Source organism: Solirubrobacter ginsenosidimutans, from assembly GCF_027587205.1.
Genome location: NZ_JAPDOD010000004.1, coordinates 1 through 56452, shown reverse-complemented (window position 1 = coordinate 56452; position 56452 = coordinate 1). Strand labels below are relative to the sequence as shown.

Genomic DNA, 56452 nt, shown 5'->3' with positions numbered 1-56452 from the left:
ACGTGGCCTGGTAGCCGGCGGCTTCCACGGCGGCCACGAGCTGCTGCGGGGCGACCGCGCCCGGGTCGAACTCGACCCGGGCCTTCTCGGTGGCGTAGTTCACCGACGCGGTGACGCCCTCGAGCTTGTTGAGCGTGCGCTCGATGCGGTTGGCGCACGAGGCGCACGTCATGCCGGTGATCGGCAGCTCGACGCGCTCGATCGCGATGGTGCTCATCGGGTCACCTCCTGGGTGAACGCGGCGGTGTGCAGATGCCCGTCGGCGGTCTTGAACTGGAGGAACAGGCGGTAGGTGCCCGGGGTCGGGAACGTCGCCATGAACCGCAGGCGGTTCTCGTCGGGGTGGACGTGCAGGAAGGCGAGATCGCCCTGGCGCAGTGCCACGAGGTGACCCTTGGCGCCGAGGTAGTTCTGGATGGCGACCGGCCTGCCGGCCCGGGTGACCGTGAGCGCCAGCTCCGATTCCCGGCCGGCCTTGGTGACGCTCCGGCTGAGCGCGACGCGCAGGCCATCGACCGCGACGGCGTCGGTCGGCGCGGGCAGCGCCTGCGAGCGCACAGAACCGTCGACGGTGATGTCGTCGGTCAGCGTGTAGGGCTTCTCGCCCACGCTGAAGTCGGCGAACACGCGGTAGGTGCCCGCATCTCCAAGAGTGACGGGGAGCGACCATGTGCCGTCGGCGTTCTCGGCCGGGTGCAGGTGCTGGAAGCCGGTCATGTCGCGGCGCACGACGATGAGGTGCATGCGCTTGGTGTGCTCGAGCTCGAAGTCGCGCACGGTCTGTCCGCGGCGGCCGATGATGCGGAAGGCCAGCGCGAACGGCTTGCCTTGCGGCGCGGTCCGGCGCGCGAGCTGGAGCGTGAGTCCGTTCTCGCTGACGGCGAGCCCGCGCACCGGCTGCGGCGTCATGGCGCCCATGCTGGGCGTGGTGGTGGTCTTGCCGGGGTGCACGTCGAGGCGGCTGCCGGCGAATGCGGCGCCGGCGAACACCAACGTGGCCATGAGGGCGAACCCGGCCAGTCGGCCGGCAACCTTCATGCCGTCACCTGTCTCGTCGAGCGGCTCATGCAGGGTTTCCTTTGGGGGTAGGCAACGAACGCTTCAGGCCGCGAGGCGGAAGCGCTCGCGGTAGGCGGCCGGGCTCACGCCCACGCGCCGGTGAAAGGCGCGACGCAGCACCTCGGGGCTCGAGAAGCCGGCAGCCCGCGCGACCGCGTCGAGCGACTGGGCGCCGTCTTCCAACAGCGCGCGGGCGCGTTCGACGCGCAGCGTCTCGACGTAGACCGCCGGGGTCTGCCCGACTTCGGCGCGGAAGGCGCGCGCGAAGGAGCGCTCGCTGAGCTGCGCGCGGTCGGCCAGGGCGGCGACCGAGAGGTCCTCGTCGAGATGGCCGCCGATCCACGCCTGCAACTCGCGCAGCGCCGGCCGCGACGCCTGCTGGACCGACAGCGCGCCGCTGAACTGCGACTGGCCGCCGGGACGCTTGAAGAACACGACCAAGAGGCGCGCGACCGCCAGCGCCACGTCCGCGCCGAGATCCTCTTCGACCAGGGCCAGCGCGAGGTCGATCCCCGCGGTGATCCCGGCCGAGGTCCAGACGTCGCCGTCGCGGACGAACAACGGGTCGGGATCGATGTCCACCTCGGGGTAGCGCTGGGCCAGGACCGTGCAGTAGTTCCAATGGGTCGTCGCGCGGCGCCCGTTCAGCAGGCCGGCCGCCGCCAGCAGGTAGGAACCCGTGCAGATCGACGTGGTGCGCCGCGCGCGGCGCGAGGCCCGCGCGATCCAGTCGACGATCGCCGGGTCGTCGCTCGCCCGCCGGGCGCCCTCGCCTCCGGCCACCACGAGTGTGTCATGGCGCGGGGGCGGCTCGGGCAGCGGATCGACGCCGAGCTTGAGGCCGTTGCTCATCGTGATCTGGCCGTCGCGGCCGGGGCCGACCACATCGATGCGGTACGTACCGGGCACCAGGTCGTTGGCGTCGCAGAAGACCTCGATCGGACCCATCACGTCCAGCGATTGGACGCCGTCGACGGCGAGAACCAGGACTCGGCGGATCGGTGGCATGCCGACAATCCTGCCACGCACCTACGCTGGCGCCTAGGACCGATATCCCACGATTTCCGCCACCCGTCGAATAGACGGATGTCTGGCCGTCACATCCGGGACGTGCGTCTCGGCGCGCGTGTCAGTCTCGCGGACCCGGGTAGTGTCGTGCTCGAGTGGGTTAGCCTTCCAACCGAGGTGAACACCGCCCGCGGGCGCGAGCGCTTTCGATGCGGGCGTTGACGTGAGTAGACCCCGATGCGACGTAGAGCCCTGACCGCCGTATGAGCCAGACCGCAAAGCGCAATCGCGTGACCGACGCGGAGCGCTACAGGGCCGTGAACGCCGCACGCGAGCGGTTCCTTGCCGGGGACGACCGCGTGCGCGGGGTCCGGCCCGAGGTGGCCACGTCGTGGTATCGCTGCCGCGAGCAGTATCGGGTCGACCCGGGCCTGAGCCAGGCTCCGGCCGCGTCCGCGCAGAAGGAGTCCTCGTCGGAGCACACGCTCGAGCACGAGATCGTGTTCGCCCAGCTCGGCGGCGCCGCGGCGTCGATCGCGAGCGAGGTCGAGAGCGCCGGCGGCGTCGTCACCGTCACCGATGGAACGGCTCGAATCCTGACCGTCCAGGGCGATAAGACGACGCTGACACGCGCCCGCGACAGCAACATGGCGCCGTGGTCGTGCTGGTCGGAGGCGGCCACGGGCACCAACGGGATGGGCACGGCGCTGGAGGCGCCCGGGCCGGTGCTGATCAGCGGGCCCGAGCACTGGTGCAGGGGCCTGGACGAGTGGGTGTGTGCCGGTGTGGCGGTCCGCGACGCCGTGACGCACGATCCCGTCGCGGTCCTCGACGTCTCGGCCTGGCGCAGCAACCTCCCGGCCCAAGCTGCCGGGTGGCTGTCGAAAGCGGTCGGCGGGGCGCGCGCGATCCTGCGCCAGCGTGCCCACGACAGCGGCGCCGAGCTGGCCGCGGCGTTCACCCAGACCCGAGCGCAGTCCGGACAGGGGCTCGCCGCCCTGGACGCGAGCGGCAGGGTCATCATCGCCGACGAGGCAGCCAGCCTCGTTCTCGGCGTCCCCGCGCGGGTGCAGGCGCTCGACCCGGCGGTCCGCTGGCAACCGACCCCGGACTTCCGGCGCCTCGCCCGACACGCCATCGAGCAGGCGCAGCTCGACCACGGCTGGGTCGGCTCGACCCAGGTGGTGACCGAGCTGAGCGGCGAGCCCTGCCGGATCAGCCTGCGCCCGGTGTTCCTCGTCGACCAGCCGATCGGGACGCTCGCGTTCTTCGGCTCCGAGCACGGCGAGCCGATCGAGCGCGAGCGGCACGAGCCAGGCCTCGCTCCGCCGTCGCGCATCGTGGGCGTGAGCGGCGAGAGCATGATCTTGTTGCGCCCGCTCGAAGTCCAGTTCGCGGAGGCCGACGGCAACGATGTCTGGCTCGTCACCGAGGAGGGGCGCCTGCAAGCCGCGGTGCGTGGCATCGACAAGCTCGAGGTCGAGCTGTCCGGCGGCGAGTTCCTGCGCGTCCACCGGCGCTTCCTCGTGAACCTGTCACGCGTCCGCGTGGTCGAGCGCGGGCCGCGCGGCGACCTGTCGTTGATCATGGACGGCACCACGCACGAGGCGGTCCCTGTCTCTCGCCGCAACGTCCCGACCGTGCGGCGCGCGCTCGGGCTCTAGACGTTCAGCGGCTTCTTCATCGTCCGGTACTGGAACCGCTCATCGCCGGCCGCCGTGCGCGCCTCGACGACGCGGTGGTGATGCGGTGAGAACCGGCAGACCGGGTCCGCCGCCGCGGCGTCGCCGGTGAGCCGCAGCGCCTGACAGCGGCAGCCGCCCCGATCCTCCTGCTGGCGACCGAGCGGGCACGTCCGGCACGGCTCCTGCATCCAGTCCGTGCCGCGGAAGCGGGCGAAGGCCTCCGACTGATCCCAGATCCACTGCAGCGGATGGTCGCGGACGTTGGCGAACTCGAGCTCCGGGATCGTCGACGCGGCCTGGCAGGGCATCACCGCACCGTTGGGCGCGATCACCATCGCCGTGCTGCCCCAGCCGCCCATGCACGCCTTCGGCAGCTCCTCGTAGAAATCCGGCAGCACCCACAGCACGGAGACCTTCGGACCCACCCGCTCACGGAAGCGCTGAACCGCCTCCTCCGCGCGCCGCAGCTGGCCCAGCGTCGGCATCAGCGCCCCTTGGTTGGGGACCGCCCAGCCGTAGTACTGGGTGTTGGCGAGCTCGACCCGTTGCGCCCCGAGCTCGAGCGCGAGCTCCAGCAGCGCCTCGACGCGGTCGAGGTTCTGGCGGTGCAGGACGCAATTGATCGTCAGCGGGAAGTCGAGCGCCTTCGCGGTGCGCGCCGCCGCGAGCTTCTTCGCGAACGACCGGTTGCCCGCGATGCGGTCGTTGTCGTCGGGATCGGGGCTCTGGATCGAGATCTGCACGTGGTCCAGACCGGCCGTCTTGAGCGCCTGGGCCCGCTGCGGGGTGAAGAGCGTCCCGGCGGTGATCAGCGACGAATACAGGCCCGCGTCGCGCGCGCCGGCGCACAGCTCGACGAGATCGCGGCGCAGCATCGGCTCACCGCCCGTGAGCGCGAGCTGGAGCACGCCGAGCCGCCCCGCCTCCTCGAAGACGCGGACCCAGTGGTCGGTCTCGAGCTCGTCGCGGTACGCCTCGCGGCCGATCTCGAGCGGGTTCGAGCAGTAAGGGCAGTGCAGCGGGCACTGATAGGAGAGCTCGGCGATCAGCGACGACGGCCTAGGGTGCATCGACCACGAGTCCTCTCTGCGTCATGGCGTCGAGCAGCTCGCGAACGTCGTCGCCCACGTCGGCGCCGTCGTAGCGCAGCGAGAGCGCGCCGACGATGTCGGCCAGCGAGCGCTCGCCGTCGCACAGGCCGAGCACCTCGGCCGCGGTGGGATTGAGCCGCACGACCCCTTCGGGAATCAGCAGCACGTGTTCCGCGCGCACGTCGTCGTAGTGCAGCCGCGCGCCCGTGACCAGGCGAGGACGCGTCATGTGAGCGCTCCCGCCGGCTGCGTGTCGCCGCGCTCGATGGCGTCCAGTTGCGCCCACAGCACCTCGGTCTTGAAGCGCAGCGCCGCGACGGCGGCGTCCTGCTGCTCGCGCGTGCGGCAGCGCGCGACGGTGAGGTCGAGCGCGTACTGCGCGTCGCGCGGTGCCTGCACGAGCCGGGCGCGGAAGTACTCGAGCCCGGCGCGATCGATCCACGGGTAGTGGCGCTCGAGCGCCTCGAGCCGGACGCGGATCGCGGCCGGCCCGAAGAGCTCGGTGAGCGATGACGCGACGGCTTCGACCCAGGGCTTGGAGCGCGCGAAGTTCACGTAGGCGTCGACCGCGTAGCGCACCGCGGGGAGCACCCGCCGTTCTGAAACGAGCTCGTCGCGCGACACGCCGAGCGCCTCACCGAGGCGCAGCCACGACTCGATGCCACCGGTTCCCTCGACGGTGCCGTCGTGGTCGAGGATGCGCTGGACCCATTCGCGCCGGACCGCGACCTCGTCGCAGTTGGCCATGATCGCCGCGTCCTTGAGCGGGATGCACTTCTGGTAGTAGAAGCGGTTCGCGACCCAGCGCTGCAGCTCCTCGCGCGTCAGCTCGCCCGCGTCCATGCGCCTGTGGAACGGGTGCTGGTCGTGGTAGCGCGAGCCTTGCGCGCGCAGGCGGGCGATGAACTCCTCGGTCACAGCTCGACCTCGAGACCATCGTAAGCGACTTCGACGCCTGACCGGGCGACGAGCTCGCGCTCTGGCGAGTCCTCGAGCAGGATCGGATTCGTGTTGTTGATATGCACCAGCACCTTGCGCGGGCGCTCCAGGACGGCGAGCGCTTCGAGGCTTCCGCCGGGGCCGGAGAGCGGTATGTGGCCCATGTCGTGCGCGCTGCGCTGCGAGATGCCGAGTCGCGCGAGCTCGTCCTCGCGCCAGAACGTCCCGTCGACGAGCACGAGGTCGCTGGCGGCGAAACGGGCGAGCACGCCGCCGTCCATTCCGGCAAGCGCGGGGGCGTAGGTGACGACGCCGCCGGTCACGCCATCGCGGAAGACGAACCCCGTCGCCTCGTCGTCACCCGCCGGAAACGACTCGACGCTCAGGCTCGACGCCGCGAGCGACAGCGGCTGCCCGGGTTCGAGCACCGTCCACTCCACGCCGCAGAAGCGCTCCAACATGCGCAACAGCGTGTCCTCCAGCACGCGCTCGACGCCCGCCTCGCCGAAGACCCGTACCGGCGCGGTCGATTCGCGCAGGAGCAGCAGCCCTGCCGTGTGGTCGATCTCGGCGTCGGTGAGCAGCACGCCGGCGATCGGCGGCGCGCGGACGCCGTCGACGTCACGCCCGTCTACGAGCGTCTCGAGTTGCTGGCGCGCGTCGGGTGAGGCGTTGACGAGAAACCACGGCCCCTCGACCCCGCGGATCGCCAGCGACGATTGCGTGCGCGGCCGCGCGCGCACTCCGGCACGCGCGGCCGCGCAAGTCCCGCAACGGCAGTTCCACTGCGGGAACCCTCCTCCGGCGGCCGAGCCCAGAACGCGGACGCGCACGGGCGCCGGCCCCTCAACCACCTACCGGTGGAACACGTAGAGGGTGACTTCCGAACACAGCTCGACGACCTCGAACTTCGGCTTGACCCACGTCATAGTGCCTCCTTTAGATGGACGATCCTGGTGGTGTTCAGACGATGCGCATCGAGGTGACCGCGGCCGGCCCGGACGCGCTCGGGGCCGATCTGATCGCCGCGGCAGGGGGGAGGGCCTCGGAGCTGGGCGCTCCTGTGCGTGCTCTGGCGGACGCCGATCCGGTCGCGCTGGTCTACACGTCCGGCGCCCCGCTGGCCGTCGTGGCGCTCGGGCCCGGCGTGGAGGGGCTGCGCACCGCCGCCGCGCGAGCGGTACGCGCGTGCCGCGGCGGCGGGACGGTGGCATGGGCGCTCGATCCGTCGCTGCCCGTCGCGATCGACGAGCAGGTCCGCGCGCTCGCCGAAGGCGCCGTCATCGGCGGCTACGACGCGCGCCGATATCGCGGCGTCGAGCGCCTCCGCGGCGTCGAGCGCTTCGTGATCTGCGGCTGCCGCGAGGACTTCGCGCCCGTCGCGGCGCGCGCCGCGTGCGTCGCGCGCTGGACCAACGTCGCCCGCACGCTCGTGGACGCGCCACCGAACGTGATGACCCCGGCCGGCCTGGCGGAACGCGCCGCGGCGGTGCCGCGGCTGCGCACCGAGATCATCGACCCCACCGAGGCCGGGCTCGGTGCGCTCACCGCCGTCGGCGGCGGTGGCGCGGAGGCACCCGTGTTGGTCGTGCTCCGCCACGAGCCGCCCGGCGCGCCCGCCGCACCCCGGCTCGCGCTGATCGGGAAGGGCGTCACGTTCGACGCGGGCGGCTACTTCCTGAAGTCGCGGCCGGACATCGTCCGCCAGAAGGCCGACATGGCCGGCGGCGCGGCGGTCGTCGCGGCGCTGGGTGCGATCGCCGAGCTCGGGCTCCCGCTGTCGGTCACGGGCATCGTCCCCGCCTGCGAGAACCTGCTCAGCGGCACCGCGATCAGGCCGACGGACGTCATCACGACCGCTGCCGGCCTGACCGTCGAGGTGACCAACCCCGATGCCGAAGGACGCCTGATCCTCGCCGACGCGCTGTGGTGGGCACGCCGCGACGGCGCGACGCACCTCGTCGACCTGGCGACGCTGACCGGCGCCATGCACGAGGGCATGGGGGACATGTACGCCGGCGTCTTCGCCAACGACGACGCGTGGCGTGACGCGGTCGTGGACGCGGGGAACGCCGGCGGCGATCTCGCGTGGCCGTGGCCGCTGCATCCGCGCTACCGACCCCTGATCGACTCGACCGTCGCCGACCTGCGCAACAACGCCGGCAAGAGCTTCGGCTTCCCGATCGTGGCCGCCACGTTCCTGCGGGAGTTCGCGGGTGAGGGTCCTTGGGCACATGTCGACATGCTCGGCACGGCGTTTCCGGACGACGATCGCGGCGATGCCTTCGGCCGCGGCGCGACGGGCTACGGCGTCCGCATGCTCGTCGAGCTCGCCGCGCGCCTGAGCGTCGCGGCGAGCTCGTGAGCGCAGGTCACCCGACGAGATAGAGCGCACCGGCCGCGACCAGCAGGCCCGTCCCGGCGAGTCGCGGGGCCGAGGTACCGCGCGCGAACGGAAGCGCACGCGGGAGCCAGACGGCCGCGAGCAGCCCGGCGAGCGCGAGCAGCGAGCTCGACAGGGCCTGCGTGACGGCGTCGCCGAGCACCGACCCCGTGCGCTCACCGGCCAGACCGTAGGTCAGGTTGTCGACGGTCAGCACGATCGGCACCAGCCAGATCGGCCAGGTCGCCATCCGCTGCATCCCCGCGACCACGACCAGCAGATAGAGCCCGATCGCAACCAGCGATCCGACCTCGACGATCTCGGACGTGGCCTCAGAGAACAGGCCCCAGCCAAGGCCCGTGCCGATCAGGAACGCGACACCGTCGGCGAGGCCGAACAGCGCGGCGAACCGCAGGCGCGAGCGTCTCTCGACGAGCGCTCCGATCGCGAAGCCCGCGATCAGGCTGTCGATGCCTAGAAGTAGGAAGCTCATGAATCACCTCACACGCTGATTGACATCGCTCGCGCTCACTCCGGCAGCGCGAAGGCGAACAGTCCGCTTCCCTGACCCGCTCCCAGCATCCCGGGCAGGAACCCCTCGGTCCACGCGCCCCAGCCCGTCGGCACGGCGATGTACTGCCGCCCGTCGACGCTGTAGGTGGAAGGGCTCGAGTGGTGACCGCTGCCGCACTGGAAGTGCCACAGCAGCTCACCGCTGTCGGCGTCGAGCGCGTTGAACTCACCGGTCGGCTCGCCGCCGAACACCAGGCCGCCGGCAGTGGTCAGGAGCGACGAGCACATCGGGATGTCATTGCGCCAGCGCCAGCGCTCCTCGCCGGTGCGCGGGTCGAAGGCGCTGATGGACCCGGCCATGTCCTCGAGGTCCACGGCGACGCCCGCGCCCCAGTAGGGGATGCTCTCCTTGAACTCCCGGCGCCGCCGCGTGGCCGTCGCGCCGACGTCCTGCACCGGGCAGTAGAGGAGCTCGGTGTTCGGGTTGTAACAGGCGTGCGTCCACTCCTTGGCACCGGCCGGACCGGGCCAGAAGTGCACCGGGTCACCCTCCTTGTCGGGGAAGACCTTTGCCGTCGCGTTGCCCTTCTCGTCGACCTCGCCCCAGTCGATCCGGTCGACGAACGGCGCCACGCGGACCGCATCCATGTTGGTGCGATCGAGGATGTAGAGGAACCCGTTCTTGTCGAAGTGGGCGGCGAGCCTCTGCCCGTCAAGGTCGATGAGGATGTGCTCCATCGTCGAGTCGTAGTCCCACACGTCGTGCGGGGTGTACTGGAAATGCGCCTTGATCTTGCCGGTGTCGACGTCCACGGCGACGCCGGAATCGGTGTAGAGGTTGTCGCCCGGGCGGACGCCTCCGTCGAAGTCGGGACACGGGTTGCCCGTCCCGAAGTACAGGAGGTTCAGCTGCGGGTCGAACGTGCTTGTCACCCAGCAGTTCGCGCCGCCGCGCGCCCAGGCCTCGCCCTCCGCGGGCCAGGTGTCGGAGCCGGGCTCCCCGGGCTTGGGCACCATGTAGCAGCGCCACACCCGCTCACCGGTCTCGAGCTTGAACGCGTCGGCGTGCCCGCGCACGCCGAACTCGCCGCCGGAGCTGCCGACGATGACCATGTCCTTGACGATCAACGGTGCGACGGTGGCACTCTCGCCGGCCCGGACGTCGCCGAAGGTCTGGTCCCAGAGCTTCGTCCCGCTCTCGGCGTCGAGGGCGATGATGTGGGCGTTCAGGGTGGCGACGAACACCTTGCCCTCGGCGACGGCGACGCCGCGGTTCACGTTGCCGCAGCAGAGCGACACGTCGTACGGGATCGCATGGCGGTACTGCCACAGCAGCGATCCGGTCTGCGCGTCGAGCGCCCAGACCCACCCGTCCCAGCCGGAGACGAACATGATGCCGTCGACGACGAGCGGGGAGGCCTCGAACGAGTACGTCGACTTGCCCGAGTGCAGGCCCACCGAGCCGCACTGGAAGACCCACGCGGGGGTGAGCTTGGAGATCGTCTCCTTGTTGATCTGGTTGAGCGGGCTGTAGCGCTGCCCGTCGTAGGCGCCGTAGTACGTGAGCCAGTTGTGCGGCTCCGAGCGGGCGTTGAGGATGCGCTCGTACGTGACGCCCTGGGCCACCGGCGGCGCGATCCCGATGATGCCGCTCAGAGTCGAGTTGCCGACCGCCGTTCCTGCGTCTACATATTCGATTGCCATCAGGTGCTCCTCTCCAGCTACGGGCGCGGTTGCGGTGGACGGTCGAGCCGGGCCTCGGGGGGTGCGTCACCCTCGACGACGATCGCCGCCGTCAGCCCGCGACCCTCGTCATTGCCCGTGCGGGAGCCGTACCAGTAATACCCCGGGCCGTCGAGCTCGAGCGTGGCGATTCCCCTGGAGTGATTCACCAACCAGATGAACTTGTAGTCGCCGTTGCACGGCAGTACCGCGCAGTGGGTGTTCTTGTCATCGTTGATGAGCTCGAGCTCGAGCACGCCCGCGTGGGGGATGACGAGGACCCCGGGCTCGAACACCAGCTCGTCCTCTGGGATCCGGACGGTGGCGTGCATCTTGCCGTCGTCCCCTTCCTCGGCGTGCCCGAGCTTCCCTCGGCCCAAGATGCGGCCGAGCGTCGTCCCGTTCTGCTTGTCGAGGTCCGCTACATCGACGATCTGACTCACAGCGCCCCTCCTGTCCAATTTCCGGGACTCCGGCGTGAGGTCCCGCAGGGGTTCTCTCGGAAGGCTTCACTCACTTCCGACGTGGCCGGATCGTATTGCCGTAAATGGGTGTGCGCACCCGATCGAAGCGAAGCTGCCGTTCGCGCGCGGACCGGCACCGCTCGTTCGGGATCGGGCGCCGCTGGTTTTTGGTCAGTGAGTCGCGCCGGCGAGTTGCGGGCCGGCCGCGAGCGTCCCGCCCACCGCCTCGAGCACCGCGCGTGCCTTCAGGAGCATCTCATCGTGTTCGTCGTCCGGGTCCGAGCCGGCGACGATCGCGCCGCCCGATCCGATCCGCAGCCCGTCGGGCGATGCCACCAGCGTGCGGATGACGATGCTGAGGTCGGCGGTGCCGTTGACCGACAGGAACCCCAGCACCCCTGAGTAGACGCCGCGCGGGCCTGCCTCGAGCCGGTCGATGATCTCGAGCGTGCGCTGCTTCGGCGCGCCGGTCATCGAGCCGCCGGGGAACGCCGCGCGGATGCAGTCGATCGCGGACGCGTCCTCGCGCAGCCGGCCCCGGACGGTCGTGACGAGCTGGTGGACGGTGGCGTAGGACTCGACGGCCATCAGCGCCGGCACCTCGACGCTCCCCAGCTCGCACACCCGCCCGAGGTCGTTGCGCACGAGGTCGACGATCATCAGGTTCTCGGCGCGCGACTTCTCGTCGGCACGCAGCGCGGCCGCGCGGTAGGCGTCCTCGGTGGGGTAGAGCCCGCGCCGGGCGGTGCCCTTGATCGGCTTGGACTCGACGCTCCGCTCACGGTCGACGCGCAGGAAGCGCTCGGGCGAGGAGCTGAGCACGGACACGTCGCCGAGGCGCAGCAGCGCCGCGTAGGGCGCGGGGTTGCGCGCGCGCAGGGCACGGTACGCCGCGAGCGCGTCGATCGCGCCGTCGCTGTACAGCTCCGTGGTGAGGCAGACCTCGTACGTCTCGCCCTCGAAGATCTCGTGTAGGCAGGCGTCGATGTTGGCCAGGTAGGTGTCGCGATCCTCGCGCGGAGTGAACGACAGCGCTCCGGCGGTGGGCGGCGTCGGCGGCGGTGCGTCGGGTGCGTCCAGGAGCTCGCGTTCGGTCGAAGCCAGCCACGCACGGGCGGCGGCCTCGCCATCGCCCGCGGCGAGCGCGAGCAGGTGCACGCGGCGCCGCTCGTGGTCGAACGCGATCAGCCGGTCGCAGAAGACGAGCGCGGCGTCAGGCAGCGCCGATCGGTGCACGCCCTCGCCGCCCTTGAGCTCGTAGCCGAGGTACCCGGCGAAGCCGCCGGTGAAGTTCAGCGGCAGCTCCGGAGCGTCGGCCCGCAGGCGAGCGAGCTCGCGCTCGCAGTAATCGAGGACGTGCTCGTGCGACCGCACCAGCTTGCCCGCGCGCTGGACCGTGAGCTCACCCGTCGCCACGTCGTAACGCACGACCTGGCCGAGCGGACCCTCGGGAGCGCCCATGAACGAGAAGCGCGCGAGCCCGGGCTCCGCGAGCGAGCTGTCGAGCCACACAGCGTGCTCGCGCCCGCCATAGAGCGCGACGAACGCGGACTCGGGATCGCACCAACGCTCGAGCGTGCGGTGGTGGATGCGGACGGCGGAGGCGGGCCGGCGGGTGTGTCGTGGCACGGGCCGCGGAGCGCGTCGCCGCGCGTGCGTGAGGTCGCGGAAGTTGCGGGCCAGCGTGCGGCCGTGCTCGGTGCAGATCGACTCGGGATGGAACTGCACGCCCCACAACGGTCGCGCGCGGTGCTCGAGCCCCATGACGACGTGGTCGAGCGTCCACGCCGTCACGCGCAGGTCAGCGGGAACGATGCCGACGACCAGCGAGTGGTAGCGCACGGCGTCGAAGCCCTGGGGCATGCCCGCGAACAGGCCCAGCCCGTCATGGTGGATCGCGCTCGTCCGGCCGTGCATCACCTCGGGTGCATGGCGGATCGTGCCGCCGCTGACGTGCGCCAGGGCCTGGTGGCCGAGACAGACCCCGAGCACCGGCACCTGCGCGTGCTCGAGCGCCGCGGTCGAGACGCCGACGTCACGCGCGCGCTCGGGGCGCCCTGGCCCCGGCGAGATCACGATGTTGTCCGGCCGCAGCGCGGCGAGCTCCTGCCATGTCAGCTCGTCGTTACGCACGACGATCGGCTCGTCGCCGTTGACCTCGCCCAGCAGGTGGAAGAGGTTGAACGTGAACGAGTCGTGGTTGTCGATCAGGAGCGTGCGCATCGGCCCCGCGCTTACACTCTCGCAACGTTGGCACATGGTTTGCCAGATGCACCCGTCCTCGAGACGGTGGTGACGACGATCAACCCCGACGACAGCGTCAATTGCGCCGCGATGGGCGTCGAGTGGGGCGAGGGGCAGATCGTCATCAAGCCCTTTCGAGGTACCCGCACGCTGCGCAACCTGCGCGCCACCGGAGTCGCCGTCGTGAATCTGACCGACGACATCCTGCTGTTCTGCCAGGCGGCGCTCGGGGACCCGCGTCCGCCGACCCGGGCGGCGGCCGGCGTCCGCGGCGCGGTGCTTGCGGACGCATGCTCGTGGCGCGAGGTGCGCCTGGAGGAGATCGATGACGGCGAGGTGCGCGCCCGCGTCCGCACGACGGTCGTCGGCGGCGGTGTCGCGCGCGAGTTCCTCGGGTTCAATCGCGCGTCGTACGCGGTGCTGGAGGCGTCGATCCTGGCCTCGCGGGTACGGCTGCTCGACATGGAGCACATCCGGACCGAGCTGCACCGCCTGCAGGTGCTCGTGGACAAGACGGGCGGTCCGCGCGAGCGCGAGGCGATGGCCTATGTGCGCGCGGCGATCGGAGACTCTTGAAGGTCCGCGTCGAGGCGCCCGCTCGTCTGCATCTGGGCATGCTCGCGGTGGCCGGCGACGGCCCGCGCCGCTTCGGCGGGGTCGGGGTGGCGGTCAGCCGACCGGCCGTCGTCATCGAGGCGCGGCCGGCGGACGAGCTGGTCGTGGAGGGCGTCGAGGCTGAGCGCGCGCTGGTGTTCGCGCGGCGCTGCCGTGACGCGCTGGGGCTGCAAGGTGGCGGCCATCTGCGGATCGTCGAGGCGATCCCGCCGCACGTCGGGCTCGGGTCGGGCACCAAGCTCGCGCTGGCCGTAGCGCAGGCGCTGATCGCGCTGCGCGGGCGCAGGGTCGCCGCGCCGGCGCTGGCCGAGGCCGCCGGCCGCGCGGCCCGCTCCTCGGTCGGGCTGTGGACGTTCGCGCTCGGCGGCCTCGTCGTCGAGGGTGGGGTCCGGCGCGACAGCGAGCGCCCGTCACCGCTGCTCACCCGTCACGCGGTGCCGGACGAGTGGCGGATCGTCCTCGTCGTCCCGACCGCCGAGCCGGGGCTGTCGGGGACGGCCGAGAACCAGGCGTTCGCGCGGCTCGTGCCGTCCGCCGAGCGCTCGGCGGCGATCGCGCAGCTCGTGCTCACGTCGCTGCTCCCCGCGCTCGTCGAGCACGACGTCGAGGAGTTCGGCGGCGCACTGACGCGCGTCCAACAGCTCGTGGGCGACGCGTTCGCCGCCGTGCAGGGCGGGCGCTTTCACCCACGCGCCGGAGCGCTGGTCGAGGCGTTGCTCGACGGCGGAGCCGCCGGCGCCGGCCAGAGCTCGTGGGGACCAGCGGTCTACGGCGTGGTCGGAAGTGAAGCCGCGGGTCGCGAGCTCGCGAGCCGGATGGAGGAAATCGTCGGCGCAGCGGGGAGCGTGGCGCTCGTGAAGGTCGACAACCACGGTGCTCGGTGCGAGCGCGCATGAAGTTGCTCGTGAGCGTCGTCGACGCCGCGGAGGCGCGCACGGCCGCCGTCGCGGGCGCCGACATCGTCGACGTCAAGAACCCCGCTGAAGGCTCGCTGGGCGCGCCGTCGCCGGCGGTCATCGCCGCCGTGCGCGACGTGGTGGACCCCGGGCGCACGGTCAGCGCCGCGATCGGCGACATGCCCAATCTTCCCGGCACGGCGGCGCTCGCCGCCCTGGGCGCGGCGCGCAGCGGCGCGGCGCTCGTCAAGGTCGGCCTCTACGGCACGTCGACCGAGGACGAGGCGGTCGCGCTCCTGCGGGCGGTCCGCGACGCCGTCGCCGGCGTGGACGGCGCCGAGGTGGTCGCGGCGGCCTACGCGGACGCCCGGCGCGTGCCGCAAGCCCCGCTGGCACCCGAGCTCCTGCCGCGCGTGGCGCGTGCCGCCGGCCTCGCGATGTGCATGTTCGACACGGCGATCAAGGACGGCCGCGGACTGCTCGACTGGCTCACTCCCGACGCGCTGACGACTCTCGTCGCCGAAGCCCACGCCGCCGGCCTGCAGATCGCACTGGCCGGCGCTCTGCGAGCCGAGGACCTGCCCGTGGTGCGCGCTACAGGGGCCGACATCGCCGGCGTCCGCTCGGCCGCCTGCAGCGACGGCCGGCGCTCCGCCCCGCTCGACGCCGCCCGCGTCCGCGCCCTGCTCGCCACCACCCGCACAACCTAAAGGGACCGCACAACCTATAGGGGACAGTCCCCTTTAGGTTCGCGACGCCGCCGCACACGGCGCGACGTGGACCCGCTTGTCTAAAGGGGACAGTCCCCTTTATGTTTGCTACGCCGCGGCGCGCGGTGCGATGAGCCCGGCGACGTGGAGCCGGTGGGCGACCTTGCGGGCGCTCTTCGCGCACGTGGCCTCCGGGACGGCACCGCCCCACACGGCGGCGGCCTCCTGCGCCCGCTCCAGAAGCTCGCCGAGCACCTGCGCCGACGGCCGGGTCTCGATCAGGCAGCGCAGGCCGAAGCCGACGTGCCAGCGCTCGTCGCGCTCGACGCGCTCCACCCCCTCGCGCACGCCTGGGAGGGTGCCGTCGGCGAGCTCGTCGAGCAGCGCGTGCTGCCCGGCGTCGAAGACGACCCCTTCGAGCAGCATGTGGTAGAGGCTGACGCCCTCGCTGAGCCCGGTACGCCCCGCCGCGAGCTCTGTGGCCATCGCCGGCAGGCGCTCCTCGAACAGCTCGAGCATCGCCGGCGGGACGTAGGCGCGGGCCGCGGCGCGCCGCTCCTCGGGCGTCGCTCCCGGCAGCCCGAGCACCTCGGCGCCGATGCGGTCGAAAAGCCTCGCGTGGCGCTGCTCGTCGCGCCGCTGGAGGAAGAACACCCAGGCGATCAGGCTCTCTTGCGAGGCGAGCGTGGCCTCCCGCGCCGCGTCGGAGAACGGTGTCAGCTGTTCGGCGACGGCGTCCTCGGCCACGCAGAACCCGGCCAGCAGCGTCAGCAACCGGTCGCGACGCTCGGGCGGGAGCTCAGGCCATTGAAGGGCGTCCGGCGCCAGGTCGATGGCCATCGGATTCCACTGCAGGCGGGCCACGATCTGGGAGAAGAAGTTGGGCCAGAAGCTGCGCTTGGCGAGCACGAAATGCCCGGCCACGACACGCTCCCAGAGCTGCCGCTCACCCATGAATTCACGGTAGCAAGCCAATTCGCGTGCCCACGGCGGTCCCCCGTTCGATCAGCTCCACCACCCGTTCGGCCGCGATCACCCACGTTTCGAAGTGCGCGCCCTCGAGGACGGCCGGCAGGTACTCGTCGACGCCCCCGGGCCGCAGCGCCGCGAGCTCGGCGACGCTCAAGCGCGCGATCGGATCGCCGTCCGCCGGCCATTTCGCGTACAGGCCGTCGACGCCTTTGACGAGCACGAGCCGGCCGGCACCCACCCGGATCGCGACCCACGCGGCGATCGAGTCGGACGTCACCTGCCACGAAGCGGGCAGCGCGTGGAGCGGCAGCGCGGCAGGGAGGAGCACCGTGGTCCGTCCAGGGCCGAAGCGCGTGAGGTCGGCGCAGCGCTCGGCACCCGGGATCAGCTCGGCGAGCAGCCAGCCGAACTGCTCCATGCCGAGGATCGCCATGCGGTGCGCGGCTTCCGCGCTGAGCGCGAAGCGGCGGTCGGCGTCGCGTACGGCGTCGGCGAAGCCGGCGCCGCCGGGGACGACGAGCAGCGGATGGCGCTCGCCGAGCTCGCCGAGCGCCGCGCACAGAGTCTTGAGCGCGTCGTCGCCCGCGCCGCGGCCGAGCCCGCCGCCGACCTTGACGACGGTCAGCATAGGGGCCCGCTGAAGAATTCCGGTACGCCCGCTGCGGCACATCCGCGGCGCCTCGCGTCACTCACGATGCTCACGTGCCAGAGGCACGCATCACTATCGCGTGCGACCCGAGGCATCCACGACTGCACCACATCAGTCGGACCGACCATTCTTCACCGGACCCCGGGCCCTCGTGCCGCGAGTAGCGCCGCGAGCGCGACCGCGGGTGCCACCTCGCCACCGGTCGCGCCCCACGCCGCGGGGGGATCGGCGATCGGCCGTCCCAGATGCGCGGCCGCCTCGCGGGCAAGCATCGCGCCGGAGCCGGCCGCGACGACGGGCGCGCCGGGCGGCAGCGGACGCGCGACGCGGCGCGCCGCGGCCACGATCTGGCGCACCTGCTCGGCTGCCAGGTAGGCGGCGATCGCGTCGATCTCGCCCGCGTCCAGCTGGTCGACGTCGGAGCACACGAGCCTCGCGATGCGCTCGCGCGCGATTGGAACCGTGGCCGGTCGCCCGTCGGGCGTGGGGCAGTCATACGCGTCCTCGGTCAGCCCGCCGAGGACGAGGTGGACGTCGCCGCTGATCGCGAAGTACTCCGACGCCACCGGGCACCAGCCGCCGCGGACCGGCACCTGCGGCGCGATGGCCGCCAGGTTGGTTCGGAGCAGGCCCGTGTAGACGAGCTCGCCCGCCTGCAGGCGTTCGAGGTCGTTGCGGCCCGTCGCCGCGACGCGGCCCGCGACGAGTGCGATCACGTCGGCGGTCGTGCTGCCGACGTCGATCAGCAGCGCGTCCGGGTACGCCTCGGCGACCGCGAGGGCGGTCGCCACCCAGTTCGCGGCGGCGACGTCCCACGGCCGCGCGCGGGCTGCCTGCAGCGACACGAGCTCCCCGGCGGCCGTCAGCACGCGCAGCGGCCGGTCGCCGAGCGCGTCCTCGACGGCATCGAGGACGAACGCCACGCCTTCGCGCTTGGTCCGGAACGCGTCGGACAGCTCGGCGGTCATCGTGATCGCCACGGCGTCAACGCGACCGCCGGCGACCTCGGCGGCGACGTCGCGCAGCACGCGGGAGAGCGCGGCGCGGTCGCGCCAGACCTCGAACGGGCGCGAGACGGTCCGCAGCGTGCTCCCCTGCAGCCAGGCCGCCTTGGTGTTCGCGCCGCCGATGTCCATTGCTAGCGTGGCGAGCGTGCGGGTCGTGCCGGTCATCGATCTCAAGGCCGGCACGGCGGTTCACGCCGTGCGCGGCGAACGCGAACGCTACCGCCCGGTCAGCAACGTCAGCGCCGGCGACGACGGCGACCCGCTCGCCCTCGCACGCGTCTTCCGGTCCGAGCTCGGCCTCGAGGAGCTCTACGTCGCCGACCTCGACGCGATCACCGGTGAAGGCGAGCACCGCGAGACCATCGGTGCACTGGCGCGCGGGGCGCGCGTCATGGTCGACGCCGGTGTCAGCGAGCCGGAGCGCGCCCGGGCGCTCCTGGACCTCGGTGCGCAGCGGGTGATCGTGGGGTCCGAGACGCTGACCGGCCCGGAGGCGCTCGACCGGCTGCTCGTGGAACTTCCCGGAGGCACCGTGGTCTTGAGCCTCGACCTGCGCGATGGCGGGCTGCTGTCGCCCGACCCGGCGCTGGCGGGCCTGTCCGCGCTCGAAGCCATGGCGCGCCTGCATCGCGCAGGGCTGCGCGAGGCGATCGTGCTCGACCTGGCGCGGGTGGGCACCGGTGCGGGCCTGGACGTCGGGCTGATCGCGGACCTGCATGCCGCGTTCCCCGAGCTCGAGCTGCTCGCCGGTGGCGGCGTGCGCGACGCCGCTGACCTGCGCGCGCTGCGGGATGCCGGCGCGGCCGGCGCGCTCGTCGGCACGGCCCTGCACACCGGCGTCATCGGGTCGCGCGAGCTGGCCGAGCTTCGCTGACGACCGCCTCCAGGTGCGCGACGAGCGCCGCCGCCACGTCGGCGCCGGTCGCCTTCTGCAGTCCGCTCCAACCGGGGATCGAGTTGAGCTCCAGCAGGTAATCGCGCCCGTCGGCGGCGCGCAGAAGGTCGACGCCGGCGTAGTCGACGCCCACAGCGGCGGCGGCCTGGAGGCACAGGCGTTCTTGCGCGGCGGTGAGCTTCGCTCCACGCGCGCTGGCGCCACGCGCGAGGTTGCCTCGCCAGCCGTCGGTCACCCGCTCGATCGCCGCGAGCACGCGTCCGCCGACCACGAACGCGCGCAGGTCGCGGTCGTGCGCCAGCGTCTCCTGGAGGTAGTAGACGGCGCGCTCGAGCGCCAACGCGTGGAACACGCGGTAGGCGACGTCGGCGTCGTCGACCCGCGTCATCCCCGCGCCCATCGAGCCGAACAGCGGCTTGACGATCACGTCGCCGCCGAGCTCCGCGAACGCCTCGAGCGCGTCCTCGACGCGCTCGCAGGCGATCGTGCGCGGCGTCGGCACGCCGGCCTCGGCCAGCAGCGCCGAAGTGAGGAACTTGTCGATCGTCCGCTCGATCGCGCGCGGGCCGTTGATGCACGGCACGCCGCGCGCCTCGAGCGCGTGCAGCGCGTCGACGCGGAAGATCACCTGCTCCAGCGAGCCGCGCGGGATGCCGCGGACGAGCACGGCGTCGCAGCCATCGAGCGAGAGCTCGCGGCTGCGCACCGTGACGTCGCCGTCGATGCGCCCGAGCATCCGCGTCACCGGGACCAGGTGATGCTCGTGGCCGCGCGCCGCGAGGGCGTCGATCAGCTGCTGCGCGTGCCAGCCGCCGGTCGATCCCAGGATCGCGACGGTCAGCCCCAGAACGAGCGCTCCAGCACCTCGAGGTTGACCCGGCCGGCCTCGAAGCTGCGACCGCTCTCGACGCTCGTGAGCCTGATCTGCCCAGGGCTGAACAGCAGTGGATCGATCTTGTAGAAGTCGTATTCCGCGGCCTTGAACACGTTGCCGAACGGTTCCCCGTAGTCCGAGGACGCGGTGGCCGGAAGGCGCTCGACGAGCTCGCGCAGGATGTCGTCGTCGGCCTGGACCGTGAGGTGGACCTGGCCGCCGTAGAGCACGGCGTCGTTTGTCCGCCCGAGTGCCGCCATGTCGTCGCCCGCCACCGGCGGCAGCGGGCAGCTGCCGAAGCCCGCGACGACGCGGCGCACGTCGAAGTCGAGCTCGTGGAGCTTGTGCAGCGCGGTCTCCACGACGCGCGCCGCGATCTGCACGCTGCCGGTGACGGTTGCGGTCGGCGCCATCAGCACCGTCAGCGCCGCCGGTGGCACGCCGGCGCGCTCGGCCACGAAGCCGGCGACGTCGGCCGGCGGCGGCTCGCGCGTCTCCAGGCACAGCACGGCGGCGCTCGCCCGCTCGTCCCAGCCGAGCTCGTCATAGAGCTCCTCGGCGCGGATCAGCGCGCGCGCCGGCCCGCTGCCCATCGCGAAGTACCCGTCGCGATCGATCCGCCAGCCGGCGTACTGCGCGGCCAGGCACGCGATCGCGGGCCGGTCGGTGGTCACCGTGAGCGCGGGCAGCCAGCGACCTTCGAGCACGAGCGGCGAGTAGGCGACGGTCCCCAGCCCGGCCATGCAGATCTCGGCGAAGGACCGCCCCGCCTCGAAGCCGCCCGCGCCGCAGTCGATCAGGCGCGTGCCGTTCGACAGCGTCTCGACCTTGACCTGCAGCGCCTCGGCGTCGCCGGCCAGCCGGTCGGCGAGCGCCAGCGCACGGTCGTTCAAAGAGAGCGTCATGTCTTCTCCAAGATCAGGATCTCACCGCGCCGCAGTTCGAGCCCGTCGCCGCACCAGCGCGCGTAGCGACCGTCGAGGTGCTCGTCCGAGACGGGCAGGCCGAGAACGCGCAGCCGCCGCAGATACAAACGCAGGAACGGTGGGCGATAGACGGTGGAGAACACGAACGTCGCGAGCGGCGTCGCGGGCGCCATCGTGACGATCGAGCCGCGCCGCATGCCGGCTCCGGCGCGCGGCGCGAGCCCGCCCAGGGCGACGATCGTTCCGGCCAGCATGCGGAGCCCCGCGGCCTCGCCGACGGGTCCGGCCACCGCGATCAGCCCGCGTCGCAGACCGGCGCCGGCCTGCGCGCCGGCGGCACCGTGGACGACGATCTCGCCGCCGCGCATCCCCGCGCGCTCGCCGGAAGCGACGCCACCGAGGTGGCGCCCCGCCGAGCCGCGCACGACGAGCGTGCCGCCGTGCATGCCCGCACCCGCCCAGTCGCCGGCGTCGCCGTCGACGTGCAGTTCGCCGCCGCGCATGCCGGCGCCCGCGTGCATCCCGGCGTCGCCGGCGACCGTGAGCCGCCCGCCCGTCATGCCCGCGCCGACGAAGTTCACGCGCGACAGGTCGCCCGCCAAATGCACGTCGTCGCCGGAGCCCGACACCGCGAAGAACTCGCCGACGCGCGTGCGCTCGTTGCCGTGCCAGACGGGCAGCGCCTCGATCTCCGCGCGGCTCGCGCCGGCGAGGCGATCGGGTGAGAGCACCTCAGCCTCGAGCGACACCGCCGGTTGCTCGCGCAGCGTGAGCGTCAGGGTCATGGCATCAGCTCGCGGAGGTGGATGTGGTGGGGGCCGAGGTTGCCGCCGTAGTTGCCGGCCGTCACCTGGCTCGCTCCCGCCTCGGCGGCGGCCACGAGCCCGCGGCGCATCGCCTCGCGCACCGGCTCCAGCGCAAGCCCGTCGATGACGATCTCGAACACGGCCTCGACGTCCGGCGGCACGTCGGTGTGCTCGACCTGCCCGCGCAGGGTCGGGCACAGCACGTCATTGGTCGACGCCGGCAACGCGCTGTAGCGCGAGCCGACCTTGCTGCCGCTGCGCGCGATCCCGCCCGGGAAGGGCATGATCACGCCCTCGACCGAACGCATCGCGCTCGCCGCGGCCTCCGCCGAACGCAACGCCGACGAGGCGTCGCGGCCGAGCATGATGAGGTTGCCGCCGGCCACGCCCTCGACGACGCCGAAGCGTTCCTGGACGAGGAACTCGCCCTCCATCACCGGCACCCGCCAATAGCGCTGTCCGTCGAGCACTTTGCTGGCCTGGAACCCGTCGCCGAAGAAACGCAGCTGACCGCCGACGTCGACGGTGTGCTCGACGTCGTCGAGACCGTTGAAGCAGGCCGACGTCGGCGATGTGAGCACGCACTGGCCGACGCGCTCGACCAGTCGCTTGCCTACGCCCTCGCGGTCCATCGCGAACAGCAGCGCGCTGACGCCCGGCCGCCCGTCGGGCGTCTCGTCAGGAGCGAGCTCGCGCTCGATGCCGGCCTCGCACTTGCAGCCGATCACGGAGGTCGCGAAGCCGGTCATCGAGCGGCCGGCCTCCAGCGCCCACGCCGGGGTCGCCGCGGTGATCACGACCCGCGCGCCCCACATCGGGAACGCTTCGGCGAAGGTGTCCACGATCTCGGCGCCGCGCAGCTTCATCGCGGCTCCGCGGCGACGGTGCGCGCCGGTTCCAGCAGCCACGGCTCGCGGACGGGATAGCTCGAGAACCCCACGCTGTAGTGCTCCTCGAAGAGCGTTTCCAGCGTCGGCTCGATCGCCGCGTCGTACTCCGTGCCGACCCGCAGCAGGCGCCCCGATCCGGTCTCGCGCAGCTCGCCGTCCTCGACCACGGCGCGACCATCCTTGAAGACGTAGCGCGGTGCCTCGAACATCGCCTCACGGTCGGCGCGGTCGTCGTAGATCGTGATGTCGGCGTCGGCACCGACACCGAGGTGGCCCTTGTCGCGCAGCCCGAGCAGTCGCGCCGGCCCGGCGCGCGTGATGATCGCGATCTCCTGGAGCGTGTACTCGCGCTCGAGGTCGTCGAGCAGCACGGTGCGCCGCATCGCCTGCTGGTTCACCCGCCGGACCTGCGTGTTGCGGAACTCGCGGTCCATCAACAGGCGGATCAGGCGCGGGTAGCTGAGGAACGAGCCGCCGTTGGGATGGTCGGTGGAGAGCACGAGCCGCCACGGGTCGCGACTGAGCAGGAACAGCTCCAGGCCGATCCCCCACTGCAGCGCGTGCACGTAGTTGCGCTCGCGGTAGGTGAACGGGACGATCCCGCACCCCGTCTCGGCCTCGGTGTCGGCGTTGACCCAGCGGCCGTGGGTGATCTCGCTCAGGACGGCGGAGACCGGGGCGTCGGCGGTCATCGTCGTGGCCGGGCCGAACATCACCTGCCCGACGTCGGCGCTGAACTCCGGGTGCGCGCCGAGGTATTCGGCCAGCTCGGGCGCCCGCGAGCGCGGCCGCCCGCCGGCCCGTCCGCCATAGGCGTGGAACTGGATGTGGGCGAGGTGGGCGCGGCGCCCCTCGAGCGTGCGCAGCGTGTCGAGCGTCGTGCGGTAGTTGCCGGCCACGCCGAGGTTGTTGCAGTGGACGTGGACGGGGTGGGGGAGCCCGAGCTCGTGCACCGCGGTGGCGATCGTCTCGATCACCCGCCGCGGCGTCACGCCGGGGCCGTCGTCGTCCAGCGACGTCACGTTGCCCTCGCCGCGCTTGAACATCTCCACGCCGCCCGGGTTGACGAGCTTGACGCCGTATCCGCCGGTGGCCTGCAGCCACCACGCAACCGCTTCGCGTACCCGCTCCGGCTCGGTCCGGATGAGCTCGAAGAGCGGCAGGTTGTTGCCCAGCAGCACGAGGAAGGCGGCGTCGATGACCGGTGTGTCGCGCAGCTCGGCGAGCGTGTGGCGAGCCGCGAGCGGCGGTGTGGCGGCCTCGATGACGGTCGTGTACCCGAGCAGCGCGTAGCGGTAGCCGGTGGTGAACGTCGACGGAACGGTTCCGCCCGAACCGGAGCGCGTGGTCCCCGTCCGGTCGAGCACGTCGGCCCGGTGCTCGTCGGGCAGCAGCTTGCGCGCGGCGTTGACCTTCGGCCCGGCGATGTGGGCGTGGATGTCGACCCCGCCGGGCATGACGACCATCCCGCGGGCGTCGATCCGGCGCGCGTGGCCCGGCACGTCGGCGACGATCTTGCCGTCCTGGACGCAGACGTCGCGCACCTCGCCGTCGATCCCGTTCGCGGGGTCGTACACGCGCCCCGCGGCGATCCGCAGCATCAGGGGCTCCCTCCGATCGCGGCCAGCACCTCCTCGACGCTCGGTCGCTCCGCGGCCAGCGGGGCGCGGAGCGGGACCGGCACGCCGTCCATCCGGTGGACGGTACCCGGGATCTCGATCCCGTCGGCGGCGGTGACGAACGCGACCTGCGCCGCTCGTGCCGTTGCCGTGACGCGCGCGTCGACCACGATCGTGGGCAGCCCGCGCAGGTGCTCGGCGACGGCCGCCGGAGGGTCGGACGCCACCACGAGCGCCGCATCGACGTCGCCGCGCTCGAGCAGCGTGGCTGCGCCGGGCACCTCGCGCGGGTGGCCGCGGGCGAAGCTCACCGGCGTGGCGAAGCCGGTCTGCCAGGCGAGTACGTCCTCGGCCCCGCGGGCGTTGCCGTCGCCGCGCAGCCCCAACGTGACCGCGTGGCGGTCGCCGTTGAGGTCGCGCACGAGCGAGGCCAGTGCGAGCGCGGTGAGCTCGTCGAGCCAGCCGTGGATGAACGCCACGCGGCGAACGTCGAGCAGGCGCCGCGCGAGCTCGTCGAGCGCCGGCGTCCCGCCCTCCAGCCGCGCGCCGCCGACGCGCGCACGCAGTTCCCACAACGCCTCGAAGTCGTCGTCGAGCGCGATGAACGCATCGGCCTGCTCAGCGGTCGCCGTGCGCGTGGCGTCGACCACGACGAGCGACTCGACGCGCAGGCGCTCCAGCAGACGCGGATGGGTGACGACGGGGTCGGCCCGCCAGGCGACGACGAGCTCGGCGCGGTCGCGGATCTCACCGAAGGTCGCCGTGCTCGAGCCGACGGCCTGATAGGCGAACCCGGTCGCGCCCGCGGGATCGATCACGGCCCCGAGCGCCTCGGCCAGCGCCACCGCCTGGCGCTGTGCTTCGCAGCTCGTCCGGCCGAGACCGTAGACGAGCGGTGCGCGCGCTCGGCGCAGGATCGCGGCCGCGGCGGCCGCGGCTTCCTCGAGGCTGACCGCGCGGTCCTCGATGCGGGCGATCGGCGGCCGCTCGCCGAGCGCGAACCACGCGTCGCCGAGCGCGCACGTACGCTCCGGGCCGTCCGGCCCCAGCACGATGTCGTCGCAGGCGCAACCACAGCCCGCACACGTCGCGTCAGCCATCCGCGGGCACCTCCACGCGGAGCTCCGCGCGCACCCGCGCGGCGTGCTCCTGGACCGCTTCCAGCGCCGGCTGCGGCGTCGCCGCGGTCGCGACGACGGTGCAGATCGGGTGGCCCGCGGAGATGCGCTCGCCGGGGTGGGGGACATCGCGCACACCGCGCCGCAGCCACCGCTCGCTGTCGCCGATCGTCACGTTCTCGGTGGCGAACAGGACGGCCTTGGCGGCGGCGCTCGAACGCGTGGCCGCGAGGTGGGGCAGCTCGCCGGCGCACCCGCGCAGATGCGCGTCGAACACCCCCACGCCGTACGCGGACTCGATCGCCTCCAGCGAGGCGGTCGGGCGCGGGTTGACCTCGTGCGTCCACGCGCGTTCGGAGTCCCAGATGAAATCGACGCCGAACGCGCCCCGAAGGGCGAAGGCGGCCGCCAGGTGCGAGCAGATCGCGTGGGCCTGACCGAGCAGCGCCTCCAGCTCGCCGGCCGGTAGACGCGGCGGCGTGAGGTTCCCGCACCAGCGGTAGCCGCGGACGCCGAACGCCCGCTCGCCGACGAGCTGCTCGGTGAGCCCGAGCACGACGGCATCCACCCCGTCACCGACGGCGACCGCCGAGCATCCGAGGCCGTCGACGCGCTCCTGCACGAACGTCCCGGCGGGCAGCACCCCGCCGCGCCAGCCCCGCACGCGCGTTCCCCCGCCGCCGCGCAGCGGCTTGCGCAACCACCGGCCCGAACGGTCTTCCGGCGCCGTGACGCACGTCCTCGGGAACGCGAACCCGGCGTCACGCAGCGTCGCGCCGAGCCGGGCGGGATCGCGCACCGCGCGCAGCGTCCCGGGCGCGTTGCCCAGCAGCGCGTGGCGCTCGGCGAGCCGCGCGACGAGCGCGGGATGGTTCTCGAAGCTGGCGCCGTAGACGACGTGGCCCGGCGGTTCGGCGATCGCGGCATCGACGAGCGCGCTCAGCCGGCCGGCCGTCATGACGCGATCCGCGCGCCTGCGCAGATCGAGGTCACCGAAGAGATCGAACGCGAGCACCGGCCGACCGTCGCGCTGCGCCAGATCGGCGAGCATGCGCGCGCTCAAGGCGATCAGAAGTACTGGGTCACGCGGTCCGACGGCGTCACAGCATACGCTCGATCAGCGCGACGAACAGTGTCGATGTCACAAGATCGGCGCTCGTCCCGGGGTTCAGCGCGTTGCCCTGCGCGCGCAGCGAGCCGTCGAACGCCTGCACCGCACGGCGGCCCGCGGGGGTGCGCACGCCGCCGGCGGCCAGGACGTCGCGGGCACCCGTCGACACCCGCGCCGCCGCGTCGGCGCCGCGCTTGCGCGCGATCAGCGAATCGGGAGCCCGGTCCAGCAGCCGGAGGTGCAGCTCGACGATCGCGTCGCGCACCGCGAGGCCGTCGCCGAGCGCGGCGGCGAGCGCGGGGAGGCCCGTGTCGAACGTCAGCGCGTAGCCGGTGACGTACTCCGAGGCGATCGAGTCGCGCTCCGCGGCGGCGGCCATCGCCTCCCGCAGGCCGATGTCCGGCTCCGAGCGCACGTCGTGCTCGACGCGCTCGCTCAGCCCACCCGCCCCGGCGAGGCGGATCGCCGTGTATGCGGCGCGCGCATCGGCGATGTCGAGCGCGCCCAGCGCCGCGTCGAGCCGTTCGCGCAGCGGATCACCGTCCAGCGCGCCCTTCGCCAGCGGTGCGAGCAGCAGCGCGATGCCGAGGTTCGTGTTCGACGGCGCCACGCGGCGCGACGCCTCGACCGCCGCGAGGACCGTCTCGCCGACGCCGCGCTGACCCGCGCGCCCCAGTTCGGGACCGACCGCGATCGCGCTGCGCAGCATGTCCTCATAGGTCGTGTCGTGGAAGTCGTGGGTCGGCGTGATGTTGCCCGGCTTCTCCGCACTGGCCTCCAGCACGCAGGCCAGCTGAGCGGCACCGGCGACGCTCTCAGCGCTACGAACGGTCGCCATCGGCGCACGTGCGGACGATCGCACCGAACCCGCTTGACCCTCCGAGGCGCGAGAGGTTAGAGTCGCCGCCCCGTTCCCTGAGTTCCTCAGGCATATCCGGCAACCATAGAGAGGACGGGTCATGGCACCGACCTTGCTGGTAGGAGAATCGCTCGTCGGCGACGGCAACGAGGTCGCGCACATCGACTTGCTGATCGGTTCCAAGAGCGGGCCGGTCGGCGAAGCGTTCGCAAACGCGCTCGTCAATCAGAAGGACGGCTTCACGAGCCTGCTCGCGGTCGTGGCGCCGAACCTTCCCGCCAAGCCCGACACGATCATGTCCAACAAGGTCACGATCAAGGGCGCCACCCAGGCGGTCCAGATGTTCGGGCCCGCGCAGGCGGCCGTCGCCCGCGCCGTCGTCGACTCGGTACGCGAGGGTGTCATCAGCGAGGGCGACGTCGACGAGCTCTGCATCATCGTCGGCGTGTTCATCCACTGGGACGCCACGGACGACAAGCGGATCTTCGACTTCAACTACCAGGCCACGAAGGAGTCGATCGCGCGCGCCCTCGCCGGCGAGCCGAGCGTGCAGACGGTGCTCGATTCCTCGGAGGCCGCGCGGCACCCGTTCGCGGCCGGCGTCGAGGGCTAGTCGACGGCTCGGCTGGACGGCCTCTGCGCCGTCGTGACCGGCGCGAGCAGCGGCATCGGACGTGCCATCGCCGAGGCTTGCGCCGCCGAGGGCGCCTCCGTCCTGCTCACGCACCGCGCCTCGCCCGAGCGCGCGCAGACGGTCGCCGAAGCGATCGCGGCGCGCGGCGGGCGCGCGCAGGTCTGCCAGGCCGATCTCGCGACGCGCGACGGCTGCGAACGGCTCGTCGCCGAGGCGAGCGCGCGGCTCGGCCACCTCGACGTCTGGATCAACAACGCGGGCGCCGACGTGCTCACCGGCGAGGCGGCGACGTGGGAGTGGGAGCGCAAGCTCGACACGCTGCTGGCGGTGGACCTCAAGGGGACGATCTCCTGCTCCTACGCGGCCGGAGAGATCATGCGCGGACAGGAGCGAGGTGGGACGATCCTCAACATGAGCTGGGACCACGTCGTGGTCGGCATGGCCGGGGAGAACCCACAGCTGTTCGCCGCGGTCAAGGGCGGTGTGCTGGCGTTCAGCAAGAGCCTCGCGCGCGCCCTGGCGCCCGAGGTGCGCGTCAACGTCCTCTGCCCGGGGTGGATCGAGACCAGCTTCGGCGAGCAGGCCGATCGCGAATTCCACCGCTCGGTCGCCGATGACACGCCGCTGGGCCGCTGGGGCGACCCGCGGGACGTGGCGAACGCGGCGATCTACCTCGCCTCGCCGGAGGCCGCGTTCGTCACCGGCCAGGCGATCAACGTCAACGGCGGCGTCGTGATGTGACCCGAAGGAGAGAGTGCGATGGAGCGGACAAAGCCCAAGCCGACGCCGTACGAGCTCGACGAGGTCGAGGGCAAGCTCAAAGCGGCGGGCCTCGACGACTGGTACCTCGAAGACGGCTGGATCCGCCGCAAGTACAACACCGACGGCTGGCCGTCGACGCTGATGCTGGTCAACGCCATCGGGTATCTCTGCGAGCAGGCGTGGCACCACGCCGACCTGTCGGTGACCTGGGGCAAGGTCTGGGTCAAGCTGCGCACCCACGCCAGCGGCGGCATCACCGACAATGACTTCGAGCTGGCGCGGCGGATCGAGGACGTCGTGCTGTGGCGCCCGGTGCAGGACAGCACCCTCGAGGGCACGCCGAACAAGTTCGTCTTCAGCAAGGGCGGGCGCTAGCGGTCTCCGGCGGTGGCCGATCGCTATCTGTTCGTGACCGGCAAGCTCGCGGCGCCCGCGCTGCGCGAGACGCTGCAGCGCGCCGGGCTGCCGTTCGACTACGACGTCGCGGTCATGAAGATCACGGTCGCCGCGCTGATGTCCACGGAGTGGATCGCCCACCGGCTCGAGGTCACATCCGACGTCACGCGGATCATGATCCCGGGCTCCTGCCAGGGCGACGTCGCCCTGATCGGCGAGCGGTTCGGCGTCCCGGCGGAGAAGGGGCCGGCCGACCTCAAGCGCCTGCCGGCGTTCTTCGGCCAGGCCGACGCCCGCTCGCGCTACGGCGAGCGCGACGTCCGCGTCTTCGCCGAGATCAACCACGTCCCGCACCTCGATCGCGAGCAGATCGTCGCGGCAGCGACCTACTACCGCGAGGCGGGCGCGGAGGTGGTCGACCTCGGCCTGTCGATGGACCGGACCTGGCTCGACGAGGGGCCATCGGTGATCGCCGACCTCAAGGCCCGCGGCTTCACGCTCAGCATCGACACGCTCGACCCCGACGAGATCCTGATGGCCGATGCCGCGGGCGTGGACTACGTGCTCAGCCTCAACGGGCACAACCGGCACCTGGCGGCAGAGCTGCGCGCGACGCCGATCCTGATTCCGGACACGCCGGACGACCTCGACAGCCTCGACGCGACGATCGCGCACCTGCAGGAGCTCGGCAAGCCGTTCCTCGCCGACCCGATCATCGAGCCGATCGGCACCGGTTTCGCGACCAGCCTCGGCCGCTACCTGGACGTGCGCCGCCGTCACCCCGACATCGAGCTGTTCATGGGCATCGGCAACCTGACCGAGCTCACCGAGGCCGACACCACCGGCGTGACGGCGATGCTGCTCGGCTTCTGCCAGGAGCTCGGGATCCGCAACGTGCTGACCACCGAGGTCATCCCCTGGGCGCGCGGGGCCGTCCGCGAGGCCGTCCTCGCCGCCCAGCTCATGCATTTCGCCCAGCAGGAGGGCACGCCGCCCAAGCACGTCGACGGCCGGCTGCTGACGATCAAGGACGAGGACTTCCGCCCCTACACGGAGGCCGAGCTGCGCGAGCTCCAGGCGAGCATCACCGACCCCAACGTCCGGATCTTCACCGATGCCGAGTGGATCTACGCGTTCAACGCCGAGCAGTTCGTCAAGGGCACCGACATCAACCAGATCTTCGACGCGCTCGGCGTCGACGAGCCCACGCACGCCTTCTACTTGGGCAAGGAGCTGATGAAGGCGTCGATCGCCCGCGGGCTGGGCAAGAACTACCGCCAGGAGTCCCCGCTGGACTGGGGCTACCTGACGTTCGACGAGCCACGCCGTGACCGCGTCCGCCTCACGGCCCGCTCGCGCCGGCCATCCGAGGAGGAACCGTGAAGAAAGTCCTGCTCCAGCTCGATACCGACGAGCACCCGAGCCCGTTCGACGCGATCGTCGCCCACGACGCCGGCGTCGACGTCCTGCTCTCCCACGGCGGCGTGAAGCCCGATGACGTCCACGGGCTCGTCCAGGACGCGTTCTTCACCCGCGGGGTCGATGACCTCAAGACGATGGCCGTGTGGGTCGGCGGCAAGCGCGTCTCCGCGGGCGAGGAGGTCTTCGGCAAGGTCCAGAAGGCGTTCTTCGGTCCCTTCCGGGTCTCGGTGATGCTCGACTCCAACGGCTGCAACACGACCGCGGCAACGACGATCGCGCGGATCGCGAAGGCGCGCAGCCTCGCGGGCGACCGCGCGGTCGTCCTCGGTCTCGGGGCCGTCGGGCTGCGGTCGGCGACGCTCCTGCGCGACGAGGGCTGCGAAGTCACGGCGGTCGCGATCCCGCCCGACCTGTTCGGCGATGACCGGCCCTATCGCAAGCCGAGCGGCGTCGGCGCCGCTGAGGAGCTCGGCCTCGACGTCCGCGAGCCGGCGGATCGCGGCGCGCTCGAGTCGGTGCTCGACGGGGCGCAGCTGGTCCTGTGCAGCGGGCCTGCCGGTGTGCAGGTGCTGCGGGGCGACTTCTGGACGCGGCACCCGACGCTCGAGCTGCTCGCCGACTACAACGCGGCGGAGCCGCTCGGCCTCGAGGGCACCAAGGCCACCGACGACCTGGCCTCCCACGACGGCAAGCTCGTGCTCGGCGCGCTGGCCATCGGCGGTCCGAAGATGAAGGTGCACAAGGCCTGCGTGCGGCGGATGTTCGAAGCCAACGACCAGGTGCTCGACACCGATGCCGTCTACGCGATCGCGAAGGAGCTCGTTTGAGTCCACGTGTCGCAGGGGTCGACCCTGGCACGGTCTCCTTCGACGTGTGCGTGCTCGACGGGGGCGAGATCGTGTTCGAGCGAAGCTTCCGCACGGTCGACGTGGGCGCCGACCCGGCGCCGCTGGTCCAGGCGCTCGCGCAGCAAGGCCCGTTGGACCTGGTGCTCGGCCCGGCCGGATACGGCCTGCCGCTCGTTCCGGTCGCACAGGTGGGAGAGCGCGAGCTTGCGCTGATGCTGCTGCTGCGCGAGGACGAACCGCACGGTCGCGTCGGCGTCGGCGGGATGCGCTCGATCGTGCGCGCCCTGATCGCGGCGGGTCTCCCGCTGGTGTTCGGTCCCGGCGCGATCCACCTGCCGACGATCCCGGCCTATCGCAAGTACAACCGCATCGACATGGGGACGGCGGACAAGGTGGCCAGTGCCGCGCTGTGCATCGCCGACCAGGCGCGCCGCCTCGGCGTCGGGTACGCGGACACGTCGTTCGTGATGCTCGAGCTCGGCGGCGCGTTCAGCGCAGCGCTCGCCGTCGACGGCGGGCGCATCGTCGACGGGCTCGGCGGCTCGTCGGGTCCGATCGGGGCGCGGGCCTGCGGCGCACTCGATGCGGAGGTGGCGTACCTGCTCGGCGCCGCACTCTCGAAGCGCACCGTGTTCAGCGGCGGCGCGCTCGACCCGCGCTCGGAGGGAGTGCAGGCACTGCGCGACGACCCGCGTTTGAGCGAGGGATGGCTCGCCCTGGAGGAGGGCGCGGTCAAGGCCGCGCTCGCACTGACCGCCGCCGTGCCGGCGCCGCGGGAGATCCTCGTCGTGGGGCGCTCGGCGTCAGCCGTGGTCGGCGCGCTCGAGACGCGGCTCGCCCACGTGGCGCCGGTCCGGCCGACCGTCGGCCTCAAGGCCGCCGCGCACGGTGCGGCGATCATGGCCGACGGTCTTGCGGGCGGGGGCTACTCAGCGCTCGTCGACCGCCTCGGCATCCGGGAGGCGAGCGGCTCTGCGCTCGATCACCTCAGGCTTCACGGCGCCGACTCGATCCGGCTCCGTTGAGCCATTCGCGGATCGTCGTGTGGTGCGCGGCGCCGTCGTCGCGCACCTCGCCGAACAGGCCGTGGCGCTCCGCGACGACCGTGTGCTCGTGGATCGACTCGGTGTGCTCTTGGCGGGCTGCGACGAACGCGTCGCCGGTGAGGTCGGCGAAGCCCTCGAGCGTGCCGCGAATCGCGGCGTGCACGCAGTCCTCCGCGGTCCTTGCTCGACGCGTGGCCTTCTCGACCACCGCGCCCTCGTCGGAGCGCTTCATCAGCTCGTAGATCTCGCTGGACATCGAGTTCTCGACGATCGCCAGCAACTCGAGCGCGTCCACCTCGCGGTCGCACTCCTCGGGCAGGCCCAGGTGCAGCGTGCCCAGGCCGCGCTGATCATGCGTCGCGACCGGCACGGCGTCGAGGATCGCGGCGATCCGGTCGTCGCCGAACCCGTCGGCGGCCAGACGCTCGCGCGCGCGGTCGGTGACCAGCCGCTGCGCGAGCGGGGCCGCGGTCATCCCCTGCGCGGCGACGCCCACGAGCCGGCGGGTGCCGCGCTCGGACGCGACCGCCGTGCCGAACAGCGTGAAGATCTCCTGCGTCGCGATGCCGGACACCGGGGCCGGCTTGTGCTCCGGGTAGCGGGCTGCGATCGTCACCTCGGCGCGCAGCGCGTTCAGGCGCTGGCGCACCTCGACGGCCATGCGCTGGGCGATCTGCTCGGCCGCGAAGCCACCCGACTCCGGTACCGCCGCGCCGATGACGTCTCTGACGACCGCGTCGAAGCGAAGGCTGCGCGTGCGCACGCGTTGCGGACCGGGATCGACGAAGCACGAGAGCTCGGCGTGGTAGAGCTGCTCGGCACCGCCGAGACCGATGCGGACGACCTTCTCGACGTTCGTCACGCCGGCGCGCGAGAGCGACACTCCAGATGTCTTAGCAGTCGATCGGCTCCAGCGATTGGGTCACCGCGGTCTTCAGCGACGTCGCGGCGTTCTTGGCCTGCGTCTCGGCGTCGGACGTCGCCAGCCCCGTGACGGCCTGCCGCGCGATGTCCTTTAGCTGGGTTCCGAACGCGGTCACCGCGTCCTGGACCTGCTGCTTGCGGTCGGGATTCAGATCGGCCTGCGCGTCCTTGATCTTCTGCAGGTCGCTCGTGATCGCGGTCAGCGCGGAGGTGACGCTCGTCTTGGTCGCGGTGTCGGCGGTGAGCGAGGTGAGGCTCTCCACCTGGGTCTGAATGTCGGCCCGGGCGGCGCACACCGTGCTCGCGGCCTGGTCCTGCGGTGTGGCCGGTGCTTTCGTGGCTGCCGGGCTCGACGTGGACGGCTCGTCCGAGGAGGAGCCGCAGCCGCCCAGCGCCACGGTCGCTGCCACGCACACACAGGCCGTACGTGTGGTGATGCGCTTCATGAGTCGTCTCCGTGAGTCGTGGTGCCGCGAAGCCTTCGCCGATGACGGTCTTCACGCATCGTCCCGTTGGGGTGATGTGCTGCCCGCCACCTCTCGGAGAGGATTGACCGATGAGCGCACAGAGCCAAGATCCGGTCGACCTCTACATCGCGGCCTACGCCGACCCCGACGCGGCCCAGGCGGATTGGGATGCCATCAAGGCGCTCGCCAAGGACGACGTGATCACGGTCGATGCGCTCGTGCTGGTGAGCCGCGACATGGACGGCAAGATCGACGTCAAGGACAACTTCCACGTGGTCGGCGTCGCGGCCGGGCTCGGGGCGGCCGGCGGCCTGCTGATCGGGCTGATCTTCCCGCCCGCGTTCCTGGCCTCGGGTCTGGTCGGCGCCGGACTCGGCGCGGGCGTCGGCGGCTTGGTCTCGCACGCGAGCAAGCAGGACATCAAGGAGCAGGTCGCCGCGTCCCTTCCGCCTGGCAGCTCCGGGATCGTCGCGCTGTTTGAAGACCGCTGGATCGAGGACGTGCAGAAGGCGACGGCGAAGGCGGACAACGTCGTCAAGCACGAGGTCGACAAGGACAGCGCCGAAGCGGCCAAGAAGGCCGCGGCCGGCGCCGCATAGACGCACCGCCGCGGAGTCAGGGCGAGCGCCTAGCCTTGGGCCATCCAATAGGGGGCACCATGGCAACGATCCACTTCACGACCACGACCACCGCGACGCCCGAGCAGTTCATCGCCGCCGTCACCGATTTCGGGCCGGGACGCTCGCAGATCTTCGGCAACACCGACGACAGCCAGCTCAAGGTCCACGACCAGGGACCGGACTGGGCCGACGTCACCGAGGGCAAGGGGCCGGCGTGGGAACGGCTGCGCTACGACTGGTCGGACCCGACCCGAATCCGCATGACGACGACCGACTCGAACACGTGGGGCGGAGCCTCCGGGCACACCTACACGTTCGACCGGCGGCCCGACGGCACGACCGGCGTCGACGTGGTCGTCGTGCGCGAGGGCAAGAACCTCAAGGGGCACGTGATCGGGGCGCTGCTCGGGCTGGTCGGCAAGCGCGTGTTCAGCGGCCAGTTCGAGAAGACGGTCAAGGCGATCGAGGCGCGTCCCGCGGTGTGATCGTCTTCCGGGTACCGCCGACGGCGGTGGAACGGGTGGGGTTCTCCTACTCGCCAACGCTTGAGGCGGTGCTGAGCTTGCACGTGCTGGTGGAGCCGAAGCATCACCCGGTCCAGCACGAGTGGGTGCGGGCGATGCGCCGGCTGTCGCCGGCGCTCAAGCGCGAGATCGACGTCTTCGCGTTCGCCTACCGCGCCTATTTCCCGGAGTTCTTCTTCCCGTCGGCGGCGGGGGAGTTGCTCGACTTCGAGGGGGAGCTGCGGCGGTTGCGTTCGATCGATCCCGAGCTGGCGCGCCTGGAGTTCGCGACGCCGTCCATCGGCCCGTCCGATGCGGTCGTGGCAGCGCTGTTGCTCGACGATCCCGGCGCGCTGCTCGAGCGGTTTCTGACCCTGCTCGAGGATTACTGGGAAGAGGCGTTCGCGCGGGAATGGGAGCGGATCGAGCCCGACCTCGCGGCGAGCGTGAGCGAGGCCGGTCGCCAGATCGAATCGGATGGCCTCTACGCGCTGTTGCGGGGGCTTTGGCCGGAGGTGCGCTGCGATGCCGAGCAAGGGAGGTTCTGGCTCGATCGCCCGCATGACCACGAGGTGCAGATCGGGGCGGACGATCGGCTGCTGCTGGCGCCCAGCACGTACGTATGGCCGCACGTCCGCGTGAACTGCGACGCGCCGTGGCCGCTCGGGCTGATCTTCCCGGCCTCCTCGATCGTGCGCGAGGCGCGGCCGCGGATCCCGCCCGCGCAGCTGGTGAGCGTGCTGCGCGCGCTGGCCGACGACACACGGCTGCGGGCACTGCGGTTGATCGCGGAGCGCCCGCGCACCACGCAGGAGCTCGCGCCACTGGTGGGAGTGACCGAGGCGGCGCTCTCGAAGCAGCTTCGCGCGCTCGCCGACGCGGGGCTGCTGGACCGCCGGCGTGAGGGCTACTACGTCCTCTACCGGCTCGTTCCCGAGCAGATCGAAGCGCTCGCACCGAGCCTGGGCTCGTTCCTGAGCCCAGCCGAAGACTGATTCGCTATCTGCCGAATCAGTTGATGCGTCTCCATCGCGTGGCCACCATGCGCTGCGCATGGGACTCCTGAGACAACGAGACTTCCTCCTGCTGTTCGTCGGGCAGGGCGTCTCGCGGCTCGGCGACGGCCTCTACACCGCCGTCGTGATCTGGCTGGCGTGGAGCCTGTCGCACGATCCCGGCTCCGTCGCGCTGGTGACGACGGCCGCATACGCGCCGGCGTTCCTGGCAACGCCGATCGGTGCCTCCTACGCGGACCGCCACGACCGCCGGCGGCTGATGATCGCCACCGACCTCGTCCGAGCGGCCGTGGTCGCCGTCGCGCCGATCCTGCTCGCCGCCGGCGCGTTGAACCTCACCCTGCTGGCCATCGGGGTCGCCCTGCTGGCGCTGATCGGCGCGCCGTTCTCCCCGGCGCGAAACGCGCTCGTGCCGCAGATCGCTCCGGCCGGGCGCTTGCTGGAGGCCAACGGCCTGCTGCAGGTCTCCTTCCGCGCCGCGTTCTTCGTCGGTCCGCTCCTGCTCGCGCCGTTGCTCGCGGTCCTCTCCCTGGAGCTCGTGCTGGCGCTGAACGTGCTGACGTTCCTCGCCTCCGCGGCCACGCTCGCCGCGATCCGGGTGCGCCCCGCCGCCGCGGGCGGTCAGGCGGTCGGGCTCCGGGAAGATCTGCTGGCGGGCTTCGCCGCGCTGCGGGCCGAACCGGACGTGCTCATCGTGATCCTCACGTTCGTGCTCGCGCTCGTCGCGGCCAGCGGCTTCCTGACCGTCGGCGTCGTGGCACTCGTCGGCGACGGCTTCGGCGGCGGCAACGGCCAGTACGGGTTGCTGCTCGGCATCGCCGGCGTCGCCGAGGTCTTCGGTGCGCTGGTGGTCGCGCGACTGCGCCTGCGTGATCTCGCCATCACCGCGGTGCTCGCCTGGGCGCTGCTCGGCGCGTTCCGGTTTCCGCTCGGGCTCGCGGGGACCCCGGCCGTCGCCGCGGCCCTGCTCGCCATCACGGGGTTCGCGTCCGCCCTGACCGACATCCCGCTGATCGCGCTCGTGCAGCAGCGGATCCCGGACCGTCACCTGGCCAAGGCGCTCGGCCTGTGGGAGGCCGGCATCGCCGGCGCGCTCTCGATCTCGCCGTTCATCACCGCGGGGACGATCAGCCTGGTCGGTGTGCGGAACGCGTTCATGGTCTCCGGCGTGGCGCTCATCTCGATCGCCACGATCGCCGCGGTCATCATCACCCGGCTCCGCGTGTCACACCCTGCCCGCGAGGCGATCAGCGAAGCGCGCTAGCCGCGCACGACGATCTGCTTGCCCTTGGGGAGCGCGGCGACGGTCGCGCGGTCGATGTTCAGGTGGGCGGCGACGAGCTCGGGCGGCGTCAATGCCATCCACTGCTCGAGGGAGACGTCGGCGTAGCGGTCCGCGCGGAACAGCTCGAGGAAGCGCAGCGTCGTGGTGCCCGTGTTCTCGATGTAGTGGCCCATCGGAAACGGGACGGAGCCGACGTCGCCGGCCTGGAAGTCGAAGGTCGCGGCCGTCCCCTGAGCGCCGAACACGGTCATTCGCGCCTGTCCGTCGAGGTAGTACTGCCACTCGTCGGCGTTCGGGTGCCAGTGCAGCTCCCGCATTCCGCCGGGGTCGACCTCGACCAGCGCCGCGGCGATCGATGCCGAGGCGGGGAAGTTCGAGGAGTCGACGATCTTGACCCGGCCACCGGGGCAGCTGACCGGCTTCTGCTGGGTGAGCCGGTACGTCAGGCTGTCAGGGACGGTCCCGGCGGGTGAGTGGACCGCGTCGGAGCTGAGCGGGCCCGGCACGACGCCTTCGAAGATGTAGCGCTCCTGCTCGCTCGGAAGGTGTGCGAAGGTCGACTCCGGCAGCCCGAAGTTCTTGGCCAGCACGCTGGGCGGCGTGTGGTCGAACCAATCGCAGATCAGGAACGTCTCGAACTCCGAGAACGCGCCGTCGTCGAAGACCAGCAGGAATTCGCAGCCGTCCTTCAGACCCTGGATCGAGTGGGGGAGCCCGGCGGGGAAGAACCACAGGTCGCCCGTGCCGACGTCGTCGATGAAGTTCCGGCCTTGGGCGTCGATCGCCGTCACGCGGGCGCTGCCGGAGAGCATGATCGCCCACTCCCCGGCCGCATGCCAGTGCAGCTCGCGGATCGCTCCCGGCTTCAACTGCATCTGCACGCCGGCGATCGTCGTGGCGACCGGCAGCTCGTGGACCGTCACCTGACGGGTCCAGCCGCCCGGCGTCACCCGCGTGTGTGCCGCGTCGAAGGAGAATTTGAGGTTGGGCAGTTCGCCGGCGTCGGTACTCGGCGGATTGAACGCGTCGGGGCCCGCGGGCGGCTCGCCGGCGGCGGACGCTCCCGCGCCGCCCGCGCTCGCCAGCTTGACTCCGCCCGCGCCCGCGGCGAGCGCGGCGCCGCTGACGAGCAGGTCCCTGCGGTTCAACGGGTGTCGCATGGCCGCATCGTCCGCGCGCGGCCGCCGCGTGACAGCTGACCCAGACTTCACGTCCTGCCTGGCCCGGAGGCCAGCGTCACGCCGCGCGGGCGTCCGCGATCGGCAGCGTGGCGGCGACCAGCGTCCCCCGGCCCGGCGGGCTCACGACCCGCAGCTCGCCGTTGTGCGCGGCGGCTCGGTCGCGGAGCCCGAGCAGCCCGGTGCTGGCGTCGCAACGCGCGCCGCCGACGCCGTCGTCGCGGACCGCGACGCGCAGCACGGAGCCGTCGATGGTCGCGCAGATCTGCACCTCGTCGGCCTCCGCGTGCCGGACGGCGTTGGTGAGCGCCTCCGCGACGATGAAGTAGGCCGTCGCCTCGAGCGCGGGCGGCAAGCGCTGCGCGGTCACCTCGACGGACACGGGGAGACGGGCGCGCGAGACCAGCGCTTCGATCCCGCCGCGCAGTCCCCCGCGCGTGAGCGCCGAAGGCAGGATCCCGTGCGCCAGCTCGCGGAGCTCGTAGTTGGCGGTGCGGGCGTGCGCCAGGGCCTCGTCGACCAGCTCGCGCGCCGGTCCGGTCACCCCGGCCGCCTCGAGCTCCTTGCGCGCCTCCGTCAGCGTCACGATCGTGTTCACCAGGCCGCGTTGCGCGCCGTCGTGCAGGTCGCGCCGGATCCGGCGCAGGGCGTCGTCGCCGGCGGCCACCACGCGGGCACGCGAGGCGCTGAGCTCCGCCCGGCTCTCGGCGGTGGCGATCACGATCCCGACGAGCTCGGCGAAGCCGGCCATCCGCCGCTCAGCGTCCGCCGGCAGCGGCCCGCGGGTCGTCGAGACCACGACCGCCCCCCAGAGGCGCCCGTCGACCATGACGGGGCTCGCGACCGTCGACCGGCCTGGGTGGCGCGCGTCGTCGGCGACCGGGCCGGACGCGCGGCTGCGGAGGTCGTCGTCCTGGCGCGCGGAGCGGCGGGTGCGAAACACCGTCGTGATGGCCATGGTGTCGTCGAGCGCGACCCTGCGGTCGTGGGGCAGGACGTCGGTGCACGGCCCCACCCCGGCCACGATCGTGGCGGCGCCCTCGGGCTCGTAGCGAACGACGGTCGCGTCCTCGCCGCCGAGGAGCGGACCGAGCTCGGCGGCGATCGCAGCGAAGATGTCCTGCCGGTGCCCGCCGCCGGCGACGGCCGTCGCGAGGCGCCGCAGCGCCGCCTGCTCGTCGGCCAGCGCCCGCGCCGTCTCGGGGAGCGGTGTCGGGCGCAACCGCGGCTCGGTGAGCTCGCGCAGGAGGTAGGCGTCGTGGTCGAGCGACTCCGCGTACCCTCGCTCTCCGGCGGGCAGGAGCAGCTCGCCGCCGTCGGGCGGCACGTCGAACCGCGTGCCCGCCAGCCAGCCGCCGTCGTCGCTCAGGACCCGCCCTGACCGCGTCAGCAGCGCCCGGCGACCGCGCGTCTCGGTCAGCTGCCGGTCGTAGCGCTTCCGCAGGCGGGCGTCTTGATCGCGCAGCAGTTGGCGCAGGTGCGACTCGACGGCGCGTGCCGCGGCGACGACGACGGCCAGACTGTGCGGCTCGACGTTGTGGCACAGCCCAGTCAGATCGATGACGCCCAGGAGGTCACCCGTCTCGGGATCGTGCACCGGCGCCGCCGCGCACGTCCAGGGCTGCACCACCTCGACGAAATGCTCACCGGCGAAGATCTCGACCGCGTGATCCGCTGCCAGCGCCGTCCCCACGGCGTTGGTCCCGCTGTCGTCCTCGCTCCACAGGGCGCCCTCCGTGAAGTTGAGCGTGTCGGCGGCCTGCGAGCGTACGCGCGCATCACCTTCCAGCGCCAACAGCAGTCCGTTCGCGTCGCTCACGACGATCAGGTGGTCGGAGTCGCCGGCGAAGCTCTCGAGGGCGTGGCGGATCAGAGGCGCGGCGACGCTTAGGGGATGGGTCTCCCAGCGCGTCGCCACCTCGTCGGGTGCGGCCGCGGTCGGCGCAAGCCGGCTGCCCGAGGGGTCGACCCCGGCGACGAGCGAGCGCTCCCACGACGCCAGCACCGGTGCCCGTACGCGCTCCGCGCGGCCGTCGACGACGAAGCGCTCCCACTCCCGCCGCACCTCGCGGGCCAGCTGAGCGGGCCGTGTGCGCGTCTCACTCGCCCGCCACTCATTGAGGGGCGTCACAGCCACGCTCTCACCGTGAAGCCGTGTCGCGAGTGAAACGACTCGATCCTCCAGGTCAGCTGGCGGGCGACCCAGAGGCCGCCGGCAGACCCGCCCCGGGGAGCCCGGTAGCCGGCCATGGGATCGTCGAAACCGGGTCCCCGGTCGACGACCTCGCAGACGAAGCGGCCGTCGACGCGGCCGGCGCGCACCGCCTCGATGCCACCCCCGTGGCGCACCGCGTTGGCCGCGATCTCCGTGCCGGCCACGAGCATTTCGAGCGTCCTGGACGCGCTCACCTGTTCCCGCGCCAGCTCACGAGCGAGCTGCTCGCGGAAGCGGTCGAGATCGTCGCCGGGCGCGAACGAGCGCAGTTGCGGCAGCTCCTCCGGAGGGCGCGTGAGCCGGCGCACGAGCCGCGGCGGGTCCTCGAAGGTGTCGCTGGCCTGCCAGTGGTCGTCGAAGACCTCCGGATGGGTCTGCCAGGCGGCATCGAGCAGGCGCTCCGGGCTCCGATTCGCATCGTAGGCGCAGACGACCCACACCGGGAGGTGGGCGTACGCGACGTTGGTGATCGCCTCATAGACCGTGAACTCGTTCCAGTCCTCGGCGGTGGGGCCGTACTGCGAGGCGCTGGCGACGGCGCGCACTGCCTGTCCTCCCGCCGTCTCCCGCCCGAACGCGCCGAAGTAGGTCGCGATCGTGCGCGCAGGGCGCGTGTAGACCGTGCCGATGTCGAGGAACGTCACCCGTGAGGCGTCAGGCCCGAGCGCCTCGCGCACCGTGGCGAGGCCGTCGCGCGTGTTGCCCACCATGCACCGCTCGCCGGCCGCGAGACCGTCGCGCAGGAACGCCACCGTACGCTCGACGTACTCCTCGTCGGACGTGTGGATGAAGGCGTGGTGACGGAGGGTGCTCATGGCACGTCCGTGTAGTACGCGTCCGGGGGATCGGATTCAAATGCGCTATCGCGGTTCCGCCGCCGCGGCGCGCAGCTTCGCCAGCGCACCCGCCTCGATCTGCCTCACCCGCTCGGCCGTCAGCCCGAGGGTCGCGCCGATCTCGCTCAGCGTCTGCTGAGCCTGATCGAGCCCGTAGCGTCCCGACAGCACGGTCCGCTCGCGGTCGTCGAGCACCCCGGTGAGCCCGCGCACCGACTCGCGCTGCTCGATCCGGTCCAGGACTTGCTCGTACTCGTCCTCCGCCAGCGGGTCGGCGAGCGTGTCCGAGACCGTGGCGCCGCCGCCCACCGGCGCATCGAGACTCTGCGCAGCCCGCTCGCTCGCCAGCAGGCTGTCGAGCTGGGCCGGTGCGAAGCCCGTCGCCGCGACGAGCTCCGCGCGTGTCGGCTCGGTGCCGTGGGCCTGCAGGTGCTCGCGCCGCGCACCCTTGACGCGGACCAGTCCGCGCACCGCGTGGTCGGTGAGCGCGACCGGTCCTGCCAGCTCGGCGAGCAGCTCGCGCATGGCCTTGCGGACCCAGAACGACGCATACGCCCAGAAGGGCGTCTCCATCCGTGCGTCGTAGCGCTTGACCGCCAGCAGCAGCCCGGCGACCCCCTCCTGCATCAGCTCGACGCGATCCACGCGCCTGCCGGGGTCGACCTGGCGGGCGAGCCTCGCGATCGCGGGCAGGAACGCTTCCACCAGCTCGCGACACGCGGCTTTGCTGCCGCCTTCGGTCGCGACGACCAGGTCGCGCTCGCGCTGCCGCGACAGCACGGCCGAAGAACCCTGCGAGGTCCCGGAGTCCGACGGTGCGAAGCGATGGGGCGGCGCCATCGCAGCGCCCAAGTTACACCGTTTCGCCGAGCGACAGACAGCGATTTCCTGACCGCCTCAGCGCGGCTCACCCACCCAGCGGATTGGCGGCGATGAGCTGGCAGAAGTTCGGCCGGACATAGCCGGCGAGCCTGCCCTCGAGGATGTCAGTGTTCATGGTGCCAAACGTCGTGTCCGGCCGGTCGCGCATGCCGTCGAAGAACGCGTCGACGATGCCCGACTTGAACCCGGTCCGGGGATGGGCCGCGATGATCTCGCTGCGCTGCTCGGGTGCGAGCTCGTCAGCATGCAGACCGAGCACGTCGCATTCCACGCCGGTGGTCACGAGCGCCACCTCTGCTCGCTTGCGGTGCGGAATCTCCGGCGTGGTGTGGAGCGCGATGGCGTCCCAGACGAGGGTGATCTCCGGCTCCGGCACACCGTGGCGTTCGAGGAAGGCCCGCGCGGCGTCGGCCCCGTCGAGCTCGAAGCGCTGGTGGGTCGAGCGATGCCCGTCGAGGAGCCCGATGTCGTGGAACATCGCTCCGACGTACAGCAGCTCGGCGTCGAACTCGAGCCCCCGCCGGCGGCCCAGGAGCGAGCCCCACAGGAAGACGCGGCGCGAGTGGTCGTACAGCAGCTGCGTCGAGACGTCGCGGACGAACTCGGTCGCCTCGCGCGCGAGCGCGCTGTCGGGCACGCGGATGCCGGCGATCGTGGTCGCGTCGGCCATCACGCGGCGCGCCTGGCCCGGGGGTCGCCGAAGCCCGCTTGGCGGCGCAGCCTGGCGGCGATCTCGGCGATCTCGTCAGGTGCGTAGTCGGGCGCGAACACGTCCGGCTGGGGCGGCGCCTCAGGCCACGCGAAGCCGTCCGGCGCCGGGTGCTCGACGCGCAGCTCCTCGCCGGTCTCGGGGTGGGCGCCCTTGAACACCGCGCCGAGCTCCCGGTAGTCGTCCGGCGTGAAGCGGTAGAGGGTCCGATGCGAACCGCGGTGGAGGTGCGGGCGGCACTCCGGGATCTTGTCGGTCGCGATCCGCGGCATCGGGAACGCCTTCGTGAGGTTCACGCCGGTGAGCAGCTCGAGCGCCCGCGCGTACGCGACCTGGTGCACGCCGCCGCGGACGAGCAGGTAGCCGGTCAGCGCGCGTGCGGCCGGGTGATCGACCGCCTCGTAGACCTTCAGCTTGCCATTGCGCGCGCCGGTCTCCAGGAAGTAGTTGTGCGTGAGGTCCTCGACGAGGTCACCGGAGGAGAAGACGTAGTCGCCGGTCCACGGCGCGCCACCGGAGTCGACGGGCAGCACGCCCTTGCCGGACTTCAGCGCGTGGGCGGGGTTGCCGTTGGCGACGATGTCGCGCGGGTTGGCACCCGTGAGCATCGTCGTGATCGTCGCGCCGACGGCCTCGATGTGGCCGTACTCCTCGGCGGCGATGTTGGCGATCAGGTCGTAGAACGGCCGCAGCTCCTTCCGGCCGCGGAAGCTGAACGACTGGAACGTGTAGTTCATGAGCGTCGACATCTCGCCGAAGCGCCCGCCCATCAGCTCCTGCACGGCCATTGCGCCGGCCGGGTCCGGATCGCCGCTGGGGATCTCGACGCCAAGCCGGTCGTAGCGAAGAATCATGGAGCCGAGGATGCGGGCGGTGAGGACCCGCGTCACGAGCGTGCCTGGGAGCCGACACGTTCGGGTGGCGGCGCGATCGAGGAGCCAATGACTGTGCACTGGCGGATGCGAGCGCGACACTGCGGCAGGACACTGACGAGGTCTCATGGAACCCGCCGGCAGTTCACATGACCGTATGGGACCGACCTCGGCCCGGCCGGGCCTGGCGGAAGAGCGCGCGGCACTGCACCGGATCGCCGCACTGGCCATGGACCGGGGCACCCCGGAAGCGGTCTTCGGCGGCGTCGCGGAGCAGGCCGCACGACTCCTGAAGGCCGACCGCGGCACCGTCTGCCGGTTCGAGCCCGACGGCACGGTGAGCGTGGCCGGGGCGTGGATGGCCGCCGAAGCCCGCAAGGGCACGCGCGAGCAGCCCGGCGGGCGCGTGATCAAGCTCAACGCCGGGCGGTCCAACCGCGGTGCGACCGTCGGCGCGCCGGTCCGGATCGACGGCCGCGTCTGGGGCCTGATCCGCGCGACGCGGCGCGCGGCATTCGCGCCGGAGGCCGAGCCGCGGTTGGTGCAGTTCGCCGCGCTCGCGGCGCCGGCGATCGCCGCCGTGGAGGCGCGCGAGCGGCTGCGGCGGATGGAGAACGTGCAGGCGGCGGTGCGGCGAGTGACCGCGCTGGTCGCGCTCGGGCAGCGGCCGCACGGGGTCGGCGACGCGGTGGCGGCAGAGCTGACGGCGCTCCTCGCCGCCGATCAGGTCTTCGTGTGCCGGTACGAGCGCGATACGACGCTGACCGTGCTGGCGCACCGCGGCTCGGGCCTGCGGCCGCTGCCGCCGGGCGCGAGCGTCAACCACGACGGCGCGAGCGTGGAGGGGACGGTCCGGCGCACCGCGCGGTTCGCCCGTACCGAGCATCACGAGGACGAGCTTGCCGAGCTCGCGGGCACCGGAGGCGCGCGTGCCGCGATCGCCTGGCCGATCGTCGTCGCCGGCCGGCTGTGGGGTGCGATCTCGGCGAGCTGGGACCGGGCACGGCCCGCGCCCGACACCGAGCAGCAGATCGCCGAGTTCGCCCAGCTGCTCTCGGCGGCGATCGCCAACGCCGACGCCAACGACGAGCTCACCGCGTCGCGGTCGCGGCTGCTCAGTGCGGCGGACGCGGCTCGCCGCAAGGTGGTCCGCGACCTGCACGACGGTGCCCAGCAGCGGCTCGTCGAGACCGTGCTGACGCTGAAGCTCGCGCAGCGGGCGCTCCGCGACGCCGGCGCCGACGGCGCCGCGGCGCCGCTCGTCGACGAGGCGCTCGCCTACGCCGAGCAGGGCACGACGGAGCTCCGCGAGCTGTCGCACGGGATCCTGCCGACGGTGCTCTCGAGGAACGGCCTGCAGGCCGGCGTGGGCGCGCTCGTGGAGCGGGTTTCCCTCCCCGTCCAGGCGGACGTCTGCGCCGAGCGCTTCCCGGCGGATATCGAGGCGAGCGCGTACTTCATCATCGCCGAGGCGCTGACGAACGTCGTCAAGCACGCCCGCGCGACGCGCGCCGAGGTGACGGTGATGGTGGAAAGCGGCATCGTCCACGTACGCGTGCGCGATGACGGAATCGGCGGTGCCGGAGCCGACGGCGGCGGGTTGGCCGGTCTCAGCGACCGGACGATCGCCTTCGGAGGCGAGCTGAGCATCGACAGCCCGGCGGGCGGCGGGACGCTTCTCAGCGCCACGTTGCCGCTGCCGGGAAGCTGGTGTCGTATCACCCGGTCCCGATAGGACGCTCGGGACAGAGCCTGTGGTCGCCCATGACCGGCGCGCGGTTGCGGAACCGGAATGGGAGAACGGAGTGGAGATGTCCAAGCCGGTGCTGTGTGTGGCGATCGCGGCGGCCTGCGCGCTCTTGGCCGGGCCGCCGCCGGGCGCGAGCGCCGCGGCCGCGACGGAGACGGTGACCGGCGCGTGGACGTCGCAGTGGTTCGTCGAGCTGGAGAGCGCGCCGGCGGCGGACGGCACGGCAGAACCCGTGCTCGAGAACGAGCACGTCCGCTTCAAGGCCGAGGCGCGGACGGCGGGGATCCGCTATCGGGAGCGCTTCGCGTACGACACGTTGTTCAACGGCGTCTCGGTCTCGGCCACCGACGCCGGGGCGGCGGAGCTCCGCAACCTCGACGGCGTGTCGGCGGTCTATCCCGTGCAGACGCTCTCGCTCGGCGATCCTGAGCCGACCGCGGCGTTCAAGCCGGAGCTGGCCTTCGCGCTCACGATGACGGGCGCCGACATCGCGCAGAGCCAGCTCGGCTACACGGGCCGCGGGATCCACGTCGCGATCGTGGACTCCGGGGTCGACTACGACCACCCCGACCTCGGCGGCTGCTTCGGACCGCGCTGCCGGGTCACGAACGGCTACGACTTCGTCGGCGACGACTACGACGACGAGCAGCGCAACGCCACGTGGCAGCCGGTACCGCACCCCGACCCCTACCCGGATGATTGCTACGGCCACGGCACGCACGTGGCGGGCATCGTCGGCGCCAACGGCACGGTCCGCGGCGTCGCCCCGGACGTCACGTTCGGCTCCTACCGCGTGATCGGATGCCATGGCGGGGCGTCGGACGACGTGCTGCTGGCCGCGCTCGAGCGCGTCTACCGCGACGGCGCCGACGTGGTCAACATGAGCATCGGCGACGCGCTCAACGCCTGGCCCCAGTCGCCCACCGCGAAGGCCGCCGCGCGCCTGGTGCGCAGGGGCATCGTGGTCGTCGCCGCGGCCGGCAACAACTTCATCGACGGCCTGTTCGCCGCGGGCGCGCCGGGCGTGGGGGAGGGTGTGATCGACGCCGCCTCGGTGGACAACCTCGTCCAGTACGCGCTGGCGTTCACGATCTCGCCCGACGACCACGCGGTCCGGATCATGCCCGGCAACGGGTCCGCGCCGATCCCGGCCTCGGGCACAGGCACGTTCGCGGCGACCGGAACCCCGGCCTCGCTCGACGACGCCTGCAACCCGCTGCCGGCGGGCAGCCTCGCCGGCAAGGTCGCGCTGGTCCGCCGCGGCACGTGCACCTTCCTCGTGAAGGCGACGAACGTCGTCGCCGCCGGCGCCACGGGCATGATCGGCTACAGCAGCGACGACACGTTCCTCGGGACGCCGCTCGTGCCCGGCATCCCGGTACCGGTCGCCTACATCTCGCGGGCGGACGGCGAGCTGATCGACGCCCGCCTCAAGGCGGGGCCGGTGACCCTGCGCTGGGGCGCGATCACTTCGCTGCCGAGTGGAAGCGCCGGGCGGATCTCCGGGTTCTCGTCCCTGGGGCTCGCCGCCGACCTGTCGCTGAAGCCGGAGATCGCCGCGCCCGGCGGGTCGATCCTCTCGACGGTCCCGCTGGAGCTGGGGCGCTATGACGTGGCGAGCGGCACGTCGATGGCCTCGCCCCACGTCGCCGGTGCCGCGGCGCTTTACCTGCAGGCGCACCCCCACGCCGGCCCGGGCGTGGTCGCGTCGGCACTGGAGAACAGCGCCGATCCGGTGTCCTCGGCGAGTGGTGCCCTCGAGCCGGTCGTCCGGCAAGGGTCCGGGCTCGTCGACATCGACGACGCGATCCAGGCCACGACGCGGATCACGCCCGGCACGCTCTCGCTCGGCGACGACGGCGCTCGCACGCGTCAGGCGCTGACGATCGAGAACCGCAGCCGGGGCACCGTGACCTACACGCTCTCCTCCGCCGCGGCTCCCGCGATCGCCGGGCGCGACATCCTGTTCGCGCGCCTGGAGCCGAACCCGTCCGCCGTCACGTTCACGCTCGCCGGCCGGCCGGTCAGCTCCCTCACGCTCCCCGCCCGTGGCGCTGCCCGCATCGGCATCGACATCGCCCCGGACCCGGGCCTCTCGGAGGGAGCGGTCTATGGCGGCTATCTGGTCTTCACGCCGACCGACGACAACGACCCGCCGCTGCGCGTGCCGTACGCGGGCTACAAGGGCGACTACCAGACCGTCCCGGTGCTGACGCCAACCACGCAGGGCTTCCCGTGGCTGGCCCGGCAGACCGGCCTTTCGACCACCGGGCTGGTGCTGCCCGTCTACACCAAGCAGGACGCGAGCGCGGTGTTCACCATGGCACCGGTCACGTTCGGGTCGCGCACCGGCGCCGACATCCCGTTCGTGCTCGTGCACCTGAACAACTTCGCCCGGCGGATCCGCGTCGAGGTGCTGCGCCCCGGTCGCCGGCACAGCCTCGGCGTGGCGCTCACACAGGACTACGTCCCGCGCGATCAGGTCGAGAACCTCCTCAGCACCCCGGGCGGGACCACGACCGCGCTGCCGTTCGACGGCACGGTCCGGCGCGGTCGGCAGCACGTGCGCCTGCCCGACGGCGACTACCAGCTGGTGGTGTCGGCCGAGGGGCCGCTGGCGGGCCGCACGGACGCGCCGGAGACCTGGACATCGCCGGTGTTCCGCATCCAGCGAGGCTAGAAGGGCGCTGAATTGGGACGAACGTCAACTGCGCCGGGTGGGGGAGGGGGTGTGGCTCGCCCTTCGTTGTTGCCTGCCGTCGTCCGCCTCGCGGCTCGGCTCTGTTGCCCCGAGGTGCTGTGCCGGGAGACCGACAGTTACGGGCCACGGAGAGAAAGGGTGTCCCTCGCGCCCGTCTCTCGGTCGCCATGGTGGACCGTGCGCGTTTGAGGGTCCGCGCGCGGGTTTCGATCGGGTTCGCACTGGTCGAGTTGGCGCGTTGATGGGGGTGGGGTCAAAAAGCTTCCTGTCAGGACGTTTTTTGACCCCACCCCCCTCGCAGACCGCGGCATCCGGGTGATCGGCGTGCGTGAGAACGCACTTTCTGTCTCCGTGGCCCGTACCTCGACGGTCAGTCTCAACCACCAACCGAGGTGGGAAGTCCGGCCACCCAGCGGGGCCACGGCAGTTAGGAACGGGTGGCACCAAGAAGCGGCCCCCTCCCCACTCGGAGCAGTTGACGTTCGACCCCCTCAAGCGACGAAGGGCCAGCGGCGCTTGCGCTGCGGCCGGCCCGGGCGGACCTGGATCGCGCCGATCTCGCGGCCCGACACGGTGGACTCGCACGCGACGACGCCAACCGCCGCTGCGCAGAACCGACTACTTCAGGACGCTTTTAGTCGAAGGGGAGGACGAATTCGAGCTGGCTGCGCGAACTGATCTCGAGCTTGCCGAACACCTTGTGGAGGTGGAACTGGACGGTGCGCGGGCTGATGAACAGCCGCGCGGCGATCTCGGGATTGGAGAGGCCCTGGCGCGCCATCCGGGCCACCTGGGCCTCTTGCGCCGTCAGCTCGTCCGCGGTCCCGACCCGGCGCTTGCGCGCCGTCTCGCCCGTCGCCAGCAGCTCGCGGGCGGCCCGGTCGGCGAACGCCGCCGCGCCCATGGCGGTGAAGAGCTCGTGGGCGGTGCGCAGGTGCGTGCGGGCATCGAGTCTGCGGCGGGAGCGGCGCAGCCACTCGCCGTAGACGAGGTGCGCGCGGGCCAGCTCGCCGCGCACGTGCGTGCGGCTGAGGCGCTCGACCGCCTCGCGGTAGCACGCCTCGGCCGCCGCGCCCTGACGCAGCAGCGCGCTCGACCGGGCCTCGACGCCGAGGCCCCAGTCGGTCCCGCTGGGTCCGGTGGCCTCGCGCAGCCGCTCCAGCGCGATGGCGGCGGACTCGGTGTCGCGGTCGCGGGCCGCGGCCTCGACGAGCTCGATCAGCGCCTTCGCGTAGACCCCGCCGGGGTGGTGCTCGCTGGAGCGCCGCGCCGCCGCGAGCGCGGCGTCATGGCGGCCGAGCCCGTTGTAGAGCACCGCGGCGGCGTATTCCGCGAGCGTGATGGTGGTCTCCTCGCCGCGCTCGGCGGCGTCGGCGATCGCCGCCTCGATCCGCGCGCGGGCGGCCGCCTCATCCCCGCGCCAGCCGTGCAAGAGCAGCGTGGCATCGGTCAGCGGCGCGCTGCGGGTCGCCTCGGCGAGCGCGTCCGCCTCGTCGAGCTCGAGCTGCGCGCCGGCGAACTCGCCGGCGGTGATCAGGTAGGCCGCGTGCATCTCCAGCGCGGCCGGCAGCACGGTCAGCGCGCCGGACTCCCGGGCGAGTGCCACGTGGCGCGTCGAGAGGACGTGCCAGCTCTCGTCGTCCCAGAGGTTGAGCGCGACCAGGGAGGCATAGGCGAGTCCCCGCAGCTGATCCTCGCCGGTCAGCGTCTCGTTGCGGAAGGCGTCCAGCGCGCGGCGGAGCATCGGCAGCGCGGCCGCCGGGCTGTCGATGATCGCGAGCGCCTGTCCCGTGAGCACCAGCTCGACGGCGCGGGGAGGCGGGGGTGCCGCGATCACGGCCTGCATCGCCGCCTCGAGCCACTCGCGCTGGCCGGTGGTCAGCGCGGCCCCGAGCGCCTCCGTGTAGGTCTCGCGCGCGAGTGCCGGATCCAGCGGCTCGAGCCGGCGCGCGGCCAGCATCAGCAGCGGCGGCGCGTCGGCGCCGCGCCGCTGTGCGAAGGCCAGCCGTGCACGCAGCCGGTCGGCGCGGGCGAGCTGCAGCTCGTTCAGCGGGCCGAGCCCGGCGATCGCGAGCAGGCGGGTCGCGGCGTCGGCCGCGCCCGCGTCGTGCTCGGCCTGTGCCGCCGCCAGCGCGCGTTCCGTGCGCCGCGCGGGGTCGGCGGTCAGCGCCGTGGCACGTTCCAGGAACGCCGCGGCGGCGGCCAGCCCGCCGCGCGCATGGGCGCGGCTCGCCGAGCGCTCGAGCTGGGCGGCGACGTCCTCGTTCGCGCCCCACGCCGCCTGCGCGCGATGCCAGGCGCGGCGGTCGGGATCGTGCTCGGGGTCTGTGGCATCGGCCAGCGCGCCGTGCACCGCGCGGCGCTCCTGCGCCGTCGCCCCGCCGTAGACCGCGGAGCGCACGAGCGGATGGAAGAACTCGACGCGCGCCCCGAGCCGGAACAGCTCGGCGGCCTCGGCCGGTGCGGCGGCGCCGGCATCGATGCCCAGTCCGGCGCAGGCGCGCCAGAGCAGTGCGGCGTCGCCCGTCGGCTCTGCCGCCGCGGCGAGCACGAGCTGGCGTGTGTCCGCGGGCAGCGAAGCGATGCGCTGGCGGAAGCTCGCCTCGATGCGGCCCGAGAGCGGCGCGGTCGGCAGCGCGAAGCCGCCGGCGAGCTCGGCCGCCGTCAGGCCGCGCGGGAGCTCCAGCAAGGCCAGCGGGTTGCCCGCGGTCTCGGCGAGGATGCGGTCGCGGACGCGCTCGTCGAGCGCTTTGCCCACGACCGAGTCCAGCAGCGCGCCGGCGTCCTCGTCGCGCAGCCCCTCGACGACCAGTTCCGGTAGGCCGCTCAGCTCGTCGGCCGGAGCGCGCGTGGCGAGGATCAGCGCCACCGACTCGGCGTAGAGGCGGCGGGCGACGAACGCCAGCGTGTCGAGCGATGCGCGGTCGAGCCACTGCGCGTCGTCGATGACGCAGACGAGCGGCTGCTCCGCCGCCATCTCGGAGAACAGGCTCAGGGTCGCGAGCCCGATCAGGAAGCGATCCGCCCCGCGCCCGTTGCTCAGGCCGAACACCGTGTCGAGCGCCTCACGCTGCGGCGGCGGCAGGCGGTCGAGCCGGTCGAGCATCGGCCCGCACAGCTGATGCAGGCCGGCGAACGCGAGCTCCATCTCCGAGTCCACGCCGGCCGCGCGGGCCACGCGCGCGTCCGTCGCCGCATGCGCCGCGTAATCGAGCAGCGCGGACTTGCCGATGCCGGTCTGGCCGCGCAGCACCAGCACGGCGCTGTGCCCCCGGCGGAGCTCGTCGAGCACGCGATCGAGAGCCGCGCATTCGTTGCGGCGCCCTCGCAACACGGTCAGCCTCCAGGCTGAGACGGTCGAGCCACGCCATTGAGCATAAAGAGTGGCAAATAATTTCCCGGCGCACGCCCGTTCGGGCCTCCCGCGGGCGGTGGAGGTCGTCCCGGCAGGGGCCAGGGGCTAGACGTTCGACTCGAGCTCTTCTTCGAAGCGAACCAGGAGGCTGAGATGTCGAAGGTTGCATGGACCGGCGATGGACGTCCGGAGCGCGGCGGTGGTTGACCGTTTCGCGCTCTGGGTCTACGGCGTCCTCGACAGTGACGCGCCTGGGCCGGCCCGAGGCCAGGGCGTGGATGGTCAACCGGTCGAGATCGTCCGCGCGGACGGGTTCGCGGCACTCGTGAGCCGTGTGCCCTGCCCGCGCTTCGACACGCACGTCCTGTGCCGCTCGCTGCAGGAGCGGCGGACGTTCGAGGCGCTCGTCCGCGCGCACCAGGACGTGCTGCGTGAGGCGCTCGCGCTCGGCGCGGTGGTGCCGTTCGGCTTCGCCACCGTGCTCGAGAACGAGGCGGCCCTGCGCGCGCTGCTCAAGCGTGATCGCGCGCGGCTCACCGAGGGCCTGGCGCGCCTGCGCGGCATGAGCGAGTGGAGCCTGAAGGCCTACTCCGACGAGCACCGCGGCGGCCCGCTCGTCGATGCGCTCCACGAACGCTTGGCTTCCACCACGACCGGCGCGGCGCGGCTGCCGTCCGCCGAACGCTGCGTGGCACTCCACGCCGCGTATCTCGTCACCGAAGCCGAGGCGACGGTCTTCGCCGGGCTCGTGTGGAGGCTCGCCCGCGAGCATGACGCGGACGGGATCTCGCTCGAGCTCACCGGCCCCTGGCCCGCGTTCCACTTCAGCCAGGCACCGGCGACGGCCTGTTTGACCGGTGAGCGATAATCCCGGCGTGAGCCCACGGAGGCGCGTCGCGGCTGTCGTGGCGGCCCTTGCTCTGGCATGCCTTGCCATGGCGTGCGGGCGGGAGACCCCGGCGGCGCGGAGTACGGCGACGATCGCGTCGTCTCCGGCCGTGGGACGCACGCTGGGGCCGAACGGTGAGCGGGCGACGCCGGCGAGCGCGCTCACGCTCACGCCGCGGGAGGTCGCCGCCGTCAGGGCCGGCCACCACGACGCGGCGCTCGTCTGGCACGAGGACTCGGACTTCACCACGGCCGTGACGGCGGGCGTGCGCGACGCGTTCCGTCCGCTCGGCATCCGCGTCGTCGCGCAGACGAGTGCCGGGTTCGATCCGGCGAAGCAGAAGTCCGACATCGAGACGGCGATGGCGAGGCGGCCGGACGTGATGCTCACGCTGCCGGTCGATCCGGTGCTCACGGCGTCGGCGTACCGGCAGGCGGCGCGCGAGGGCACGCGCATCGTGCTGCTCTCGAACGTTCCGCGGGGGATGCGTCCCGGGCGCGACTATGTCGGCGTCGTCACGGACGATCTCTTCGACATGGGCAGGCGCGCGGCCGACGCGATCGCCGCGGCGGCGGGCGACGGGGGAGAGGTCGGCTACTTCTTCCGCGACGCCGACTCGTTCGTCGCCAATCAGCGCGACCGTGCGTTCTTGAAGACGATGACGACCACCTATCCCGGGATCGACGTCGACGTCACGCAGGGCATCGCCGACCCCAACACGGCGCAGGCGCAGGCCAGCGGCGCGATCGTCAGGGCTCCGGACCTCGACGCGGTGTACGTCACGTTCTCCGAACCGGTGGGAGACGGCGTGCTCGCCGCGTTGCGGGCTGCGAGCAACACGAGGACGAAGATCGTCAGCCTCGACCTCGACGAGCCGCTCGCGCTCGACATGGCCCGACGCGGGCAGACCTTCGCGCTGATCGCCGATCGCGCGTACGACCTCGGGCGGGCGATGGCGACGTCCGCCGCGTACGGGCTGCTCGGTAAGCCGGCGCCGCCGTTCGTCGTCGTCCCGGCGCTCACGATCACTCGTTCGAACCTCGTCGAGGGCTACCGCGAGTCGCTGCACCGCGATCCTCCGGCGAGCGTGCTCGAGGCGCTGCGCGGGTAGCGCTTGCGCACCTCGCTCGTCCTCGCGGCACTGGTCGGGGTGTTCGCGGTCTTCGCCGTCGGGTTGCACGACCACGGCTTCACGAGCGAGACGAACCTGCTCAACATCGTCCGCCAGGCGGCGCCCGTGACCGTCATGGCGGTCGCCGTCGTCTTCGTGCTCAGCGCCGGGCAGATCGATCTCTCGCTCGGCGCCGTCGTCGCGCTGGCGGCGGTCACGACCGCGAAGCTGCTCGAGAGCGCGGGCATCGTGCCGGCGGTCGCCGCAGGGCTCGGCGTCGGGCTCGCCGCCGGCGCGCTGAACGGGCTCCTCGTGACGGTGCTGCGTCTGCCGTCCTTCCTCGTCACGCTGGCCACGCTGTTCATCGTCACCGGCCTGGCTCGCACGCTCAGCGATCTGCGCTCGATCGCGATCGCCAGCGACGGCTTCGTCGCGGTCTTCGGCTCCGGCGACCTCGGGCCGGTCCCAGGTCTGGCGGTGTGGGGGCTCGGCGCGGTCGCGCTCGGGCACTTCGGTCTCCATCACACCCGCTTCGGCGCGCACGTCCTCGCCACCGGCGACAACGCCGCCGCCGCGCGCCTGGCCGGCATCCGGATCGAGCGGGTCCGGTTCGGCGTGCTGACGCTGAGCGGAGCTGCCGCCGCGCTCGCCGGCATCCTCTACGCGGGCCGTCTCGGAGGAGCCACGTACACGCTGGGCGAGAGCGATCTGCTGATCGTGATCGCCGCGGTCGTGATCGGCGGCACGCGGCTCTTCGGCGGCAAGGGCAGCGTGATCGGCGCGCTGCTCGGCAGCCTGCTGCTGGCCACGTTGACGAACGGCCTGATCCTGTGGGGACTGTCCTCGTCGGAACAGCTGATCGCGCAGGGCGTCCTGCTGCTGACGGCCATCGCGCTCACGCTGCGGGAGCCGGCCGCATGAGCGCCCCGCTCGTGTGCCTCGAGGGCGTGCGCAAGGAGTTCGGCGCGGTCGTGGCCGTCGAGCGGCTGACGCTCGAGCTCGACGCGGGGGAGATCGTCGCGCTCGTCGGCGACAACGGCGCCGGCAAGTCGACGGTCGTGAACTGCCTCGCAGGCGTCCATGCGCCCACCTCCGGGCGCATCCTGCTCGAGGGCGAGCCCGTCCGCTTCTCCGGTCCGCTCGACGCCCGCAGCCACGGGATCGAGGTCGTGCCCCAGGACCTTGCGCTGGCCGACGCGCAACCCGTGTACATGAACGTGTTCCTCGGGCGCGAGCGCGTCACGGGCCCGCTGCGACGGCTCGACCGCGGCGCGATGGCCGCCGCCGCGACGGCGTTGCTGGACGAGCTCGACGTGCGGATCGACAGCGTGCGGGCGCCGGTCCACACCCTGTCCGGAGGGCAGCGGCAGGGCGTGGCGATCGCGCGCGCCATGCTGTGGGCGCAGCGGCTCGTGCTGATGGACGAGCCGACGGCGGCCCTCGGCGTGACGGAGACCCGGCGGGTGGAGGAGCTGATCCTCCGCCTGCGCGAGCGCGGCAAGGCGATCCTCCTCGTGAGCCATTCGCTCGACCAGGTCCTGCGCCTCGCCGACCGGATCTGCGTCCTGCGGCGCGGCCGGCAGGTCGGTGTGCTCGCACGCGAGGAGACGAGCGGCGACGAGATCGTCGCGATGATCACGGGCCTGCGCTGAGCACACCGCCGCTGTCCCTTGGGACGAGGGGGACCCGGCGGTCGGCCAGGCTTCGCCGGCGCGCGCGACCGGGATCGTTGGCTGTCCTTGAGAGTGCGGTCTCAGCCGAACGCGTTGCGCGGCCGGTGGCGCGAACGGGCGCTGCTCGACCGGCTGCTCGCCTCGGTCCGAGTCCGCGAAAGCCGGTCGCTGGTCGTGCGCGGGGAGGCCGGTGTGGGCAAGACCGCGCTGCTCGAGTACGTCGCCGCCCGCGCGTCCGACGATGAGGTGCTGCGCGCGGTCGGGGTCGAGTCGGAGATCGAGCTGCCGTTCGCCGCGCTGCACCAGCTGTGCGTCCCGTTGCTGGATCGGCTGGAGCGCCTTCCGGTGCCGCAGCGCGACGCCCTGAACACGGCGTTCGGCCTGCACGCCGGCGACGTCCCGGATCGCTTCGTGGTCGGCCTCGCGGTGCTCAGTCTGCTCGGCGAGGCGGCCGAGGAGCGGCCGCTGATCTGCCTCGTCGACGATGCGCAGTGGCTCGACCGGACGTCGGCGCAGGTGCTCGCGTTCGTCGCCCGCCGCCTCGAGGCCGAGGGCGTCGCGCTCGTGTTCGCGGAGCGCGAGGCGAGCTCGATCCTCGCCGGACTCCCGGCGCTCGTGGTCGAAGGGCTCGACTTCCAGGCCGCGCGCGCCCTGCTCGAGGACGCGCTCGCCGGCCCGCTCGACCCGCGGGTGCGCGACCGCATCATCGCCGAGACGCGCGGCAACCCGCTCGCGCTGCTCGAACTGCCGCGCGGGATGACGCCGGCCGAGCTCGCGGGCGGGTTCGGGTTGCCGGACGCGACCCCGCTCGGGGACCGGATCGAGCGCAGCTTCCAGCGCCGGGTCGCCGGCATGCCGCGCGCGACGCGGCAGCTGCTGCTGATCGCGGCGGCCGAGCCGATCGGGGATCCGACCCGGCTCTGGCAGGCCGCCGCGCGGCTGCGGGTCGACGTCGTCGCCGCGCTGGCCGGGGCCGAGGACCTGATCGCCGTGGACGCCCGCGTGCGCTTCCGGCACCCGCTCGTGCGCTCGGCGATCTACCGGGTCGCCACGCCGAAGGAGCGCAGTGAGGTGCACCGCGCGCTGGCGGAGTCGATCCCGGACGGCATCGACCCGGACCGCCGCACGTGGCATCGCGCGCATGCCGCGGCCGGCTCCGATGAGGAGATCGCGGCCGAGCTGGAGGCCTCGGCGGGCCGCGCGCAGGCGCGCGGCGGCCTCGCCGCCGCGGCCGCCTTCCTCGAGCGCGCCGTCGAGTTGACGCCGGATCCCGGGCGGCGCGCGCAGCGCGCGCTCGCGGCCG

54 protein-coding genes (1 of these 54 cut by a window edge) are annotated in these 56452 nt (G+C 72.4%); 23 read left to right on the top strand and 31 right to left on the bottom strand.

Annotation, left to right across the window (positions count from 1 at the left end):
* From OM076_RS06890 to OM076_RS06880, 3 genes are all read right to left on the bottom strand, one after another.
* Nucleotides 1–217 carry the beginning of a heavy metal translocating P-type ATPase gene (locus tag OM076_RS06890; protein ID WP_270038756.1) on the bottom strand. Its footprint begins 2027 nt before the window's first position, so 217 of the gene's 2244 nt are visible here — the first part of the coding sequence; its start codon is at nt 215–217; its stop codon lies beyond the left edge, outside the window.
* Nucleotides 214–1038 carry a DUF8832 domain-containing protein gene (locus OM076_RS06885; protein ID WP_270038755.1) on the bottom strand — a complete coding sequence of 275 codons (825 nt, stop codon included), beginning with the start codon at nt 1036–1038 and terminating at the stop codon, nt 214–216. Before OM076_RS06885 ends, OM076_RS06890 begins: the two co-directional genes overlap by 4 nt.
* A gap of 63 nt (nt 1039–1101) precedes the next feature.
* Nucleotides 1102–2067, bottom strand: a complete 966-nt coding sequence (locus OM076_RS06880; RefSeq protein WP_270038754.1) for a GlxA family transcriptional regulator — start codon at nt 2065–2067, stop codon at nt 1102–1104.
* 263 nt (nt 2068–2330) lie between these two features.
* Here OM076_RS06880 and OM076_RS47105 point away from each other — a divergent pair, with 263 nt between their 5' ends.
* A complete protein-coding gene (locus OM076_RS47105) occupies nt 2331–3731 on the top strand; it encodes a DNA-binding protein (protein ID WP_270038753.1) in 1401 nt (466 codons plus the stop codon).
* Here OM076_RS47105 and pqqE read toward each other — a convergent pair.
* Genes pqqE through pqqB form a run of 4 tightly spaced genes read right to left on the bottom strand, consistent with a single transcriptional unit; the run spans nt 3728 to nt 6615 of the window.
* On the bottom strand, nt 3728–4822 hold the full coding sequence (gene pqqE / locus OM076_RS06870; protein ID WP_270038752.1) for a pyrroloquinoline quinone biosynthesis protein PqqE: 1095 nt from the start codon (nt 4820–4822) through the stop codon (nt 3728–3730). The two genes, OM076_RS47105 and pqqE, sit on opposite strands and share 4 nt — an antisense overlap.
* Complete coding sequence (gene pqqD / locus OM076_RS06865; protein WP_270038751.1) at nt 4812–5072, bottom strand: pyrroloquinoline quinone biosynthesis peptide chaperone PqqD; 261 nt, start codon at nt 5070–5072, stop codon at nt 4812–4814. The genes pqqE and pqqD overlap by 11 nt, the downstream gene beginning before the upstream one ends.
* The gene (pqqC, locus tag OM076_RS06860; RefSeq protein WP_270038750.1) at nt 5069–5761 is read right to left on the bottom strand and encodes a pyrroloquinoline-quinone synthase PqqC; all 693 of its coding nucleotides are present in this window, start codon (nt 5759–5761) and stop codon (nt 5069–5071) included. Before pqqC ends, pqqD begins: the two co-directional genes overlap by 4 nt.
* Entirely contained in the window at nt 5758–6615 is an 858-nt protein-coding gene (pqqB, locus tag OM076_RS06855) for a pyrroloquinoline quinone biosynthesis protein PqqB (protein ID WP_443732129.1), read from the bottom strand. The genes pqqC and pqqB overlap by 4 nt, the downstream gene beginning before the upstream one ends.
* Nucleotides 6616–6725: 110 nt before the next feature.
* On the opposite strand from pqqB, the gene OM076_RS06850 reads away from it, so the two are divergent.
* On the top strand, nt 6726–8147 hold the full coding sequence (locus OM076_RS06850; protein ID WP_270038748.1) for a M17 family metallopeptidase: 1422 nt from the start codon (nt 6726–6728) through the stop codon (nt 8145–8147).
* A 7-nt stretch (nt 8148–8154) separates the two neighbouring features.
* Here OM076_RS06850 and OM076_RS06845 read toward each other — a convergent pair whose 3' ends face one another.
* The 4 genes from OM076_RS06845 to pabB form a co-directional block, all read right to left on the bottom strand.
* A complete protein-coding gene (locus OM076_RS06845) occupies nt 8155–8658 on the bottom strand; it encodes a hypothetical protein (protein ID WP_270038747.1) in 504 nt (167 codons plus the stop codon).
* 35 nt (nt 8659–8693) lie between these two features.
* Nucleotides 8694–10382, bottom strand: a complete 1689-nt coding sequence (locus OM076_RS06840; RefSeq protein ID WP_270038746.1) for a PQQ-dependent dehydrogenase, methanol/ethanol family — start codon at nt 10380–10382, stop codon at nt 8694–8696.
* A 17-nt stretch (nt 10383–10399) separates the two neighbouring features.
* A complete protein-coding gene (locus OM076_RS06835) occupies nt 10400–10843 on the bottom strand; it encodes an MSMEG_3727 family PQQ-associated protein (RefSeq protein WP_270038745.1) in 444 nt (147 codons plus the stop codon).
* A gap of 192 nt (nt 10844–11035) precedes the next feature.
* Nucleotides 11036–13087, bottom strand: coding sequence for an aminodeoxychorismate synthase component I (pabB, locus tag OM076_RS06830; RefSeq protein ID WP_270038744.1), 2052 nt, complete (start codon nt 13085–13087; stop codon nt 11036–11038).
* Between the two features lie 39 nt (nt 13088–13126).
* Between pabB and OM076_RS06825 the strand changes: the two genes are divergently transcribed.
* The 3 genes from OM076_RS06825 to OM076_RS06815 are packed head-to-tail and all read left to right on the top strand — an operon-like array spanning nt 13127 to nt 15329.
* A complete protein-coding gene (locus OM076_RS06825) occupies nt 13127–13684 on the top strand; it encodes a DUF447 domain-containing protein (protein WP_270038743.1) in 558 nt (185 codons plus the stop codon).
* Nucleotides 13681–14619 carry a beta-ribofuranosylaminobenzene 5'-phosphate synthase family protein gene (locus tag OM076_RS06820; RefSeq protein WP_270038742.1) on the top strand — a complete coding sequence of 313 codons (939 nt, stop codon included), beginning with the start codon at nt 13681–13683 and terminating at the stop codon, nt 14617–14619. Before OM076_RS06825 ends, OM076_RS06820 begins: the two co-directional genes overlap by 4 nt.
* Nucleotides 14616–15329, top strand: a complete 714-nt coding sequence (locus OM076_RS06815; RefSeq protein ID WP_270038741.1) for a (5-formylfuran-3-yl)methyl phosphate synthase — start codon at nt 14616–14618, stop codon at nt 15327–15329. Before OM076_RS06820 ends, OM076_RS06815 begins: the two co-directional genes overlap by 4 nt.
* A 108-nt stretch (nt 15330–15437) precedes the next feature.
* On the opposite strand, the gene OM076_RS06810 is transcribed toward OM076_RS06815, so the two are convergent.
* From OM076_RS06810 to OM076_RS06800, 3 genes are all read right to left on the bottom strand, one after another.
* The gene (locus tag OM076_RS06810) at nt 15438–16283 is read right to left on the bottom strand and encodes a ferritin family protein (RefSeq protein WP_270038740.1); all 846 of its coding nucleotides are present in this window, start codon (nt 16281–16283) and stop codon (nt 15438–15440) included.
* Between the two features lie 4 nt (nt 16284–16287).
* The gene (locus tag OM076_RS06805; protein ID WP_270038739.1) at nt 16288–16929 is read right to left on the bottom strand and encodes an amino acid kinase family protein; all 642 of its coding nucleotides are present in this window, start codon (nt 16927–16929) and stop codon (nt 16288–16290) included.
* A gap of 152 nt (nt 16930–17081) precedes the next feature.
* Nucleotides 17082–18122, bottom strand: coding sequence for a hydantoinase/oxoprolinase family protein (locus tag OM076_RS06800; protein ID WP_270038738.1), 1041 nt, complete (start codon nt 18120–18122; stop codon nt 17082–17084).
* On the opposite strand from OM076_RS06800, the gene OM076_RS06795 reads away from it, so the two are divergent.
* Nucleotides 18103–18831, top strand: coding sequence for a HisA/HisF-related TIM barrel protein (locus tag OM076_RS06795; RefSeq protein WP_270038737.1), 729 nt, complete (start codon nt 18103–18105; stop codon nt 18829–18831). The genes OM076_RS06800 and OM076_RS06795 overlap by 20 nt on opposite strands.
* Here OM076_RS06795 and OM076_RS06790 read toward each other — a convergent pair.
* The 8 genes from OM076_RS06790 to OM076_RS06755 are packed head-to-tail and all read right to left on the bottom strand — an operon-like array spanning nt 18797 to nt 27034.
* Nucleotides 18797–19645, bottom strand: a complete 849-nt coding sequence (locus OM076_RS06790; protein WP_270039021.1) for a RimK family alpha-L-glutamate ligase — start codon at nt 19643–19645, stop codon at nt 18797–18799. The two genes, OM076_RS06795 and OM076_RS06790, sit on opposite strands and share 35 nt — an antisense overlap.
* 44 nt (nt 19646–19689) lie before the next feature.
* Nucleotides 19690–20631, bottom strand: coding sequence for a methenyltetrahydromethanopterin cyclohydrolase (gene mch / locus OM076_RS06785; RefSeq protein WP_270038736.1), 942 nt, complete (start codon nt 20629–20631; stop codon nt 19690–19692).
* The gene (locus OM076_RS06780) at nt 20628–21437 is read right to left on the bottom strand and encodes a formylmethanofuran dehydrogenase subunit C (protein WP_270038735.1); all 810 of its coding nucleotides are present in this window, start codon (nt 21435–21437) and stop codon (nt 20628–20630) included. The genes mch and OM076_RS06780 overlap by 4 nt, the downstream gene beginning before the upstream one ends.
* Complete coding sequence (fhcD, locus tag OM076_RS06775) at nt 21434–22324, bottom strand: formylmethanofuran--tetrahydromethanopterin N-formyltransferase (RefSeq protein WP_270038734.1); 891 nt, start codon at nt 22322–22324, stop codon at nt 21434–21436. Before fhcD ends, OM076_RS06780 begins: the two co-directional genes overlap by 4 nt.
* Nucleotides 22321–23949, bottom strand: coding sequence for a formylmethanofuran dehydrogenase subunit A (locus OM076_RS06770; protein ID WP_270038733.1), 1629 nt, complete (start codon nt 23947–23949; stop codon nt 22321–22323). Before OM076_RS06770 ends, fhcD begins: the two co-directional genes overlap by 4 nt.
* Nucleotides 23949–25067 (bottom strand): hypothetical protein, encoded by a 1119-nt coding sequence (locus OM076_RS06765; protein WP_270038732.1) that lies wholly within the window; start codon nt 25065–25067, stop codon nt 23949–23951. Before OM076_RS06765 ends, OM076_RS06770 begins: the two co-directional genes overlap by 1 nt.
* Nucleotides 25060–26136 carry an ATP-grasp domain-containing protein gene (locus OM076_RS06760; RefSeq protein ID WP_270038731.1) on the bottom strand — a complete coding sequence of 359 codons (1077 nt, stop codon included), beginning with the start codon at nt 26134–26136 and terminating at the stop codon, nt 25060–25062. Before OM076_RS06760 ends, OM076_RS06765 begins: the two co-directional genes overlap by 8 nt.
* Before the next feature lie 49 nt (nt 26137–26185).
* Complete coding sequence (locus tag OM076_RS06755) at nt 26186–27034, bottom strand: triphosphoribosyl-dephospho-CoA synthase (RefSeq protein WP_270038730.1); 849 nt, start codon at nt 27032–27034, stop codon at nt 26186–26188.
* A 121-nt stretch (nt 27035–27155) separates the two neighbouring features.
* Between OM076_RS06755 and fae the strand changes: the two genes are divergently transcribed.
* Genes fae through OM076_RS06725 form a run of 6 tightly spaced genes read left to right on the top strand, consistent with a single transcriptional unit; the run spans nt 27156 to nt 32142 of the window.
* On the top strand, nt 27156–27668 hold the full coding sequence (fae, locus tag OM076_RS06750) for a formaldehyde-activating enzyme (RefSeq protein WP_270038729.1): 513 nt from the start codon (nt 27156–27158) through the stop codon (nt 27666–27668).
* A 33-nt stretch (nt 27669–27701) separates the two neighbouring features.
* Nucleotides 27702–28430 (top strand): SDR family NAD(P)-dependent oxidoreductase, encoded by a 729-nt coding sequence (locus tag OM076_RS06745; protein WP_270038728.1) that lies wholly within the window; start codon nt 27702–27704, stop codon nt 28428–28430.
* Nucleotides 28431–28448: 18 nt separating this feature from the next.
* Nucleotides 28449–28826 carry a 4a-hydroxytetrahydrobiopterin dehydratase gene (locus OM076_RS06740; protein ID WP_270038727.1) on the top strand — a complete coding sequence of 126 codons (378 nt, stop codon included), beginning with the start codon at nt 28449–28451 and terminating at the stop codon, nt 28824–28826.
* 12 nt (nt 28827–28838) lie between these two features.
* Nucleotides 28839–30230 carry a DUF6513 domain-containing protein gene (locus OM076_RS06735; RefSeq protein ID WP_270038726.1) on the top strand — a complete coding sequence of 464 codons (1392 nt, stop codon included), beginning with the start codon at nt 28839–28841 and terminating at the stop codon, nt 30228–30230.
* A complete protein-coding gene (locus OM076_RS06730) occupies nt 30227–31096 on the top strand; it encodes an NAD(P)-dependent methylenetetrahydromethanopterin dehydrogenase (protein ID WP_270038725.1) in 870 nt (289 codons plus the stop codon). The genes OM076_RS06735 and OM076_RS06730 overlap by 4 nt, the downstream gene beginning before the upstream one ends.
* Nucleotides 31093–32142 carry a DUF1464 family protein gene (locus OM076_RS06725; RefSeq protein WP_270038724.1) on the top strand — a complete coding sequence of 350 codons (1050 nt, stop codon included), beginning with the start codon at nt 31093–31095 and terminating at the stop codon, nt 32140–32142. The genes OM076_RS06730 and OM076_RS06725 overlap by 4 nt, the downstream gene beginning before the upstream one ends.
* Here OM076_RS06725 and OM076_RS06720 read toward each other — a convergent pair.
* Both OM076_RS06720 and OM076_RS06715 read right to left on the bottom strand, forming a co-directional pair.
* Nucleotides 32105–33046 (bottom strand): GTP cyclohydrolase, FolE2/MptA family, encoded by a 942-nt coding sequence (locus tag OM076_RS06720; RefSeq protein WP_270038723.1) that lies wholly within the window; start codon nt 33044–33046, stop codon nt 32105–32107. The two genes, OM076_RS06725 and OM076_RS06720, sit on opposite strands and share 38 nt — an antisense overlap.
* Nucleotides 33047–33056: 10 nt before the next feature.
* Nucleotides 33057–33497, bottom strand: coding sequence for a hypothetical protein (locus OM076_RS06715; protein ID WP_270038722.1), 441 nt, complete (start codon nt 33495–33497; stop codon nt 33057–33059).
* Between the two features lie 146 nt (nt 33498–33643).
* Between OM076_RS06715 and OM076_RS06710 the strand changes: the two genes are divergently transcribed.
* Genes OM076_RS06710 through OM076_RS06695 form a run of 4 tightly spaced genes read left to right on the top strand, consistent with a single transcriptional unit; the run spans nt 33644 to nt 36957 of the window.
* The gene (locus OM076_RS06710) at nt 33644–34153 is read left to right on the top strand and encodes a DUF1269 domain-containing protein (protein WP_270038721.1); all 510 of its coding nucleotides are present in this window, start codon (nt 33644–33646) and stop codon (nt 34151–34153) included.
* Between the two features lie 59 nt (nt 34154–34212).
* A complete protein-coding gene (locus OM076_RS06705) occupies nt 34213–34659 on the top strand; it encodes a hypothetical protein (RefSeq protein WP_270038720.1) in 447 nt (148 codons plus the stop codon).
* On the top strand, nt 34656–35672 hold the full coding sequence (locus tag OM076_RS45905; protein WP_308214335.1) for an ArsR/SmtB family transcription factor: 1017 nt from the start codon (nt 34656–34658) through the stop codon (nt 35670–35672). Before OM076_RS06705 ends, OM076_RS45905 begins: the two co-directional genes overlap by 4 nt.
* A 58-nt stretch (nt 35673–35730) precedes the next feature.
* Complete coding sequence (locus OM076_RS06695; RefSeq protein ID WP_270038719.1) at nt 35731–36957, top strand: MFS transporter; 1227 nt, start codon at nt 35731–35733, stop codon at nt 36955–36957.
* Here OM076_RS06695 and OM076_RS06690 read toward each other — a convergent pair.
* The 6 genes from OM076_RS06690 to OM076_RS06665 all read right to left on the bottom strand — a co-directional run bounded on the left by OM076_RS06690 (nt 36954) and on the right by OM076_RS06665 (nt 43652).
* Complete coding sequence (locus tag OM076_RS06690; protein ID WP_270038718.1) at nt 36954–38138, bottom strand: cupin domain-containing protein; 1185 nt, start codon at nt 38136–38138, stop codon at nt 36954–36956. The two genes, OM076_RS06695 and OM076_RS06690, sit on opposite strands and share 4 nt — an antisense overlap.
* A gap of 76 nt (nt 38139–38214) precedes the next feature.
* Nucleotides 38215–40293 carry a GAF domain-containing protein gene (locus tag OM076_RS45900; protein ID WP_270038717.1) on the bottom strand — a complete coding sequence of 693 codons (2079 nt, stop codon included), beginning with the start codon at nt 40291–40293 and terminating at the stop codon, nt 38215–38217.
* Complete coding sequence (locus tag OM076_RS06680) at nt 40284–41186, bottom strand: anti-sigma factor RsbA family regulatory protein (RefSeq protein WP_270038716.1); 903 nt, start codon at nt 41184–41186, stop codon at nt 40284–40286. Before OM076_RS06680 ends, OM076_RS45900 begins: the two co-directional genes overlap by 10 nt.
* Nucleotides 41187–41231: 45 nt before the next feature.
* The gene (locus OM076_RS06675) at nt 41232–42047 is read right to left on the bottom strand and encodes a sigma-70 family RNA polymerase sigma factor (protein ID WP_270038715.1); all 816 of its coding nucleotides are present in this window, start codon (nt 42045–42047) and stop codon (nt 41232–41234) included.
* 67 nt (nt 42048–42114) lie between these two features.
* Nucleotides 42115–42759, bottom strand: a complete 645-nt coding sequence (locus tag OM076_RS06670) for an HD domain-containing protein (RefSeq protein WP_270038714.1) — start codon at nt 42757–42759, stop codon at nt 42115–42117.
* Nucleotides 42759–43652, bottom strand: coding sequence for a manganese catalase family protein (locus OM076_RS06665; RefSeq protein WP_270038713.1), 894 nt, complete (start codon nt 43650–43652; stop codon nt 42759–42761). Before OM076_RS06665 ends, OM076_RS06670 begins: the two co-directional genes overlap by 1 nt.
* A 175-nt stretch (nt 43653–43827) precedes the next feature.
* Here OM076_RS06665 and OM076_RS06660 point away from each other — a divergent pair, with 175 nt between their 5' ends.
* Nucleotides 43828–45405, top strand: a complete 1578-nt coding sequence (locus OM076_RS06660) for a sensor histidine kinase (protein ID WP_270038712.1) — start codon at nt 43828–43830, stop codon at nt 45403–45405.
* Nucleotides 45406–45481: 76 nt separating this feature from the next.
* Nucleotides 45482–48100: a S8 family serine peptidase gene (locus OM076_RS06655; protein ID WP_270038711.1), complete on the top strand. Its 2619-nt coding sequence runs from the start codon at nt 45482–45484 to the stop codon at nt 48098–48100.
* A 655-nt stretch (nt 48101–48755) separates the two neighbouring features.
* Here the strand turns inward: OM076_RS06655 and OM076_RS06650 are convergent.
* Nucleotides 48756–51455, bottom strand: a complete 2700-nt coding sequence (locus OM076_RS06650) for a helix-turn-helix transcriptional regulator (protein WP_270038710.1) — start codon at nt 51453–51455, stop codon at nt 48756–48758.
* A gap of 199 nt (nt 51456–51654) precedes the next feature.
* Between OM076_RS06650 and OM076_RS06645 the strand changes: the two genes are divergently transcribed.
* From OM076_RS06645 to OM076_RS06625, 5 genes are all read left to right on the top strand, one after another.
* Nucleotides 51655–52344 (top strand): GvpL/GvpF family gas vesicle protein, encoded by a 690-nt coding sequence (locus OM076_RS06645; protein ID WP_270038709.1) that lies wholly within the window; start codon nt 51655–51657, stop codon nt 52342–52344.
* Nucleotides 52345–52474: 130 nt separating this feature from the next.
* A complete protein-coding gene (locus OM076_RS06640; protein ID WP_270038708.1) occupies nt 52475–53476 on the top strand; it encodes a substrate-binding domain-containing protein in 1002 nt (333 codons plus the stop codon).
* 3 nt (nt 53477–53479) lie between these two features.
* Entirely contained in the window at nt 53480–54397 is a 918-nt protein-coding gene (locus OM076_RS06635; protein ID WP_270038707.1) for an ABC transporter permease, read from the top strand.
* Entirely contained in the window at nt 54394–55128 is a 735-nt protein-coding gene (locus OM076_RS06630) for an ATP-binding cassette domain-containing protein (protein WP_270038706.1), read from the top strand. The genes OM076_RS06635 and OM076_RS06630 overlap by 4 nt, the downstream gene beginning before the upstream one ends.
* A 93-nt stretch (nt 55129–55221) precedes the next feature.
* On the top strand, nt 55222–56452 hold a 1231-nt coding region (locus OM076_RS06625), incomplete at its 3' end, for an AAA family ATPase (protein WP_270039019.1).

Excerpts from the sequence above, each read along its gene's own strand:
- OM076_RS06800 (WP_270038738.1), bottom strand. The coding sequence starts at position 18,122 with ATGACCGGCACGACCCGCACGCTCGCCACGCTAGCAATGGACATCGGC.
- OM076_RS06680 (WP_270038716.1), bottom strand. The coding sequence starts at position 41,186 with ATGAGCACCCTCCGTCACCACGCCTTCATCCACACGTCCGACGAGGAG.
- OM076_RS06845 (WP_270038747.1), bottom strand. The coding sequence starts at position 8,658 with ATGAGCTTCCTACTTCTAGGCATCGACAGCCTGATCGCGGGCTTCGCG.
- OM076_RS06690 (WP_270038718.1), bottom strand. The coding sequence starts at position 38,138 with ATGCGACACCCGTTGAACCGCAGGGACCTGCTCGTCAGCGGCGCCGCG.
- OM076_RS06660 (WP_270038712.1), top strand. The coding sequence starts at position 43,828 with ATGGGACCGACCTCGGCCCGGCCGGGCCTGGCGGAAGAGCGCGCGGCA.
- OM076_RS06850 (WP_270038748.1), top strand. The coding sequence starts at position 6,726 with ATGGACGATCCTGGTGGTGTTCAGACGATGCGCATCGAGGTGACCGCG.
- OM076_RS06665 (WP_270038713.1), bottom strand. The coding sequence starts at position 43,652 with ATGATTCTTCGCTACGACCGGCTTGGCGTCGAGATCCCCAGCGGCGAT.
- OM076_RS47105 (WP_270038753.1), top strand. The coding sequence starts at position 2,331 with ATGAGCCAGACCGCAAAGCGCAATCGCGTGACCGACGCGGAGCGCTAC.
- OM076_RS06770 (WP_270038733.1), bottom strand. The coding sequence starts at position 23,949 with ATGCTGCGGATCGCCGCGGGGCGCGTGTACGACCCCGCGAACGGGATC.
- OM076_RS06815 (WP_270038741.1), top strand. The coding sequence starts at position 14,616 with ATGAAGTTGCTCGTGAGCGTCGTCGACGCCGCGGAGGCGCGCACGGCC.
- OM076_RS06760 (WP_270038731.1), bottom strand. The coding sequence starts at position 26,136 with ATGCTCGCCGATCTGGCGCAGCGCGACGGTCGGCCGGTGCTCGCGTTC.
- OM076_RS06805 (WP_270038739.1), bottom strand. The coding sequence starts at position 16,929 with ATGCTGACCGTCGTCAAGGTCGGCGGCGGGCTCGGCCGCGGCGCGGGC.
- OM076_RS06655 (WP_270038711.1), top strand. The coding sequence starts at position 45,482 with ATGTCCAAGCCGGTGCTGTGTGTGGCGATCGCGGCGGCCTGCGCGCTC.
- OM076_RS06695 (WP_270038719.1), top strand. The coding sequence starts at position 35,731 with ATGGGACTCCTGAGACAACGAGACTTCCTCCTGCTGTTCGTCGGGCAG.
- OM076_RS06880 (WP_270038754.1), bottom strand. The coding sequence starts at position 2,067 with ATGCCACCGATCCGCCGAGTCCTGGTTCTCGCCGTCGACGGCGTCCAA.
- OM076_RS06645 (WP_270038709.1), top strand. The coding sequence starts at position 51,655 with ATGGACGTCCGGAGCGCGGCGGTGGTTGACCGTTTCGCGCTCTGGGTC.
- OM076_RS06840 (WP_270038746.1), bottom strand. The coding sequence starts at position 10,382 with ATGGCAATCGAATATGTAGACGCAGGAACGGCGGTCGGCAACTCGACT.
- pqqD (WP_270038751.1), bottom strand. The coding sequence starts at position 5,072 with ATGACGCGTCCTCGCCTGGTCACGGGCGCGCGGCTGCACTACGACGAC.
- OM076_RS06710 (WP_270038721.1), top strand. The coding sequence starts at position 33,644 with ATGAGCGCACAGAGCCAAGATCCGGTCGACCTCTACATCGCGGCCTAC.
- OM076_RS06670 (WP_270038714.1), bottom strand. The coding sequence starts at position 42,759 with ATGGCCGACGCGACCACGATCGCCGGCATCCGCGTGCCCGACAGCGCG.
- OM076_RS06885 (WP_270038755.1), bottom strand. The coding sequence starts at position 1,038 with ATGAAGGTTGCCGGCCGACTGGCCGGGTTCGCCCTCATGGCCACGTTG.
- pabB (WP_270038744.1), bottom strand. The coding sequence starts at position 13,087 with ATGCGCACGCTCCTGATCGACAACCACGACTCGTTCACGTTCAACCTC.
- OM076_RS06810 (WP_270038740.1), bottom strand. The coding sequence starts at position 16,283 with ATGGGTGAGCGGCAGCTCTGGGAGCGTGTCGTGGCCGGGCATTTCGTG.
- mch (WP_270038736.1), bottom strand. The coding sequence starts at position 20,631 with ATGACGCTCTCTTTGAACGACCGTGCGCTGGCGCTCGCCGACCGGCTG.
- pqqE (WP_270038752.1), bottom strand. The coding sequence starts at position 4,822 with ATGCACCCTAGGCCGTCGTCGCTGATCGCCGAGCTCTCCTATCAGTGC.
- OM076_RS06765 (WP_270038732.1), bottom strand. The coding sequence starts at position 25,067 with ATGGCTGACGCGACGTGTGCGGGCTGTGGTTGCGCCTGCGACGACATC.
- OM076_RS06780 (WP_270038735.1), bottom strand. The coding sequence starts at position 21,437 with ATGACCCTGACGCTCACGCTGCGCGAGCAACCGGCGGTGTCGCTCGAG.
- OM076_RS06675 (WP_270038715.1), bottom strand. The coding sequence starts at position 42,047 with ATGGCGCCGCCCCATCGCTTCGCACCGTCGGACTCCGGGACCTCGCAG.
- fhcD (WP_270038734.1), bottom strand. The coding sequence starts at position 22,324 with ATGAAGCTGCGCGGCGCCGAGATCGTGGACACCTTCGCCGAAGCGTTC.
- OM076_RS06705 (WP_270038720.1), top strand. The coding sequence starts at position 34,213 with ATGGCAACGATCCACTTCACGACCACGACCACCGCGACGCCCGAGCAG.
- fae (WP_270038729.1), top strand. The coding sequence starts at position 27,156 with ATGGCACCGACCTTGCTGGTAGGAGAATCGCTCGTCGGCGACGGCAAC.
- OM076_RS06630 (WP_270038706.1), top strand. The coding sequence starts at position 54,394 with ATGAGCGCCCCGCTCGTGTGCCTCGAGGGCGTGCGCAAGGAGTTCGGC.
- OM076_RS06755 (WP_270038730.1), bottom strand. The coding sequence starts at position 27,034 with ATGGCGACCGTTCGTAGCGCTGAGAGCGTCGCCGGTGCCGCTCAGCTG.
- OM076_RS06740 (WP_270038727.1), top strand. The coding sequence starts at position 28,449 with ATGGAGCGGACAAAGCCCAAGCCGACGCCGTACGAGCTCGACGAGGTC.